The organism is Bacillus sp. SRB_331, assembly GCF_003264175.1.
Lineage (GTDB): Bacteria > Bacillota > Bacilli > Bacillales > Bacillaceae_G > Bacillus_A > Bacillus_A mycoides.
Window position 1 is genome coordinate 302,610 of record NZ_NADV01000021.1, and the last position, 57,671, is coordinate 360,280.

64 protein-coding genes and 4 pseudogenes (1 of these 68 only partly in view) are annotated in these 57,671 nt (G+C 34.2%); 19 read left to right on the plus strand and 49 right to left on the minus strand.

Annotation, left to right across the window (positions count from 1 at the left end; all coding sequences use genetic code 11):
• The 9 genes and pseudogenes from esaA to B5P42_RS15610 all read right to left on the minus strand — a co-directional run.
• Positions 1-1,879: pseudogene (gene esaA / locus B5P42_RS32710) on the minus strand (type VII secretion protein EsaA); the annotation flags it as partial.
• A gap of 125 nt (positions 1,880-2,004) precedes the next feature.
• Positions 2,005-2,301: a WXG100 family type VII secretion target gene (locus tag B5P42_RS15575; RefSeq protein ID WP_000918598.1), complete on the minus strand. Its 297-nt coding sequence runs from the start codon at positions 2,299-2,301 to the stop codon at positions 2,005-2,007.
• Between the two features lie 305 nt (positions 2,302-2,606).
• Positions 2,607-3,035 (minus strand): GNAT family N-acetyltransferase, encoded by a 429-nt coding sequence (locus B5P42_RS15580; RefSeq protein ID WP_002127034.1) that lies wholly within the window; start codon positions 3,033-3,035, stop codon positions 2,607-2,609.
• The gene (locus B5P42_RS15585) at positions 3,016-3,405 is read right to left on the minus strand and encodes a cupin domain-containing protein (protein ID WP_113734605.1); all 390 of its coding nucleotides are present in this window, start codon (positions 3,403-3,405) and stop codon (positions 3,016-3,018) included. The genes B5P42_RS15580 and B5P42_RS15585 overlap by 20 nt, the downstream gene beginning before the upstream one ends.
• Positions 3,406-3,417: 12 nt before the next feature.
• Complete coding sequence (locus B5P42_RS15590; RefSeq protein WP_002127033.1) at positions 3,418-3,903, minus strand: GNAT family N-acetyltransferase; 486 nt, start codon at positions 3,901-3,903, stop codon at positions 3,418-3,420.
• Positions 3,900-4,460, minus strand: a complete 561-nt coding sequence (locus B5P42_RS15595; protein ID WP_044444200.1) for a 2'-5' RNA ligase family protein — start codon at positions 4,458-4,460, stop codon at positions 3,900-3,902. The genes B5P42_RS15590 and B5P42_RS15595 overlap by 4 nt, the downstream gene beginning before the upstream one ends.
• A gap of 6 nt (positions 4,461-4,466) precedes the next feature.
• On the minus strand, positions 4,467-5,033 hold the full coding sequence (locus tag B5P42_RS15600; RefSeq protein ID WP_113734606.1) for a GNAT family N-acetyltransferase: 567 nt from the start codon (positions 5,031-5,033) through the stop codon (positions 4,467-4,469).
• A gap of 231 nt (positions 5,034-5,264) precedes the next feature.
• A complete protein-coding gene (locus B5P42_RS15605) occupies positions 5,265-6,392 on the minus strand; it encodes a metallophosphoesterase (RefSeq protein ID WP_113734607.1) in 1,128 nt (375 codons plus the stop codon).
• Between the two features lie 150 nt (positions 6,393-6,542).
• Complete coding sequence (locus tag B5P42_RS15610; protein ID WP_003188852.1) at positions 6,543-6,965, minus strand: GNAT family N-acetyltransferase; 423 nt, start codon at positions 6,963-6,965, stop codon at positions 6,543-6,545.
• A 131-nt stretch (positions 6,966-7,096) separates the two neighbouring features.
• Here B5P42_RS15610 and pdxR point away from each other — a divergent pair, with 131 nt between their 5' ends.
• Positions 7,097-8,497, plus strand: a complete 1,401-nt coding sequence (gene pdxR, locus B5P42_RS15615) for a MocR-like pyridoxine biosynthesis transcription factor PdxR (protein WP_113734608.1) — start codon at positions 7,097-7,099, stop codon at positions 8,495-8,497.
• Positions 8,498-8,541: 44 nt separating this feature from the next.
• On the opposite strand, the gene B5P42_RS15620 is transcribed toward pdxR, so the two are convergent.
• Complete coding sequence (locus B5P42_RS15620) at positions 8,542-9,399, minus strand: YitT family protein (RefSeq protein ID WP_060749812.1); 858 nt, start codon at positions 9,397-9,399, stop codon at positions 8,542-8,544.
• 169 nt (positions 9,400-9,568) lie between these two features.
• Complete coding sequence (locus tag B5P42_RS15625) at positions 9,569-10,777, minus strand: macrolide family glycosyltransferase (RefSeq protein ID WP_002141425.1); 1,209 nt, start codon at positions 10,775-10,777, stop codon at positions 9,569-9,571.
• Between the two features lie 383 nt (positions 10,778-11,160).
• Here B5P42_RS15625 and B5P42_RS15630 point away from each other — a divergent pair, with 383 nt between their 5' ends.
• The 3 genes and pseudogenes from B5P42_RS15630 to B5P42_RS32715 all read left to right on the plus strand — a co-directional run.
• Positions 11,161-12,039, plus strand: a complete 879-nt coding sequence (locus B5P42_RS15630; RefSeq protein ID WP_113734609.1) for a phosphotransferase — start codon at positions 11,161-11,163, stop codon at positions 12,037-12,039.
• A gap of 23 nt (positions 12,040-12,062) precedes the next feature.
• The gene (locus tag B5P42_RS15635; RefSeq protein ID WP_113734610.1) at positions 12,063-12,929 is read left to right on the plus strand and encodes a GNAT family N-acetyltransferase; all 867 of its coding nucleotides are present in this window, start codon (positions 12,063-12,065) and stop codon (positions 12,927-12,929) included.
• Positions 12,928-13,056: pseudogene (locus B5P42_RS32715) on the plus strand (class I SAM-dependent methyltransferase); the annotation flags it as partial. The gene B5P42_RS15635 and the pseudogene B5P42_RS32715, both read left to right, overlap by 2 nt.
• A gap of 31 nt (positions 13,057-13,087) precedes the next feature.
• Here B5P42_RS32715 and alr read toward each other — a convergent pair.
• Positions 13,088-14,263 (minus strand): alanine racemase, encoded by a 1,176-nt coding sequence (gene alr / locus B5P42_RS15645; protein ID WP_002127023.1) that lies wholly within the window; start codon positions 14,261-14,263, stop codon positions 13,088-13,090.
• Between the two features lie 171 nt (positions 14,264-14,434).
• Between alr and B5P42_RS15650 the strand changes: the two genes are divergently transcribed.
• The gene (locus B5P42_RS15650) at positions 14,435-14,896 is read left to right on the plus strand and encodes a DinB family protein (RefSeq protein WP_088039262.1); all 462 of its coding nucleotides are present in this window, start codon (positions 14,435-14,437) and stop codon (positions 14,894-14,896) included.
• A gap of 7 nt (positions 14,897-14,903) precedes the next feature.
• Here the strand turns inward: B5P42_RS15650 and B5P42_RS15655 are convergent, their stop codons facing one another.
• From B5P42_RS15655 to B5P42_RS15675, 5 genes are all read right to left on the minus strand, one after another.
• Positions 14,904-15,680 carry a Cof-type HAD-IIB family hydrolase gene (locus B5P42_RS15655; protein ID WP_113734611.1) on the minus strand — a complete coding sequence of 259 codons (777 nt, stop codon included), beginning with the start codon at positions 15,678-15,680 and terminating at the stop codon, positions 14,904-14,906.
• A gap of 6 nt (positions 15,681-15,686) precedes the next feature.
• On the minus strand, positions 15,687-16,277 hold the full coding sequence (locus tag B5P42_RS15660; RefSeq protein WP_113734612.1) for a histidine phosphatase family protein: 591 nt from the start codon (positions 16,275-16,277) through the stop codon (positions 15,687-15,689).
• A gap of 90 nt (positions 16,278-16,367) precedes the next feature.
• Entirely contained in the window at positions 16,368-17,501 is a 1,134-nt protein-coding gene (spoIIP, locus tag B5P42_RS15665) for a stage II sporulation protein P (RefSeq protein ID WP_309251502.1), read from the minus strand.
• Between the two features lie 97 nt (positions 17,502-17,598).
• Complete coding sequence (locus tag B5P42_RS15670; protein WP_113734613.1) at positions 17,599-18,561, minus strand: SPFH domain-containing protein; 963 nt, start codon at positions 18,559-18,561, stop codon at positions 17,599-17,601.
• 2 nt (positions 18,562-18,563) lie between these two features.
• Positions 18,564-18,992 carry an NfeD family protein gene (locus B5P42_RS15675; protein ID WP_113734614.1) on the minus strand — a complete coding sequence of 143 codons (429 nt, stop codon included), beginning with the start codon at positions 18,990-18,992 and terminating at the stop codon, positions 18,564-18,566.
• A 351-nt stretch (positions 18,993-19,343) separates the two neighbouring features.
• On the opposite strand from B5P42_RS15675, the pseudogene B5P42_RS32720 reads away from it, so the two are divergent.
• A pseudogene (locus tag B5P42_RS32720) lies at positions 19,344-19,469 on the plus strand (MFS transporter); the annotation flags it as partial.
• Between the two features lie 224 nt (positions 19,470-19,693).
• Here B5P42_RS32720 and B5P42_RS15685 read toward each other — a convergent pair.
• The 5 genes from B5P42_RS15685 to spoIIP (B5P42_RS15710) all read right to left on the minus strand — a co-directional run bounded on the left by B5P42_RS15685 (position 19,694) and on the right by spoIIP (B5P42_RS15710) (position 24,518).
• Positions 19,694-21,169 carry an amidase family protein gene (locus tag B5P42_RS15685; protein ID WP_113734615.1) on the minus strand — a complete coding sequence of 492 codons (1,476 nt, stop codon included), beginning with the start codon at positions 21,167-21,169 and terminating at the stop codon, positions 19,694-19,696.
• A 187-nt stretch (positions 21,170-21,356) separates the two neighbouring features.
• Entirely contained in the window at positions 21,357-21,803 is a 447-nt protein-coding gene (locus B5P42_RS15690; RefSeq protein WP_113734616.1) for an NUDIX hydrolase, read from the minus strand.
• Positions 21,804-21,826: 23 nt separating this feature from the next.
• On the minus strand, positions 21,827-22,567 hold the full coding sequence (locus B5P42_RS15695) for a M15 family metallopeptidase (RefSeq protein WP_002031537.1): 741 nt from the start codon (positions 22,565-22,567) through the stop codon (positions 21,827-21,829).
• Positions 22,568-22,578: 11 nt separating this feature from the next.
• A complete protein-coding gene (locus tag B5P42_RS15700) occupies positions 22,579-23,076 on the minus strand; it encodes a GNAT family N-acetyltransferase (protein WP_113734617.1) in 498 nt (165 codons plus the stop codon).
• 287 nt (positions 23,077-23,363) lie between these two features.
• A complete protein-coding gene (spoIIP, locus tag B5P42_RS15710; protein ID WP_113734618.1) occupies positions 23,364-24,518 on the minus strand; it encodes a stage II sporulation protein SpoIIP in 1,155 nt (384 codons plus the stop codon).
• An 89-nt stretch (positions 24,519-24,607) separates the two neighbouring features.
• Here spoIIP (B5P42_RS15710) and B5P42_RS15715 point away from each other — a divergent pair, with 89 nt between their 5' ends.
• Positions 24,608-24,904 carry a hypothetical protein gene (locus B5P42_RS15715; protein ID WP_044444214.1) on the plus strand — a complete coding sequence of 99 codons (297 nt, stop codon included), beginning with the start codon at positions 24,608-24,610 and terminating at the stop codon, positions 24,902-24,904.
• A gap of 4 nt (positions 24,905-24,908) precedes the next feature.
• The gene (locus B5P42_RS32725; protein ID WP_080466632.1) at positions 24,909-25,214 is read left to right on the plus strand and encodes a permease; all 306 of its coding nucleotides are present in this window, start codon (positions 24,909-24,911) and stop codon (positions 25,212-25,214) included.
• On the opposite strand, the gene B5P42_RS15725 is transcribed toward B5P42_RS32725, so the two are convergent.
• The 4 genes from B5P42_RS15725 to cbpA all read right to left on the minus strand — a co-directional run bounded on the left by B5P42_RS15725 (position 25,187) and on the right by cbpA (position 28,556).
• Positions 25,187-25,753 carry a DUF1572 domain-containing protein gene (locus B5P42_RS15725; protein ID WP_002135863.1) on the minus strand — a complete coding sequence of 189 codons (567 nt, stop codon included), beginning with the start codon at positions 25,751-25,753 and terminating at the stop codon, positions 25,187-25,189. The genes B5P42_RS32725 and B5P42_RS15725 overlap by 28 nt on opposite strands.
• Positions 25,734-26,063, minus strand: coding sequence for a chaperone CsaA (csaA, locus tag B5P42_RS15730; RefSeq protein WP_001263027.1), 330 nt, complete (start codon positions 26,061-26,063; stop codon positions 25,734-25,736). Before csaA ends, B5P42_RS15725 begins: the two co-directional genes overlap by 20 nt.
• Positions 26,064-26,129: 66 nt before the next feature.
• Positions 26,130-27,467 (minus strand): branched-chain amino acid transport system II carrier protein BrnQ4, encoded by a 1,338-nt coding sequence (gene brnQ4, locus B5P42_RS15735; protein ID WP_407707244.1) that lies wholly within the window; start codon positions 27,465-27,467, stop codon positions 26,130-26,132.
• A 441-nt stretch (positions 27,468-27,908) separates the two neighbouring features.
• Complete coding sequence (gene cbpA / locus B5P42_RS15740) at positions 27,909-28,556, minus strand: cyclic di-AMP binding protein CbpA (RefSeq protein ID WP_113734619.1); 648 nt, start codon at positions 28,554-28,556, stop codon at positions 27,909-27,911.
• A 388-nt stretch (positions 28,557-28,944) separates the two neighbouring features.
• Here cbpA and B5P42_RS15745 point away from each other — a divergent pair, with 388 nt between their 5' ends.
• The 3 genes from B5P42_RS15745 (at position 28,945) to B5P42_RS15755 (ending at position 31,833) form a co-directional block, all read left to right on the plus strand.
• Positions 28,945-29,832: a hypothetical protein gene (locus B5P42_RS15745; RefSeq protein WP_113734620.1), complete on the plus strand. Its 888-nt coding sequence runs from the start codon at positions 28,945-28,947 to the stop codon at positions 29,830-29,832.
• A 209-nt stretch (positions 29,833-30,041) separates the two neighbouring features.
• Complete coding sequence (locus tag B5P42_RS15750) at positions 30,042-31,349, plus strand: hemolysin family protein (protein WP_088032650.1); 1,308 nt, start codon at positions 30,042-30,044, stop codon at positions 31,347-31,349.
• A 1-nt stretch (position 31,350) separates the two neighbouring features.
• Positions 31,351-31,833, plus strand: a complete 483-nt coding sequence (locus tag B5P42_RS15755) for a DUF456 domain-containing protein (protein WP_000217328.1) — start codon at positions 31,351-31,353, stop codon at positions 31,831-31,833.
• Positions 31,834-31,857: 24 nt separating this feature from the next.
• On the opposite strand, the gene B5P42_RS15760 is transcribed toward B5P42_RS15755, so the two are convergent.
• The 4 genes from B5P42_RS15760 to cls form a co-directional block, all read right to left on the minus strand.
• Entirely contained in the window at positions 31,858-32,478 is a 621-nt protein-coding gene (locus tag B5P42_RS15760; protein ID WP_113734621.1) for an NAD(P)-dependent oxidoreductase, read from the minus strand.
• Positions 32,479-32,716: 238 nt separating this feature from the next.
• Positions 32,717-32,896, minus strand: a complete 180-nt coding sequence (locus B5P42_RS15770; RefSeq protein WP_044444220.1) for a hypothetical protein — start codon at positions 32,894-32,896, stop codon at positions 32,717-32,719.
• A gap of 197 nt (positions 32,897-33,093) precedes the next feature.
• Entirely contained in the window at positions 33,094-33,558 is a 465-nt protein-coding gene (locus tag B5P42_RS15775; protein WP_002012450.1) for a spore coat protein, read from the minus strand.
• 32 nt (positions 33,559-33,590) lie between these two features.
• Entirely contained in the window at positions 33,591-34,775 is a 1,185-nt protein-coding gene (gene cls, locus B5P42_RS15780) for a cardiolipin synthase (protein WP_002086049.1), read from the minus strand.
• A 159-nt stretch (positions 34,776-34,934) separates the two neighbouring features.
• On the opposite strand from cls, the gene B5P42_RS15785 reads away from it, so the two are divergent.
• Complete coding sequence (locus B5P42_RS15785; RefSeq protein WP_000505094.1) at positions 34,935-35,021, plus strand: YjcZ family sporulation protein; 87 nt, start codon at positions 34,935-34,937, stop codon at positions 35,019-35,021.
• Between the two features lie 129 nt (positions 35,022-35,150).
• Here B5P42_RS15785 and B5P42_RS15790 read toward each other — a convergent pair whose 3' ends face one another.
• From B5P42_RS15790 to cotH, 8 genes are all read right to left on the minus strand, one after another.
• Positions 35,151-35,657 carry an acyl-CoA thioesterase gene (locus B5P42_RS15790; RefSeq protein ID WP_002012448.1) on the minus strand — a complete coding sequence of 169 codons (507 nt, stop codon included), beginning with the start codon at positions 35,655-35,657 and terminating at the stop codon, positions 35,151-35,153.
• Between the two features lie 119 nt (positions 35,658-35,776).
• Positions 35,777-36,646, minus strand: a complete 870-nt coding sequence (locus tag B5P42_RS15795; protein WP_044444221.1) for a TIGR03943 family putative permease subunit — start codon at positions 36,644-36,646, stop codon at positions 35,777-35,779.
• A 3-nt stretch (positions 36,647-36,649) separates the two neighbouring features.
• A complete protein-coding gene (locus B5P42_RS15800; protein ID WP_000418719.1) occupies positions 36,650-37,546 on the minus strand; it encodes a permease in 897 nt (298 codons plus the stop codon).
• Positions 37,547-37,745: 199 nt separating this feature from the next.
• A complete protein-coding gene (locus B5P42_RS15805) occupies positions 37,746-38,687 on the minus strand; it encodes a magnesium transporter CorA family protein (RefSeq protein ID WP_000932392.1) in 942 nt (313 codons plus the stop codon).
• Between the two features lie 184 nt (positions 38,688-38,871).
• Positions 38,872-40,251 carry a putative polysaccharide biosynthesis protein gene (locus B5P42_RS15810; protein WP_002031482.1) on the minus strand — a complete coding sequence of 460 codons (1,380 nt, stop codon included), beginning with the start codon at positions 40,249-40,251 and terminating at the stop codon, positions 38,872-38,874.
• A 97-nt stretch (positions 40,252-40,348) separates the two neighbouring features.
• Entirely contained in the window at positions 40,349-40,951 is a 603-nt protein-coding gene (gene uptA, locus B5P42_RS15815) for an undecaprenyl phosphate transporter UptA (RefSeq protein WP_000881203.1), read from the minus strand.
• A 104-nt stretch (positions 40,952-41,055) separates the two neighbouring features.
• On the minus strand, positions 41,056-41,673 hold the full coding sequence (locus B5P42_RS15820; protein WP_113734622.1) for an NUDIX hydrolase N-terminal domain-containing protein: 618 nt from the start codon (positions 41,671-41,673) through the stop codon (positions 41,056-41,058).
• A gap of 105 nt (positions 41,674-41,778) precedes the next feature.
• Complete coding sequence (gene cotH / locus B5P42_RS15825; RefSeq protein WP_113734623.1) at positions 41,779-42,855, minus strand: spore coat protein CotH; 1,077 nt, start codon at positions 42,853-42,855, stop codon at positions 41,779-41,781.
• 181 nt (positions 42,856-43,036) lie between these two features.
• Between cotH and exsB the strand changes: the two genes are divergently transcribed.
• A complete protein-coding gene (gene exsB, locus B5P42_RS15830) occupies positions 43,037-43,636 on the plus strand; it encodes an exosporium protein ExsB (protein ID WP_113734624.1) in 600 nt (199 codons plus the stop codon).
• A 47-nt stretch (positions 43,637-43,683) separates the two neighbouring features.
• Here the strand turns inward: exsB and B5P42_RS15835 are convergent, their stop codons facing one another.
• The 6 genes and pseudogenes from B5P42_RS15835 to B5P42_RS15860 form a co-directional block, all read right to left on the minus strand.
• Positions 43,684-44,295 (minus strand): phosphoserine phosphatase 1, encoded by a 612-nt coding sequence (locus B5P42_RS15835; protein WP_002012438.1) that lies wholly within the window; start codon positions 44,293-44,295, stop codon positions 43,684-43,686.
• A gap of 13 nt (positions 44,296-44,308) precedes the next feature.
• The gene (locus B5P42_RS15840; protein ID WP_113734625.1) at positions 44,309-44,854 is read right to left on the minus strand and encodes a short-chain dehydrogenase; all 546 of its coding nucleotides are present in this window, start codon (positions 44,852-44,854) and stop codon (positions 44,309-44,311) included.
• Between the two features lie 12 nt (positions 44,855-44,866).
• Positions 44,867-45,284 (minus strand): annotated as a pseudogene (gene fosB / locus B5P42_RS15845) (FosBx1 family fosfomycin resistance bacillithiol transferase).
• A 58-nt stretch (positions 45,285-45,342) separates the two neighbouring features.
• Positions 45,343-47,004, minus strand: coding sequence for a peptide ABC transporter substrate-binding protein (locus B5P42_RS15850; protein WP_002141398.1), 1,662 nt, complete (start codon positions 47,002-47,004; stop codon positions 45,343-45,345).
• 71 nt (positions 47,005-47,075) lie between these two features.
• On the minus strand, positions 47,076-48,074 hold the full coding sequence (locus tag B5P42_RS15855; RefSeq protein ID WP_113734626.1) for a DUF2628 domain-containing protein: 999 nt from the start codon (positions 48,072-48,074) through the stop codon (positions 47,076-47,078).
• A 165-nt stretch (positions 48,075-48,239) separates the two neighbouring features.
• On the minus strand, positions 48,240-48,698 hold the full coding sequence (locus tag B5P42_RS15860; RefSeq protein WP_002135839.1) for a methylated-DNA--[protein]-cysteine S-methyltransferase: 459 nt from the start codon (positions 48,696-48,698) through the stop codon (positions 48,240-48,242).
• A 133-nt stretch (positions 48,699-48,831) separates the two neighbouring features.
• Here B5P42_RS15860 and namA point away from each other — a divergent pair, with 133 nt between their 5' ends.
• Positions 48,832-49,869: an NADPH dehydrogenase NamA gene (gene namA / locus B5P42_RS15865; protein WP_113734627.1), complete on the plus strand. Its 1,038-nt coding sequence runs from the start codon at positions 48,832-48,834 to the stop codon at positions 49,867-49,869.
• A 29-nt stretch (positions 49,870-49,898) separates the two neighbouring features.
• On the opposite strand, the gene B5P42_RS15870 is transcribed toward namA, so the two are convergent.
• Together B5P42_RS15870 and B5P42_RS15875 are read right to left on the minus strand one after the other, a co-directional pair.
• The gene (locus B5P42_RS15870; protein ID WP_113734628.1) at positions 49,899-50,558 is read right to left on the minus strand and encodes an oxidoreductase; all 660 of its coding nucleotides are present in this window, start codon (positions 50,556-50,558) and stop codon (positions 49,899-49,901) included.
• A gap of 116 nt (positions 50,559-50,674) precedes the next feature.
• Positions 50,675-50,899, minus strand: a complete 225-nt coding sequence (locus B5P42_RS15875; protein ID WP_113734629.1) for a hypothetical protein — start codon at positions 50,897-50,899, stop codon at positions 50,675-50,677.
• A 197-nt stretch (positions 50,900-51,096) separates the two neighbouring features.
• Between B5P42_RS15875 and B5P42_RS15880 the strand changes: the two genes are divergently transcribed.
• Positions 51,097-52,047, plus strand: coding sequence for a metal ABC transporter substrate-binding protein (locus B5P42_RS15880; RefSeq protein ID WP_002031461.1), 951 nt, complete (start codon positions 51,097-51,099; stop codon positions 52,045-52,047).
• Between the two features lie 138 nt (positions 52,048-52,185).
• The gene (locus B5P42_RS15885) at positions 52,186-52,656 is read left to right on the plus strand and encodes a GNAT family N-acetyltransferase (protein ID WP_044444227.1); all 471 of its coding nucleotides are present in this window, start codon (positions 52,186-52,188) and stop codon (positions 52,654-52,656) included.
• Between the two features lie 137 nt (positions 52,657-52,793).
• Here the strand turns inward: B5P42_RS15885 and B5P42_RS15890 are convergent, their stop codons facing one another.
• The gene (locus B5P42_RS15890) at positions 52,794-53,744 is read right to left on the minus strand and encodes a CobW family GTP-binding protein (RefSeq protein ID WP_113734630.1); all 951 of its coding nucleotides are present in this window, start codon (positions 53,742-53,744) and stop codon (positions 52,794-52,796) included.
• A gap of 166 nt (positions 53,745-53,910) precedes the next feature.
• Here B5P42_RS15890 and B5P42_RS15895 point away from each other — a divergent pair, with 166 nt between their 5' ends.
• Entirely contained in the window at positions 53,911-54,813 is a 903-nt protein-coding gene (locus B5P42_RS15895; RefSeq protein ID WP_113734631.1) for an aldo/keto reductase, read from the plus strand.
• Between the two features lie 24 nt (positions 54,814-54,837).
• On the opposite strand, the gene B5P42_RS15900 is transcribed toward B5P42_RS15895, so the two are convergent.
• On the minus strand, positions 54,838-55,422 hold the full coding sequence (locus B5P42_RS15900) for a GNAT family N-acetyltransferase (protein ID WP_088032618.1): 585 nt from the start codon (positions 55,420-55,422) through the stop codon (positions 54,838-54,840).
• Positions 55,423-55,497: 75 nt separating this feature from the next.
• On the minus strand, positions 55,498-56,970 hold the full coding sequence (locus B5P42_RS15905; RefSeq protein ID WP_113734632.1) for a flavin monoamine oxidase family protein: 1,473 nt from the start codon (positions 56,968-56,970) through the stop codon (positions 55,498-55,500).
• A 187-nt stretch (positions 56,971-57,157) separates the two neighbouring features.
• Between B5P42_RS15905 and B5P42_RS15910 the strand changes: the two genes are divergently transcribed.
• Complete coding sequence (locus B5P42_RS15910) at positions 57,158-57,349, plus strand: DUF3896 family protein (RefSeq protein ID WP_002012420.1); 192 nt, start codon at positions 57,158-57,160, stop codon at positions 57,347-57,349.
• Positions 57,350-57,453: 104 nt separating this feature from the next.
• Positions 57,454-57,671 carry the start of an LLM class flavin-dependent oxidoreductase gene (locus B5P42_RS15915; RefSeq protein ID WP_044444231.1) on the plus strand. The gene runs 784 nt beyond the window's last position, so the window shows 218 of its 1,002 coding nt (coding positions 1-218); the start codon lies at positions 57,454-57,456; the stop codon falls past the right edge of the window.

Consider the following 57,671-nt stretch of genomic DNA (forward strand, 5'->3'; position numbering starts at 1 on the left):
TTCCAGGGTTTGGGTTTCCTCCGTTACCTGTCCCAGTTCCACCTTCTTGGTTTCCTCCGTTACCTATTCCAGATCCACCTTCTTGGCTTCCTCCGTTATTCCCTGTTGTATTTTCCATTTTTTTGATAATAGGTTTTTTAGCATTGTGTACTAACGGCATTATGCCATACTGTGATTTATGAACCACATTTTCCACCTTGCTGTTTTCAGTTTGTGTTCCTTTATCTTCTTTATTAGGTTCTTCTTTTTCAGAACTAGTTTCTTTTTTATGATTCCCACTCAATTTCCAGTCCCACATTACAGGAGAGAAAACATCTATATTGATGTTTGGATTTTTTAACTTCACATGCAGATTACTCTTTATATCCCCTTCATTACGAGGAGGTATTGTAATTTCTCCTGCTTCGCTTTGAAGAAAGTCACTTGTACGATCCACATCATCAATATGTAAAGCCCCTGTATTTCCATATAGTTCAAATTCTTCTGGAATATTTATCTTCAAGGTTTGTGAAGATTCCATTTTAATTACGTTCGCCGTATCACTAAATGTAATTCCCTCTTTATAAAGTCTATCCTTTACTTCTTTAATGGCATTTCCTAAAGATATTTTATTTACAGGATCATAATAAAAATTATTTTCTTTATTATATTTATTTGTAAATTGGATTACATTTTGCAGTTGTAATTTCGTTGCATCTGGCAATTCACTTTGAACGATTTCTTCCATGTTTAAACTAGGTAATTTTGCAATTAAACTTTCGATTTGTTTCTTTATTCGAACATCTGGTTGTTTCATTAATGTATTTATAAAGATCTCTTGCTTTCCATCGTTCGACATGGATTGCTTTAACTTTTTAATTATCGTCCCTTGAATATCACTCTCTAACTTCCCTGCAAGTTCTGTATCATATTCTGATACTTATTTTTTTACATCTGTTAAATATTTTTGAATTGCTGAAGCATCAGCTAAAATATTTGGTTCTTTCTCTGAAAGCATAAATTGATTTGCAATAATTTTATTTGCCGATTCCAGTGAGCTTAACTGCTTTAAAGCATCACCTGCACCCATCTCACTCATAGATTGATTAAATTGACTCGAAAAATTATTAGCTAACAAATTATTATCAGATTGCATTTTTTGAAAGTTATTAAAACCTTCCAAATAAGTATTATTAGATTTATTTCCTTCATCTAATGTTTGACCAAACCCTTTTAAGACATCCTGAAATCCTTTAAAACTATTAACAGAAATTCCTGTATAGTCTTGTACCGTTTTAAATTGATTTGTATAATTTGCCAACGGACTATGTACATCTTTTTTGTATATATTTGTTTGAGTGTTTCCTTTTTCAATTATTTTACCTATATTATCTTGTGCGCCTTGCAATTTTCCGATAATACTTGCAAAATAAACATCAATTATTTGTTTATTAAAGTCCTCCAAAATCATAGAAGCTGTATTTTCAGCTTCAGCTTTCAAATCTTTATTCCCAGTCGCGTTTACTTTGTAGTTTAACGTTAATTTCTCCGGCAGTTCTGAATCAATCGCAACGGCCTTCCTAGAAAAATCATTAGGTATTACAATCATCATATTGTAATTATTATTTTTCAAACCATTTTCTGCTACTCCGCGACTAACTACGTACCATTCTTGTTTCGTATTTTTATTTACATTTTTAACAAATTGATCTCCAAACGCTATTTTATTCCCTTCAAATACAGTTCCTTGATCTTCATTTACTAATGCAACTGTCATTTTTGGCGTGCTATTCTCATTAGCTTTCTTAACATTTTGATTTAATGCTAAATAGGAGACTCCTGTTGATAGCACAAGAGCTAAAATAATAAACAACAAGATGCTCCACTTAAACTTTTTCACTACTTATCACTCCTGCGGCTGCGAGTCTATTAAGTTAAGGACTCATTATCTTACTCTAGTTTTAAAGCAATTTAGCCATACAACAAAAGTTGCATGGCTAAATTATATATTTCTTTTGCCCGTTTTTATTGTAGACCGAAATTACGAGAAAGATCTTCGTCGTGTCTAGCAACAGCCTCTGCAGTTTTATTAAGCTGCATATTAATTTCTTGTAATAGCTCTGCGAAGTTTTGTACTTTTGGTTTTAATTGATTGAACTGTTGATCAAAACCTTCGAAAGCACGACCTTCCCATTCTCCTCTTAATTCATTTTGTAAGTTTTGTAACTGACGTAAAATGTCCTCAATTTGATTTGCACCTTGTCCATATCGAGTCGCTTTTGATTTAAGCTCCTCTGGTGACATACGAATTTGTCCTGCCATTATTAAATCCCCCTTAAAATTTTAAAATAGTAAAATTAACCCGAAATCAATTCTACAAATTGATTATATCAATAATTTAAAAATTTCTAAATAAAAAAATGATATTTTTCCAAAATTTCTCTTTTAACATAATAACATTATATTATATAATATAATGTTATTGTTTTTTTAAAAGGACTGCTAAGCGCTTCTACCTCTATTTAATAATAAGAAAACTTTTTTTGCCCAAAATTCAGAATATAACCTTTGCAAATTACATACTCATTTTCTTTTTCTTGTTTCTTCGCCCACATAAAATCGTTTTCTCACTTCAACGTCATGATTACTTGTCTTTCAACGAAGCCAAAATCTTCGTACATTTCTTTTGCAAAGTTCCCTGTAAATACATTCAGGCGAATTTCTGAATACTTTTCTTGTAGTTCCTTGATCCCAGCTTTCATTAGTTTTCGTGATAATCCTCTCCCGCGATACTCTGAAAAAACATACAATTCATAAATAAAACCGAGTTTTTCACGAGAGAAATAGTCCACATTTTCTCCTATTAGTATCCATCCCACTACTTTATTTTCTTCCTTTGTAACTATATAATATGCCCCTTTTTCTACTAAAGGTTTTGTAATTTCAATCGCTTTTTCCGTACTTAGTTGACAATTTCCTCTCGTTCCTTCGAAAAGTGATTGAGCTGCATAATGTAATATTTGTTTCGTTTCTTCCTCATCCGCTTTTGTAATCATTCCTTTCTCCCTCCTGCCCTCTAATCATCATTGAAATACCATTTTCAAGACCGTCTGACTCAATTACAATTGCCATCAATCCTTTTTCCGTACTCGTTTCATGTAACTCGCCCTTCGCCCAAAACGCAGCTTGTCCAGCTCCTATCTTCACTTTTTCTTTATCTGATCCGCAAACCAATCCTTCTCCTTGTACAATTAGAAGCAGTTGAGATACAACTGCTTCATGATATCCAATAACTCCATTCGGTTGTAGATGCATAGAACCGATATGTATATTCCCTTGATGTTTTAATATTTTTGACATTATAAAGTTAGATTGAAATGCTGATATATGCTCTCCCACTTTTTCACTGAAATCAAAAATTTTCATTTCTGATCCTCCTTATATGTATAAAACCATTCTCACTGTTTGCAGCATATGTCCTTCGAAATCTTCTTCAAATTGCTCTAAAGCCGCAAAACCTTTTGCTTCATAAAATCGTTTTCCTTTTTCATTTTCCGCTTCTACATGAATGTACATTTTTCGAATCCCTTTTAACGTCGTGATCCCTTTTTGTAACAAAGCTGTCCCTATCCCTTTCCCTTGCTGATCTGGCAACAAATAAATTGCACCTAATTCTGCTTCGTTTTGCAGTCTAATTGGTGAAAAATTTGCAAAGCCAATTACTTCTCCCTCTTCTTCCGCAACAAATAAATGTGTATTTTCAAGACGATATTTCATTTTTTCATCGGAATACGCTTCATTTAAAAAGTTGTCTTGAATCTCTCCCGGAATAATTCCTTCGTAAGTATCATGCCAAGCTATTTTCGCTACGTTTTGTACAGCATGAATATCTTCTTGCTTCATTTCTCTAATTACATATGTCATCTCGATGTCTCCATTCTCTTTAAATTACACTCTGCTAAAATACTAGAAGAAACGGCAGAACCATCTTCATAATTTACCTTAATTAATTTTAACTTCTCAATCGAAGCTAGTGTAACATCAAACTTTTCATATATATATTCCATTACACTTAAAAATTGATTTGAATTTAACCCATTAGCAATCGTGCAATGCGGAACCCATTTTCCTGGTACGTAATATGACTGTAGATTATCATGAAAAACTTTGAAATAATCATGATAAGAATGATGAAGTCTTAATAACTCATCGGTAATGGTTGGTGCTAGAAAGATCGTTCTATTAGTAGGAAAAGTTCCAACAGAAGGAAAAGTTACAGCAGCAATGTTCTCTTGAAAAACTACAAACTCCTCTAACTTCTCAGTATATAAATTAACATCTAACTCATTATAATCAGCCAATGTAATATGTGGTTCTACTCCGGCTAGTGGATTTGTTCCAATTATATTTGTTAATTCATTTTGCAATTCTCTAATTTTATTAGTGAACACACAATCAAATGTAGCAATAATAGCGTACATGCTTCCTCACCCCTTCGTTACACATAGCACTTCCCATTCTTCACGAATCATTCCCATTCGAATAGAATCATAGTATGTCCCGTTATAATATCGGCATTTTCGCATTCTACCTTCTAAGCTCATTCCTATTTTCTCCGCTACTTTCATCATTCTTTCATTGCCAGACCAAGTTGTGAGCCCAACTCTACCAATCTCCATATTTTCAAATAGTAAATCTCTATATAGTGTTAATGCTTCTGTACCGTAGCCACCATTCCAGTATGCTGGATCATAAATAACAATCCCCATCTCCAACCAACGCGTCGGTTTATGTTCCCAATAAAAACTTACTGCCCCAATAATTTGACCATTATTTTCCACAATAAGATTTGATAACGGTTCTTCTTTTAAACGTAATTGTAATTTCTCTTTGTATGATGAATATTTCTGAATTGAGAACGGAAAGTATGGTGCATCCCATCTTTTCCACTCTGGATGTTCTTCCTTATATACAATACTCCATAATTCTTTTATATCTGATTCTTCTATTGTACGAATTGTAACTTTGTTCCCCTTTAATATAACGTTTTGCATAATTTCCTCCTACATTCCTCTTTATTTCATATACAATTATAATATTTTTTCAGAAAAATCAAAACAAAACTCCACTCTATTTTGTATAATTTTGTTATATGATACGAATTATTTATATAAATTAGCCAATTTTTTCGAGTTTAATTTAGAAACTGAACTTCGGAAAAAATTGGATGAAGTACGAGCTCGTAGCATAGTTAATAAAAAACAGGAGGTTATATCCCTCCCATTTTAGCTAAATATTGTATTTCCCTTCTTTTCTACCTCAAGTAGAATCCCTTTCTCTATCCAGCCCTCTACTCCATCTTTTTTAATTAAATCATATCCCATGCAGCTACCATCAATTAAAGAAACTGTATCTCCTTTTCTAATACTGATTTGCGCACAAGAAATATCCGTTTTCACTGTATACTCACCTGATTCAAGTTGCTTTATATACTCGTTTTTCACATGAAGTAATTCATTTGTTCCTAGTTGTTTACATACGGTAAAACCTTTCATTCTCTTCACAGGTTCTATGTAATAATGTGGATATGTAACCCCGCCCTGCATTACTGAATTCGCATTAAAATCAGCCAATACTTCATACTGTGGAAAATGATCTACATATGTATAAGAAAACGTATCACCTGAAGTTGTCCTCTGAATAATAAATGCATTTAATTGCCCTGCTTCTTTAATCGCATTACCACCATCAATCGCAATAATTTTTTTCTCCTTATCAATAACTGGATTGTTAGACGGCGCCTCCTCGGAATAGTTCACAACAGGCCAATGTCCAACAATTACGTACTTATCCGCACTATGTGACTTATTAAAAAACTCTGGTATTGCAATTGCATTTTTCCTGTCTGTTTGTCTCCAATTCTCTCTATCTTCAAGGCCAGCATGTACAAAGATATAATCATCCGTTTCAATAGCAGTTGGCAGCTCTGTTAGCCACTTTATTTCTTTTGAAAAATGGCTCATCAATATTTTTTTCACTTCACAAATATCACTTTCTTCATTAACGGTAACGTTCAATTTCGCTAACCATTCATTAAAAATTGTATTCTTTCTCGTACATAAATAATTTATTAGCGCAGGATTTTCATTTACAAGCGCTTCAACTACAGCTTCACAATTCCCTTCAATTACATAAACATTTTGCTTGCTAACTACTAGATCCATCACATAGTTTACGACGCCAATGCTATTTCTTCCTTTCTCACAAAGATCACCATTAATAATTAAATAATCTTCATCTTTAAAATTAACTTTATGTAATAATTCCTTTAAAAGATTTAATTCGCCATGAATATCAGATATTACGATAACTCTTACACCTTTTGGGATTAATAGTTTCTGAATTTTTTCCAAGTATGAACTCCCCTAACCTTCTTTAAATTCAATATTATCGTCTCAATTATAAAGAAACTATTCGACAAAATAAGCAATTAACCCTCTTCATCTTAAACTTCTAAATAAAAGTAGGTTCTATATGTTACCTCACATAGAACCTACTTAATATTATAACTCTTTATAAAAAGAATAACTTACCTTATCATAGCCTTCTCTTTCATAAAAACGATGGGCATCAACTCTTGGAAACGCTGATGTAAGAACGATAGAACTGCACCCTTTTTCTCTCCCCCATTTTTCTACATATGACAGAAGAACTTTACCATATCCTTTCGATCTGTGAGCTTCCGCAGTTACAAGGTCATATACGAAAACATGTTTCTCATTATAAAAGTTCGTACAAATTGCTACACCAGCAAGACAAACAACTTCATCATCTTCATTCTGTAACGAAAGTAGTTTATAATTTTCTTCTTTCATTTTTTGAAATAAAGAACTTGCTTCTTCTCTTGAAAGTTTCGTTCGTAATTGCTGTAATACGGGGAATACATCATGTAAATCAGCTTCTGTTACTACTTCTCTAATATTCATTATTATTCTCTCCTTACTATTTATAAAGTTTTCTAAATGTTATATCATTATTATAAAAAGTAACTGCCCCTCACTTAAGTGACAGTTCGATTATTTTTTATATGGCCAGTTTTTAAAGGAGAATTCATAAAATGGATCTTACTATCCCATTGCAATTAGAGAGTAAAACACCAATTTATTTACAAATTTACGAATATATGAAACGAGAAATCTCTCAGGGATCACTGCCTGCCGGTACACGCCTTCCTTCTCACAGAAACTTAGCGGTACAACTTAATGTTAGCCGTATTACTGTTGAATCTGCTTATCAACAATTACTAGCTGAAGGTTATGTAGAAAGTAAACCGAAACGTGGGATTTTTGTTGCAGAAGTTGATATTGATGTCATTCAAAATAAACAACAAGTTGTGTCAAACAGCGCTAACAATATAAAAAAAGAACAATATGACTATGATTGTAGCCAAGGACTGATTGATCAAAAAGCTTTTCCAATTACAAACTGGAAAAGAGCTTTACAAGAAACTTTATTCCAATATGAAAATGAATTATTTGCTAGAGAAGATCCTCAAGGTGAGTTCGTTCTACGAGAGCATATTTCAAAATATTTATACCATGCCCGCGGGGTACATTCTTCACCTGATCAAATTATTATCGGAGCCGGTACGCAGCCTCTTCTTTGGCTACTACTTCAACTGCTTGGTTCAAAAAAAGAATACGGAATCGAAAACCCTGGATTTCACCGTATAACTGCCATGATTCAAAGTTCTGGTCTTCCTGTTCACCCTATTTCATTAGACGATAAAGGGATTCGTATTTCAGCTTTACGTGAATCACGTTCCAATGTAGCATACGTCACTCCATCACACCAATTTCCTCTTGGAATGATTATGCCATTATCTAGAAGGCTCGAATTATTAAGATGGGCCAATGATTGCGGAGGATATATTATTGAAGATGATTATGACGGAGAATTTCGTTATGTAGGAAAACCTATTCCCTCTTTACAAGGACTAGATTCAAATGAACGCGTTATTTATATGGGAACTTTCTCGAAATCCTTCTTACCTTCTTTGCGAATGGGGTATATCGTTTTACCAACTCATCTATTAAAAATCTATACAGAGCTTGAAGGTAAGTTTAAACAAACTGTTTCCACAATACAGCAACTCGCTTTTGCAACCTTTATTCACAATGGTGATTGGGAGCGCCATTTGAACCGTAGTCGTACGTTATATAAAAGAAAGCACACATTACTAGTTAAATCTATCAAAAATGAAATGGGATCTCGTGTTCAAATACTTGGCGAACAGTCTGGACTGCATATCGTACTTCATGTTCATAGTGGTATGAACGAACAAGAACTTATTCATACTGCTGCAAAACAACAAATCAAATTATACCCACTCTCTACATATGATTCTGTACATAATTTAAGAGAGGCGTCATATGTACTACTCGGTTTCGGCAGCATTCCCGAAGATAGTATCGAAATTGTAGTCAAATTACTAAAGGAAGCCTGGTTCCCTAAGTAAAATAACTCCACATAAGTTATACTTATGTGGAGTTATTTTACACACTATTTTTCTGATACGTCTCCTGATCGAGCAGTCCTTCCTGGACGCTTAACACCAGTTGTTTCTGTTGAATAGGAAGCTTCAATTATAGCGGTTGGATCTACAGAGAGAACGAGATCTTTCATTTTTGGATAAATGAAACGGTTTGTAATACAATAAATGATTTTCTTGTGCTCTCCTAAAAAACCACCTTCTCCATGTAGATACGTAACGGATAATTGCAATTCTTTCATAAGCAAATCGCCTATTTCTTTATTTTTCCCAGAAATAATCATAACGCTCTTTCCTTGATTAATACCATCTAATATGAAATCAATCATTTTCGTAACAATATAGAAAATAGCTAATGAGAACATCGCTTGTTCGATTGAAAATAAAATGGCAACAAATACAAAAATAACCGCATTTACAGCAAGTAAAAATGTACTAATTGGTACTTTAAAGTGTTTGTTCATCCAAACAGCTAACATTTCTGAGCCATCAATTGCCCCGCCCATTTTTACAACGATCCCAACACCAACTCCAAATAGAACTCCTCCGTAAAGTACAATTAATAATTCCGAAGTTGTAATTGCTGGAAATGGCTTTAAATAAATCAATCCAAGTGTTGTAACAACATTTGCATAAGACGTACGGATAAAGAACTTCTTACCCATTACTTTTGCAGTAAATAACAAAATAGGAATATTAAGTCCTAAAAACACTCCGTAAAGCGGTAATCCTGCAACTTTATTTGCCATAATAGCAATCGCAGTTACCCCACCGTCTACTAGGCCATTAGGCGCTAAAATAAGTTCTAGTGAGCCCGCTACAATAATGGATCCAATTGTTAATAATACGTATTCGAATAATTTTTTCATTCATTACCCCCAAAACTTATATATTTTCTTAGTATTATTTTAACGTAATTTTACTACTAATTCAAAGATATCAGTTTATATACACAAAAGTTTCACCTTTATAGTGATTTTTTATGTAATTTATTTATAAAAACACACTTACGTATTTCAGTAAGTGTGCTCCAAACATTTATTTAAGTTTTAAGTATGAATTCACTTTCATTTTAAATATTTCATCAACTGCTCTATTATACCCACCAGCATTTCGAAGTGACTCTCCAACTTTACGACTATTTTCCTTAAACGTTACATCATACATTACTTTCTTTACAGTCTCACGTAACAATTCAGAAGTTAATTCTTTACGATTAAGCCTTATTCCAGCTCCTACTTCACTCACTCGTTTCGCAACTAAAGGCTGATCTCCTGTTACCGGAATTACAACTAACGGGACACCGTAATATAGTGCTTCACTCGAACTATTCATACCACCGTGTGTCACGAATACATCAGCGTACTGTAATACTTCTAATTGCGGCACATAATTATACAACTTAAAGTTATTCGGAATGTTTTCAAATTGACTTATATTTATCTTCTTACCAACAACTAATACGACTGTCGCTTCTACATCTTTAAACGCTTCAAAACATTTTTCATATAACTCAGGTTGTTCATTAAAAACTGTTCCCATAGAAATGAAAATCAATTGTTTATCTTTTAAATCTTCCATAGGAAAGCTATCTACTTCTTTTCGAGTAGCAATTGATGGACCGACAAACTTATACGATTCATCGAATACATCTGAACGCGGCTGATATTCCTTTGAAGTATATACAATAGTAATATCACCAGGATGATTCATAATATCATACATATTAATACATTTCATTCCATACTGCCTATTCCATTTTTCCATTCCCGCTAAACAAGATTGATATAATGGATTAGTTTCATCTACTTGTCTCGATTCTTGTTCATCATTAAAAGTAATGTACTGATTAAAAGCAAACGTTGTACAAGAAGAAACGCTAGGTAATTTTAAAACATTCGCTATAATACGTCCTACTGGAAAATGATTATCGTATATCAAGTAATCGTACTTTTCCCCTTTTGTTTCTTCTACAATTTGAGTAACAATACGCTCTGATGCTTCAATCATATGAGATAGCATCGTCAAAGGACTCCCACCTTCATTTACTCGTTCCATAATATTAATTTGAGAGAGGAAATTCTCAAACACTCGGAATTCTGCACCTGTTGCTTCAATCTTCTTTCTATAATCTTCAATACAATACGAAACAACTGTTTCCCCTCGCCGAATTAACTCACTTACAATAGCTAAAGTCGGATTTATATGACCTTCTCCAGGGAAATTTATTACGAGTACATTTGCCATAATATTCTCTCCTATCTAATATAATTAATAGTTAATCATATTAATTAATTTAAAACTATTAAGTAATCTATTCTACTTCTTCATATTTTTCTCTTCATTTTATTATTGAGAAATATTTTTCATAACCTACATTATAACTCTTATAAAAGTAGGCTTAACCTTTCATTTATTGAAAAATACGGGATTTACATTCAGGCATTTTTACAGATTTATCATCAGAAACATTATTTTGATAATTCATACAAAACTAGAAAAATATAATTTTCACACTGATTTCTCACCATAAATTTATTTAAGTTCTATGTTGTCCCCATCATTATCCACTTGGTACATATTCTGTTATATAATGAATTTATAGAATTTACAGAATAAGGAGTCCTTTCATGCTACAACAACTATTCATTTCACCTATTATATCTGTTCAAGCACTACATCCGGGCTATGAAGACCATGCAAGCGACGTGTTTCTTGTTAAAACAGAAACTGAAGAAGTTATTGTTCGTTCCTCAAAAATGACTGAAGAGCCCAACAATGATTTTTGGTGGGGATGTAAAAACCTTTTTGGAATTGATCCAAGGCATGTACATCATTTAGAAACAATACACGCATTATTGAAAAAGCATACTACCTTGCCCATCCCGACTATTTTGCAAAAACATGTTTTAAATGAGCGAGAGTATGTAATCGTCGAAAAACTAACCGGAAATACGCTGCAATCATTTTTCGGACAACCTGATTCTATTTTATTCAGCCTTGGAAAAGGACTAGCAGAAATTCATTCGTTTCAAGCAGAGTTTATAGGAAACCCATCAAATACTTTCCACATTCCACTAGAAGAATTTAAGTCTCACATATTAAAAGTCAGTAAAGATCTTGTAAATAGGTTCTATTCCGATAACGCGAGCATCCAAAACGCATTTCATACTTTTGAGTCACAGCTCTCTTCCTTGCCGTCACCGAAGGAACCTACACTCGTTTTAATTGATATGGATCCTACCCAGTTTTTATCAGATGATCAATCTATTACTGGTTTAGTAGATACAGAAGCTTATGCAATTGCTCCACGAGAGTTTGATTTTATTGGATTAGAATATGTACTTACAGAAAAAGAGGCTCATGCTTTTAAACAAGGTTACGAAACCATTATGCCCATTCCTCGTCTTGAAGAATGTAGACATCCCTATCGATATTTGTACCGGTTATTATCTGTTCAGGGCAGTGTGGAGTTAGACAAGTGGTTGCGTCATCCATCCTATTTTTAAATACGAATGAGAGGGATTATGAAATGAATATTGAACAAAAGAAATCTTTAACAGCAAACGAAATTCAGCAAATGAAAGATTTATCTCATATTTGCGGACAACACGATCAAATTGATTACTCGTCAGATTTACATATAAACTTTTTAACTGCCCGTAATATAGAAGTGGTAAATGATTTTCTATTTTATGATGATACTCAATTAATCGGTGCATTAAGTATGTATGACTTTGAGAGACCAACAAAACTGGAGTTAATAGGGTTTGTTCATCCGAACTATAGGAAACAACATATAGGCACTACTCTTTTACAAACCGCAATGAAAGAAATACAAAAAAGAGAGGCTGATGAAGCCCTTCTTATAATTAATGGTGACTCTATTTCAGGGAAATCATTTGCAAAACAAATGAACTTTCCTTATTTATACAGTGAATACGGTATGGAGTTCAAAACAAACGAAGCACAAAAAACAATGAAAAATAATATTAATCTTACCGTTGCATCTTCTGAATTACTTCCTGATCTTATAGAAATGGCTAGTGAAGCTTTTGGAGATTCGGCAGCAAATACATCCACATGGTTACAAAAGATGATGAATTCATCTTCCCATCAAGTTTACAGTGCTCTTATCGATGAAAAAGTGATAGGAACGATTACAGTTACTGAGCAAGAGCAATCTACTACACTATCAGGATTTGCAGTTCATCCTTCTTATCAAGGTAAAGGATATGGTAAAGATATTCTTAGTTATATGGTACATACACTTATTACAGAAGGAGTTTCAACAATTGAACTAGACGTCGAAACGAAAAATAACAATGCTTTAAAACTATATACACAATGTGGTTTTGAAATTATGACAAAGTATGATTATTATAGATTGTTGAAATAGGAGTGACTTTTCTACCGAGGAATCATGTTATTTTAGAGACGAAATTATTACCTCTTTAAAATCTGTAGGATGTAACAATATACAACTACACGGTATAAATAGAACATTTTTCATTTGTCAAAAATAAAAAAACTGAATCATATCGATTCAGTTTTTTCTTATTTTTTTCTTAGTATATTTACAACCGCAGTCGTTTCATCATTTTTTTTATAAACACGTGGAATTCTTCTATCCAACATGCATGTAACTTCATAGTTAATTGTACCTAGCATATCTGCTATTTCTTCCACCGCAATCTCTTCTTCACCTTGTTTGCCGTAGAATACAACTTCGTCTCCTACTTGTACTGGCATTGCATTTGTAACATCTAGCATAAGCTGATCCATACAAACACGGCCAATTACAGGTACTCGTACTCCGTTTATTAGTGCATGCCCTTTATTAGATAGCTGACGATTATAACCATCAGCATAACCAATCGGTACAGTTGCAATCCATTCTTCGCCCGTTGTTACATAAGTATTCCCATAGCTAACACCACGATTTTTCTTCGCATGTTTAACATGAGCTACTTTTGATTTTAAAGACAACGCTGGCTGTAAGGAAGCAACTGTATGATCCACTTCTCTTGAAGGATACATACCGTAAATTCCAATACCGACACGAACCATATTTTGAAATGTGTTACTAAGTTCCATTGATCCTGCGCTGTTTGAACTATGAATATATGGAAAATGAATTCCTAATTCTTCCGCTGTATTTACAGCTTTCTCAAACAAACTTGTTTGCATATTTGTATAAGTTTTATCTATTTCATCAGCGGTAGAGTAATGTGTAAACATCCCTACTACTTCTACATATCGCATACGTTTTAACTCTTCAAAAAACGGTTTAACTTCTTCTTCCTGTAAACCAATACGGCTCATTCCTGTATCAATTTTCACATGAATTCGCACTTTCTTTTGAAGATGGTTTGCAACTTCATCTATACCTTGTAAATCTTCTACTCTATAAACAGTCATCATAACGTCATATTGAATTACATCTTCTACAGCTGCTACTGGTGTATATCCTAAAATTAAAATAGGTACAGTGATTCCAGCTTCTCTTAATTCAATTGCTTCATCTACAAATGCAACTGCAAGTTGGTTTATTCCTGCTTCAATAGCCGATTTCGCAACTTCAACTGCCCCATGACCATACCCATTCGCTTTTACAGCAGCCATCATTGCAATATTTTCATCATTCACACGTTTTTTAAATTCTTTTACATTATGTTTTACCGCATTTAAGTCAACTTCAACAATTGTATCTCTTCCATATTTCAAGCTCATTGGTCTAACTCCTAACTCAATAATTACATTCCATTCTATTTCACGTTTCATATGACCTTTTACAATATAATACTTTTCACTATGCTAGTCAAACTACTAGAATTTTCGGAATTTTGAGTATGATATAATACCCTTAAGAAACTATTATATACGGAGGTGAGAATAATTACAATGTTTGTTCCATCTGCATTGAATCAAGTTAAAATTGCTATCGATACTTCCATTCAAATACTGAACCAATATACTGAAAGTGATTTGAAAATAAAGTCGATTGAATCAAAGCGGTCATTATTTGAAATGTGTACACATCTTTCCCTTATTTGCCACGCTGATTTACTCATATTAAATGGTATTACGGAAAAAGACTTACATACCTTTTATATAGAACAAACACCAGAAACAATTACTCAAATACAGCAAACGATGATACAAGGGTACGATTTACTTTCTAAAACTTTTTTATCCTATTCCAATGAAGAATTAGCGGAAATTATGACTGCTTATTGGGGTATTTCTTACTCTCGATTCGAATGGTTGCTTGAAATCGTTGCACATTTTTATCATCATCGCGGGCAAATTCATATTTTATTATGTGAGCACGTTAAAGATCCTAACATACCTTTATTTCAATAAAGGTATGTTAAACGACATTAAACTTTTTTAAGGCAAATAAAATACCACCTTCACTCGCCTTCTTTGTAACGAAATCTGCTCTTGTTTTTAACTCTTCTCCGCCATTCCCCATCGCAATTCCTAGTCCTACATACTGTAACATCTCAATATCATTTCCACCGTCACCAAAAGCAATTGCTTCTGATTTACAAATTTTCAGATGTTCCAATACCTTTTGAATTGCAGTTAGTTTCGATACTTTATTATCTTCCAACACATTCATAACGTAACCATGAAAACGTTCAAACGTAAGCATTGGATATCTTTTCAAAAATTTTTGAGTTTCTGATTCATCAGCATACAGACATACACAATAAACCTCTTCTAACAAGTTTCTGACTTTGTCAGGATACTGCTCTAAATTTAACGTTTCGTTTAGTGCTCGTATTACACGTTCATCTTTCGAGGCAACACCATTCATAGCAAATTCTTCTGTAAAATAAGAAACACTATGACCATGTAATTCAGCGAAATTTGAAATATCATGAACAATTCCACTTGAAAGTACCGATTTATGTATAACTTCTTCCCTACATTTTATATGTGCACCATTTGCAGAAATAAACGTGTTTATGCCCAGCTCTTTAAATTGTGAACATAAGCTATATGGTCTCCCGGTTGTAACAACTACGTGAATTTCTTTATCTATTAACCTTTGTATCGCTTCTTTTGTGCTTTCATGCATACTTCTATCAATCTCACTTAAAAGAGTACCATCCACATCGAAAAATACAACTTTGTACATATCCTCTTACATTCCCTCTAAATGATTTGTATCATTTATAAAATGAATAGTTTTCTGTTTATCCGTAAGTTCAATCAAACTAATTCCCGTATCTCCCATTTTAAAATAATAGTCCATGCTAATTGGCATTTGGAAAAACGCTCGTAAAATACTATTTATTACACCACCATGTGCAACAATTGCAATTCGGTCATATGTATTCTCTGTCACGATTTTAGAAAAAATTCCTTCTATTCTCATTCTAAATTCAATAAATGATTCCCCGTTTTCAAACCGGTCATGAAGAAACTTTGGCTCTGGATATTTTTTCGCTTCTTCAAATGATAAACCTGCTTGCACTCCATTATTGAACTCCATTAATTCCTCTTCTAATTGAATTGGGCACTGAATCGCTTCCGCTAATGTTTCAGCCGTTTCTCGAGCACGTTTTAATGTGCTTGCCCAAATAAAATCTGGTGGAAATTCTGCTTTCACTTTCTGTACAAGTCTTTGCACTTGCTGTCTTCCCTTTTCTGTTAATTCAAAGTCAGCTCGACCTTCATGTACATTTAAAATATCAGCTTCTGATTCACCGTGACGTATTAATATTATTTGCATATTTCCCCTGCTCCCTCATTTAATATTCACAAGATTCCATTATATCACATTCTTACCTTTCCATAACAAAAAGGAACGGTTTCCCGTTCCTCACCCATTCACTTTCTCCGCATTGTTCCAATAATATTTACTAAACGCTTCCGTCAACACATCAATTGTGTTATATAATTCATCTAATGTATTATCAACACCACCAACTTCAATTAACATCGCATTTTTAGATAAATCTTGATTATAAACGCCATTTCCATCTTTTTTATACTTTGGAAAGATCCCTCTGCTTAATCCGTAATAGTTTTCATCTAAATAACTATTGATTGCTCTTGCAATTTTTTCATTTTCAGCACGCCCTTCATTTTCCATCCCAATTATAAAATATAGTCTTGCATACGATTTCCCGTTAATTACTTTTGTTGTTACCTTCTTCCGCTGATCATCACGGTGTATATCAATCGGAAACGCAATTTTATTATTTTGTGCTAATGTTTCTTTTACATATTCATGAGACGCTTTATATGATTGCGGCCATTTCCATTTTTTACTCGCTAATAAATCCCCCATATTCGTTTTATCATGAACTACCGGAATTCCTTGTCCTTCAAGTTGTTCTTTCATACGTTTCCCTAGTAAGGACACATTTACATCTGGACTTGATGGATCGGTAGCCCCTGGTAATAACGGAAAGAAAGATTCCCAGCTATGTGTATGATAAATATATACTGCACTTTCACCTTTTTTCGCTCCGTTCTTTTTCTGAACCGGATTATTCTTTTCAGCTTCTGTAACTTTATCTTTTGCTACTTCTCGCTCTTTCGTTACTTCTTCAATCGGTACACTAGATTCATTTGGGATATTCGTAAAGTTTGTCCCTTCCCCAGCTACGATAATGTTAGAGTAATACTTTGACATACCAGGCACTTCTTTACCGACAAACGTTCTTAAATCTTTAATTTTCAAATCCGTCGCCATCGAGAACATTAAATTTCCAAATGACTCCCTTTTATTCTGCTTAAAATAATCAAATCCGTAATAGCGATTCTCACTTTCTATCATTTGAACAAAACCTTGCATCGATACTTTTCCAAACCATTGATTCGCGTAATTCGATTTCATTGTATGTAAAAGCGACGTCAAAATCGACGCAATAATAATTATGACTAGTGCATATAGAAAGAGTAACGAGATTAGTTTCTTCCCATGTATACGGGTTGCATACTTTTTCAATGTATCACCTTCTTTATACATGGATATGTACAAGCCTTTCGTAATATACACACAAAAAAGAGAAATGGCATCCCATTTCTCTTCCTCACTCGTATAGTTATTTTTCTGTATCTGACGAAGGTAATTTCTTCGCTTGTTTCTCTTTGAAAATTTCCCCAATCGCACCAAGAGTACCAAGTGTTTCAATTGCATTAGACGGAATAAAGACTTTATTCGCTGGGCCTTTTGCAACCTCAATCAATGATTCAAATGATTTATAAGCAAGAACGCGTTCATCTAAATCTGCTGCTCGTAGTAATTCAATTCGACTTTGTTCTGCTTTTGCGATTTCCACAATCGCTCTTGCTTCCCCTTGCGCTTCTAATTCTTTTGCTTCTTTTATACCTTCAGCCTCGCGGATACGAGCTTCTTTATCCCCTTCGGCCATTAAAATCTTACTTTGTTTTTCCCCCTCAGCACGAAGGACTTTATCTTGTTTCGCAGCTTCTGCTTCTAAAATAATCGCACGTTTATTACGCTCTGCTTTCATTTGTTTTTCCATCGATACTTGCACATCTTTCGGCGGGTTAATATCAACTATTTCGACACGCTCAATACGAACGCCCCATTTTTCCGTCGCTTCGTCAAGCGCTAAACGGATTTCCATTGAAATTTTTTCACGGCCTGATAATGTTTCATCAAGTTCCATGTTACCAATAATTTGACGCATCGTTGCAGATGTAATATTACGAACACCATATTCATAGTTTGAAATACCATATGTCGCAAGTTCTGGCTCAACAATTTGATAGAAAATAATTGTATCAATTTCTACTTGCACATTATCTTTCGTAATTACCTTTTGCGGTGGTACATTCGTTTGTTGAATACGTAGATCGTGATATACACGTACGCGGTCTACAATTGGAATTAAAATATTTAATCCTGGGTGCATAATCCGTTGGAATTTACCAAATCTCTCAACAACCCCAACCTTTTGCTGTGGAATAATTTTAATTGTTAACGCAATAAATACAACGACAATTAAAGCAAAAATAATCGTTAATGTTAATGCTACCATATTTATTCACTCTCCTTTTTCACTTGTAACACAGTACTATGCCTCTTTATAACAACGACTTTTTCTCCGGCATCAATAGAAACATCTGAAATAGCTGTCCAAGTATCTCCATCCACTTTCACAATACCGTTCACTTCACTTGTAATCGCTTGCATGACAATCCCTTTTTTACCAACAAGTTTATCTACTGTATCAGTAAAACCTCTTGCTTCTCGAAAGTTTTTTGAAATTCTTTTCGTAAAGAAGGTCAATGTTAAACTTACAATTGCCCCGACAACCAATTGTAAAAACAGTGCATCAGGAGCAAACAAAGCAATAAGACCTCCGACAACAGCCCCAATTCCAAGCCAAAGCATGTAAAACGTAATCGACAACATTTCTGCGATAAATAAAATACCAGCTATTATAAACCAAATCACCCATCCAGCCATATGCAACCCTCACTTTCTTTCTCATTTTCTATATGTATATGAAGAAAAGAATGGTTTATCCGCCCTTTCTCATAGAGGGGGCGTTTGCTACAAGCTATTATATGTATTCGCTGTTACAACAAGCATTAATATAATGCTATATTAATATATTCTTCATTATACACGAAAACCCCTTTCAAAAAATGACAAAAAATTTAATTCTTTCAAAAATATATTTTTCTGATTATAATTTGAAAAATATTATTGATTTGAAGGTGGGCTTCTTATTGCAGAAACGTTCACTAGCTTACTATTTAGGCTCCAAAATGTGTATTATCCTCGCTGACATTGTATACAACTAAATCAGCTACAATTACCGATATTTTCGGTGTTCGTACTATTTATATTATCGCTTCTTTTCTTATTTTATGTTCTACTTGTTTGTCTTTTCGTTTATTAAAGCATCAGAGATTGCAAAAGAAAGAGATTTCTATTTAACATATTGTATCTAAGTGATTTATTTCTTATATAAGACTTCCAACTAAATAGTCCAATGAATTTACATCAACGATTTTTCAATTATATCTATTACAACTTACAATATATCAACGATTCGATATGAGATATCGATTCATCAAAAGAAATCGACAATACTTTTAGCTATTAATAAGAGAAGGCTGGCCTCCATAAATCCATTTCAGGCAACCTTCTCTCGTTTCTATTTACGATAAGTTTGGCATCTTCCTATGTTTTGTCGCTTGTTCAAAAGCATATGCTAGTTTAATTAATGCCCCTTCACTAAAAGCAGCACTTGCAAGAGTAATTCCAAAAGGCCTCCCATTATCCATATATCCCGCAGGTATTGCTATAGACGGATAACCTGCTTTCGCACATATAGTAGATCCTATATAAGAAGGGAACAGTATCGCATCCAGGTTATATTTTTCCAACGCAAAATCAATACCTTGTTTTTGCGAAAAATATATATCTTCTAATCTTGCGTTTAAATATTCTGGATTTCTTAACGTATTAGGAAAATCTTTTCTTCTTTCTAACTTAGTTTGTCCATATTTCAAAGCTCTTTCTGCTATGTTTTTATTAAACTCCATTAACTCCGAAATAGAATGTACTGGAATAGTAGAAGGTAATTTAGAAAGATAGTTATCCAAGCTGTGCTTCAGCTCATAAAGTGGAACTCCCCAACTCCATTCCCTATGAAAAGACGGAATATCAATATCTTCTACTACTGTCGCTCCCTCACTACGTAATACTTGGATCGTTTCCTCAAACAATTTTTCATCGTACTCACCATTTTCGTAATAATCTTTTGGAGCATTGCTATAAACACCAATCTTCGCTCCCTTTAAACCATTAGCATCGAGATAAGGCGTATAATCTTGATATGCCATTCCTTCACTTTTATGAGTAGCTACATCCTTCTCATCCACCCCAGTTAGACTCCCTAGTAAAATAGCAGCATCTGTTACTGTTCTAGCAAATGGCCCAGCTGTATCTTGTGAATAAGTGAAAGGAATAATTCCACTACGACTAATTAATCCAACAGTCGGCTTAATACCTACAACCGAGTTTTGAACAGCTGGGCTCAAAATAGAAGCATCTGTCTCTGTTCCAACGGATAATACAGTAAAGTTAGCGGCAACTGCTATAGCAGACCCTGTACTTGAGCCACCAACGAACATATCATCCTCTCCTGTACCGTAAGGATTAATTGTTTGACCACCTCTAGCGCTATATCCAGCCCACATTTCAAAAGACATTGCATTTGCTAGTTCTGTCATATTTGTTTTACCTATTATAATTGCTCCTGCTTCTCGAAGTTTTGTAACGAGAAATGCATCTTCACTACTTATATTTTGTTCCAGGGCAATCGTACCTGCACTTGTATGCATTGAGTCATTCGCTTCAATATTATCCTTAAGTAAAACAGGTATACCATGTAATAGGCCTCTTACACCTTTTGTCTTTCTTTCATGATCTAGCGCTTCTGCAATAAAGATAGCATCCGGATTGATTTCTAAAATAGAATTGATTTTCGGACCATCTTGGTCATACTTTGCGATTCTATGAAGATAATACATGACTAGTTCTTTTGAAGTTAACTTCCCAGCTTCCATTTCCTTTTGAATATCATGAATTGTTAATTCTTTTTGCAGTAGTGTATTGAACTGAATTTCCATTTTCATTCTCCTTTTATAAGCCCTTTTATATATGACGTATGTCTATTACTTTTTCATTTTCTCCGCTCCTCGTATTAACAACTACTATTCCTATACAGGAATTCAACTCACCAGTTTAAAAACCTTTAATTTCCAGAGAAATAAAAAGAGTCTGAAACGAATACAATATCGCCTCAGACCCTTTTTATTATTTTACATATAACTCTTCTAACAAATGTAAAAACTCGCCTTGTTTACCTGCTAATTTAGGGCATTTGTTAATATCAACCCACTCATAACAAAATACTAAACCTTTGTCTTCCTCACCAGCACTTACTATATGTTCCCACGTATCTTTCACATCTGTTAATAATGAAATGTGGAAAAAATGACGTTTTTGATATTCCTTTTTTTCTTTCATATAAATAATGTAATCAGAAAGGAAGCGCTCGATACAAAAATGGCGTAGTCCTGACTCTTCTTGTACTTCACGTAAAATTGCTGCCTCTAACGTTTCGCCTTCATCTACCGTCCCGCCTGGCACTTGGATACCAGCCTCTCGTATATCACGATGTTTAAAAACGAGTAGTTGCATAGCCCCTTCTTTTTCTCTCGTAATATATGCATGTACCTTTTTCTTATATAACATCGTCATCTTAGCCCTCTCCCCTCAATTCATTACTGCGTTACTTCTTCAATCGTCAGTTGGTTTTCATATAAATATGTAGCTTGCGGATTCCCAACATACCGTACATGCCACGGTTCATAACGATAACCGGTAATCCCTTCTTTCTCTTTCGTATATCTAATAACAAAACCAAACTTATGGGCATTTTCAGAAAGCCACTTTCCTTCTTTCGTCTCCCCAAAAACAGTTTCTAGCTGAAATTTAGCAGATTGAGATGTAATATCCATAGCTAGTCCTGTTTGATGTTCACTCGTACCAGGGACTGCACTAGACATCGCTGTCTTTGCTTCTCCATCTTGTCTTTTATACATTGTATTTAATGCTTTTTGTCGATCAAAAGATCTAAATCCAGAGACTGCAAAAAGGAAAATCCGCTCATTATTGGCTTGCTGAAACATTTCCTCAAGTGCCACCGCTGCCTCTTTCCTCATCTTTTTCTTCTCTTGATCACCTTCACTAGAGTAACGTACTTTCGGAACAACTAAATCTGGCGGTCTATACCCATCTGGTAAACGCCTATTTTTATTCACAAGTACAAGCATCGAACTTGGATTACTAATGACTGCGATATCCCCATCCATATTAGCAATCGTTTCTTTAGCTTTCGGAAATATATTGTTTACATTTACTTCCTTCGCCTCTTGCTCCTTGTACATCTTATAATTTATTCCTGCTACTCCAATGATCAGTATCATTGCTACGATACCAAGTAGTGCCCATCTTTTTTTCATATAACGACCTCTTATTTTAATAATTTGGCCATTTCATACTCATCGACACCTTTTCCATCGATGATAAGAGCAGATTTTTTGACACCTTCTTGTTCAAATCCAATTTTGCTATATAGTGCCTGAGCTCTTGTATTGTGGGCCATTACCGTTAATTCTAAACGCCATACATCATGTAATCTTGCCCACTTCTCCACTTCTTTAAACAAACTCGTTCCAATACCTCGGCCACTATACTCTTGCAAAATGCCAATTACAATGCCTGCCACATGTCTCTTTCTTCGGATATTATTTCCATTAACTAAAATAAACCCTACTATTCTCTCTTCTTCAACTGCTACAAATATTGTCGCATATTCATTTCCCATAAAACGTTGGACCATCTTTTCTTGTTGCTCTACTGTAGTTTTTCTTTCTCCTAGTTCGTATAACATAAATTTCGTCTCTTCGTCCAATTGCTTATTTAATTGCAAAAACGATGTTGCATCTTCTACTCTAATCTCTCGTATCACCTTGATCCCCTACCATTCTGTTAATTAAAAATTTTCCTTGTAAAAAAGATTTTCTCCATTATTCCGAAAATCCCTTTCTAAATTTCTTACTATAAATAGACAAATTTCGATATCAATATAATAATAGGGAATTTTGTCTATAATGTGACATATCTTTCTACCTATAGATTATGAACAAACAAAAAACGTAAGCTTCTCGCTTACGTTTATCCCGTATTAACGGGTATTCTGATTGATGAGGGCTAATAATCAGTAGGATAAACACTCCGGCTAATTAAACTCCCACTTTATCCATTCACTTTTTCCGCTTGCCAGAAATACCCTCCAAATGCTTTAGCAAGAACATCAATCGATCTATTTAATTGTTCCTCTGTATTATCTACGCCACCAACTTCAATTAAAATCGCCTGTCCTGATAAGTCTTGATTATAGACTCCATTTCCTGTTTGGAACCCCTTTTGAATTACACCACGGCTCACTCCTGGATATTTCTTATTAATTTCCTCATGAAGAGCTGTTGCTAATTGTAAGTTCTTTTCATAATTTTTATTTCCTTTCCCAATTACAAAAGCAAGCTTTGCATATGATTTATCTCCAATTGTTTTTGTCGTGACATTTTTCCGTGCACTATCACGGTGCAAATCGAAAAAATATTGGAGTTCTTTATTACCAGCCATCGCTTCTTGTACAATTTCTCGTGACAGTTTATAAGAACTATTACTATTTAATCCTTTACTTATTAATTTTTGACCAACATCAGTTTTATCGTTAGTAGCACCGATCCCTTCACTTTCTAACTGTTCTCGCAATCGATCGCCAACTATTGAAATATTCGTTACAGAACTCGTTGCTTTATTTGGATTTGGATCATTCGTTAAGTTAAGTAACGGCAAATAAGATTCCCAGCTATGTGAATGATAAATCAATGCAACTTGTCTTTTTCCAGTCGTTTGAGCTGGTTGTTTCTTCTCTTTATTCGGATCAGGCTTAGGAACTTGTCCAGCTTCTCCAGTCCGTTCCTTCACTACTTCTTCAAGAGGAACACTCGATTCTATCGGTAAGTTGGAATAATTTGTTCCTTCACCTGCTATAACGATTTCTGTATCATATTTCCCAAATCCCGGAAGTTCTTTCCCGACAAAACTACGTACATCATCAAAACGAATATTCGTAGCCATCGAAAAGAGGAATGAAGAAATAGAAAAGTCTTGATTCAAATTCCGGTACTCCTGTGTAAAATAATGATTCTCTTTCCCAATAACGTACATGTAACCATTCATTGATAACTCATTTAACCAATTATATAAATACGTTGACTTTGTCTCTTTCATGGAAGTTACCATTACACTAATAAGAAAGAAAGTCGCTAATACCGTAGTAATAATAAATATAATTAACTTGCGTACACTTGTTAATTTCACGTAAAAAAAGCCTCGATTCATACTATCACCCTCTCTATTTCAAGTTATGTACAAGCTCTAGAGAATAGACCGCTTAAATTCCGGCTATATTGTTAATGAGGTGAAATGAATTGAAGCTACTAATAGGAACATTACCAATCGTCTTATCATTTATTTTTTATTTGTTTGCTTTACATCCTAAAATTCGTATTGTGCTACATATTTCTGCGTACTTTGCACTGTATGTACTCGGTACAGTTATTTCCATTAATATATACGATGTTTTAATACAAGATTTAGTTTTCATGACGAGCATTCATGGAATTTTACTGAATCCATTTTTCCTTATTGCAGGAGCCTATATAGGAACATACACTTTATACTTACTTTTGTCTTACATTATTACAAATATAAAAAATGGAGCGTAATGAAATGCAACCACCGTTCATCTGTCATACATGCAAAAAAAGAATTGCGCGAAAGAAAGATCTTATTACCTCTACACGGCATTTCCGCTTTTATTTGTTTCATAACACTTGTTTCAAAAATCAGCAATTATTTGTCTCACGTTTTATTCCTATAAATACACTCTTCGGTTTCTTTCTTATTACATATGGGCTTATTGCTGGCAGCATTCTAATGTTCACGGAGCCCTCTATCAATTGGCTTATTTTTTTGCTTCCTATTTTATATCGGTTTCTTTCATATTATTACGTTGAACGTTTTTTCTGTAAATAACTAGTAGATTGACCTCTAGGAATGCTTAAACACTCCCATTCATTTTCTTTTAACATTTTACCAATGTAAATGATTTGTCCAATATGTAAAGCATAATGAGAAATTTGCCTTTCGATCGCTTGCATGACAGTGTGTTCTTCTCCACGAATGTATACTTTCTGCAAAATCTGCTCTGCTGTTAAAGTATCCATCGTTTTAAAAACATACTCCCACCCTTCTTGCCACGCAGCAAGCGCTTCTTGTTTTGAATTGTAGCCACCTTCAAATTCACCATCTCGGTTACGATCTATTTTTTCGCCATCAGACGTTAAAAATTCCGTCCATCTTGAACGCATATTACCATGCAAATGTTTCATTATAATCGCTATGCTATTTGTTTCTTCATGAGAAGACCATTGTATTTGTTCGTATGATAATTGAGAAAGTACCCGTTCTCCTTGTTGCTTTGTTGTTTTGAAATTAGAAATGGCACATTGTAAATATTCTCGTCCGATATCCATATTACCCCCTACCTTCACACTAACTAATTTTTGTTCCATTTGGCAGTTCCATATTAGGCTGAAGCAACACAACATCACCAGCTTCAGGAACTCCACCTAATACAAGCACTTCCGATTTAAATCCAGCTACACGCTTTGGCGGAAAATTTACAACAGCAACAATTTGCTGACCGATTAAGTCTTCTGGATTATATCTCTTCGTAATTTGAGCACTTGACTGCTTGACCCCAAGCTCCCCAAAATCAATTTCTAGTTTAATCGCTGGCACTCTCGCTTCTTTAAATTCCTCTGCCTGTGTTACTGTTCCAATTCTTACATCAAAAGTTAAAAAATCTTCAAAATTAGCCATTTTATCATTCCTCCCAATTATTACTTAGACAAAATACAAAAATCCCCTTTAAAAAAAGAAAGGCGCCTAAGCACCTTTCTTTTGTAATTCACTTAATTCATTTGATTTATAGAAGAAGAAACCGAGAATCCCGCCAATACATGATGGGATTAGCCATCCTATTCCTTCTTTATATAATGGTAACATTTGTAGCACATTAGAAATCGCATCAATTTTAATGTTCGCACTTTCTAAACCGTTAAAGAAACTAATTAACAACGCACCTAAAATAGCTCCAATATATATTGTATTACGCTTCCCTATCCATTTATGGAAATATGAAAGAACGATTAATACAATTGCAACTGGATAAATGATCATTAACACTGGTAATGTTACTGTGATTAATTGTGTTAACCCTAGGTTAGATACAATTAAACTAAATACACATACCATAGTTACAATCGTTTTATGCGAAAGTTTTGGGAATAAGTTTGTAAAGAAGCCAGCACACGCAGATGTTAATCCAACAGAAGTTGTTAAACAAGCGAGTATAATTACAAGTCCTAATAAAATTTTGCCACTTGTTCCATATAACTCATTTACAACATTCGTTAAAATAAGACCACCGTTCTCCGACACACCAAGTGATGTACTTGTAGATCCAAGATATGCAAGTGATAAATATATTAACGTTAAGCCTAATACAGCAATAATCCCTGATACAACTGTTATTTTTGCGATTTGTCCGCTCTCTTTTATCCCTTTTGAGCGAATAACTTGTACAACAACAATCCCAAACACAAGTGCACTAATCGCATCCATCGTTAAATATCCTTGAATAAATCCACCAAAGAAAGCATTCTCTTTATAAGCAGCTAAAGGTGCAGCCGGTTCTCCAATTGGATCAATAATTGCTTTTCCGACAATAACAGCAACAATCAATACTAACAATGGTGTAAGAAATTTCCCGAACCAATCCACTAATTTAGATGGATTTAATGATAAATACCACGTTATTCCGAAGAAAATTATAGTGAAAAGAAATAGCATGTACCACTCAGAAACCAATGCCTCTGATAAAAATGGCTTCATACCCATTTCAAATGAAACGGCTCCAGTACGCGGAATTGCGAAAAATGGTCCAATCGCTAAATAACTAATCAATGGGAAAATAAACGCAAATATAGGGTGAACTCTAGAAGATAGCGCTTTCAAGTCCCCCTCTACAAACGCGACAGCTGTCACAGCTAATAGGGGTAATCCGACTCCCGTTACAAGGAACCCGATTGTAGCAACCCAAACATTCTCTCCAGCTTGTTGCCCTAAAACTGGTGGGAAAATTAAATTTCCTGCTCCTAAAAATAGTGCAAATAACATTAAACCAATTGCTACTGTATCACCTGGCCTTAAACGTCCCTTCATAATTTTCATTTGCATAGCACTTTTTCATTGTTTATATCTCTTTTCACAATATGCTATGCATCCTCCTCTCTGCTCAAGATGATAAAATATGCCCCTTACAAAGCAGTGTCTTTCTCCATAATTTCTCCATTCCCCTTATTCTTACTCTAATTATTAATTTTTGATTTTTTTGAAAATTTAACTCATTAGAGTGGTATTGCGCGGAGTATAGTTGTCAGACCTCTTTGTTTTTATCACACATATAGTAACATATTTAGTTGAAAAATAAAAACATATTTTCAATTTGATTTTTTTGAAAATCAAAATTATCTACATATACTTCCTTTATTTATTCTATTACACAAATATTTTTTTAAATTTACGATTCATATATTTTATTATATTTAGATATCTTTATGTGAAAGAAAGTAAAAGCCATCAAAAATAAGATGGCTTTACTTTTTAGTCTATCGTTTCAACTTCACGTGGATTATTCATCTCTTCAACATACACAACTCTAAATCCATGGTCTTCTAAATCCTTTAGCAATGTTTCTAATTCACTATCTTCAAACTCTTCTCCCAATGTAAACATTATTCTACGTACTAATAAAGCATCATTATCAAAAGTCATTAAGCTTTGAATACCAGTGTATTTCTTTAGCACTGTCGATAATTTTTGAATGGCCCCATTATAATCTTGTGTTCCAATCATGACAGAATATTTACTAGAATGGACTCCCCATGCATCTTCTAATAGTTCAAAAACTTTTTTATGAGTTAAAATACCAAGGAAGACCCCTTTTTCATCAACTACTGATAAATACGGTAGTTTTTTAATTGTAAAAAATACTTTAAAGAAGGAAGAGTCTTCTCTCACGTACCCATTTTTATCGTTCAATAATTGTAATACATTATCTTCAAGTGAACCTTTATATTCTAAAATATCTACTTTGTATACATTCCCTAAAAACTTCTCTTTTTTTTCATCTAAAACTGGTACACAACGATACCCCGTTTTATTTAAATGTTCCAGCGCTTCCCCTATCGTAATTGAACTTGAGCAAAACAAAACTTCCCTTTTTGGCACATAATTCCCTTTAATCCTCATAAAAAAGCCTCCTTATGCTAAAATACTTTCTGTGCCATAACTATATTATATTTTCAGAAAAAAATAAATATATTATTTTATTTTTCTGAAAATTATTCATTTTTCCGTCATAATTTATTCATTAATCATACACTTATTTAAATTGAAACTTTAATAAGTGGGGATTTCCCCCCACTTATTATTAGCCTTCACCAATCGGGCTTTTACTGGCAGTCGATATACCCACCTAACTTCTACGCATTCGCCGCATTTTGAGGTAGAGTCTTACTGCCCGTTAAAGCGGGATAATCTCTCTAACTTACTTCGAGAAAAATATGTTGTAACTTTATCCGAAAAAAGCTAAAATAAGAATAAGAATTTTCTGAATATTCAAAGAGTAGGTGATTGTATGTCCTTATTGCGCTCACATATATGTAAATTTATAGCCGGTGTTTTGATTATTTTTGTCATAAGTCCCCTTCCAGCATTATTCATTACACATAATTACTCCTACTTAACTGGATTTGTAAGCATTTTTCATAATTTAGCACAGCCTTCTTCCATTTCAATTCCAACAATTGATTGGATGCATGAGCCTCTCCTTTTCTCAGCAAATCAGCTTGTACATACACAAAATATACTACATACCTCTAACCATTCGTCACCACTGTTCCCCTACATATGGGAAATATATTTTTTATCAATCGTTCGTTTCACATTCACTCTTGTAATCGGTTTCTTTATAAGTCTAGGAATTGGCCATCTATTTTTAAAAGCACCAAACTCATTAAAAAAGTGTAGTTCTTTATTTCGCTGGATACCGTATTCTTTTGGCACTGTGATATTACAATGTGCAGTCCTATTATCACTTCTCTACATATCTAAATTCATAAAGTTTCCTTTCTTCTCTTCTTTTATCATCGTATGTAGCACTTCTATGATAATCGTTATGCAAGCAATTAAAAAATGGCTACCGTTCTTAAATACTACTAATGAATACGAAATAAAAAATTCATCTTTCCTTGTTGATACGTTATTTATTGCGCTTACTTCCAATCATAAATCTATTTTGAGTTCCATTATTCTTTCATTCGTTTTTATGGAATGTATTTTTCATACAAACGGACTATTACAATTTATCGTCCAATTTGGTAGAAATGCGCCTATAGTTGTCACAATTGGTTTATTACTACTTTATATTCCATATAGCATCTTATCGTTTCTCCAAGCTTTATGGACAACAAACCACTCTAAACAAAACACGTATACTTTAACTAGAAGTATTTCGAAACCATAACATAGAATAACCGTCTACTTAAATTAAAAGTAGACGGTTATTCCTATTATATAGAGGACAAAATAACAGCAAATTAAAAAACTACTATAGAAACCTACCATTATTTACCCATTTTCTTTGACTAATCTTTTCATTTGGATTTATTATAAAAGTATAACATAATTACAGGAGGTGACATCTTTATTCCAAATTAGGAATAAAGAACACACTTGGACATATTAAATATTTTTCTCATCTTTATACTTATCCTTATTTCTGGTTTTTTCGTTGCTTCAGAATTCGCTGTCGTAAAAGTACGAAAAAGTCGAATTGACCAGCTTGCTAATGAAGGTAATAAACAAGCATTAGCTGCAAGAAGCGTTTTATCTAACTTAGACGTTTATTTATCCGCTTGTCAGCTTGGCATTACTATCACCTCTTTAGGACTTGGTTGGCTTGGTGAACCAACTGTGGAACATTTACTGCGACCACTATTTGAAAAAATCAATATTACTGGAACAATGGCTAACACGTTATCCTTTATTATTGCTTTTAGTGTGATTACTTTTTTCCATGTTGTATTAGGCGAGTTAGTTCCTAAGTCTTTCGCAATCCAAAAAGCTGAAGCAATCACATTAAAATTTGCAAAACCACTTATTTTATTTGATAAAATTATGTATCCGTTCATTTGGCTTCTCAATAGTGCAGCTATATTTTTCACAAAATTACTCGGTTTAGAGCCTGCGAAAGAAAATGAGCTTGCCCATTCCGAAGAAGAACTACGACTCATTTTAGGTGAAAGCTATAAAAGCGGCGAAATTAATCAAACCGAATATAAATATGTAAATAATATTTTTGAATTTGATGATCGTGTTGCTAAAGAAATTATGGTACCTAGAACTGAAATGGTTTGTTTATCTACTGAAAATACGTTAGAAGAAAATATGAAAATCGTTGCAACTGAAAAGTATACACGTTATCCTATTATAGAAAAGGATAAAGATGATATTATCGGAATGATAAATACGAAAGAGATTTTTCATAATCAAACAAAAGGCATTTACAAACCACTTGATGCTTACATACATCCTGTTTTAACTGTATTTGAAACAGTTCCCATTCGTAAAACGTTAATACACCTCCAAAAGAACCGCGTACAGATGGCGATTGTTATGGATGAATACGGCGGAACTGCTGGCCTTTTAACGATGGAGGATATTCTTGAAGAAATTATCGGAGAAATTCAAGATGAATTTGACGCAGACGAATCACCAATGATTGAAAAGCGTACTCCTAGGCTTACTGTTTTAGATGGGAAGGTACTCATTTCTGAAGTAAATGATATGTTTGGCCTACATATCGATGAAAGTGATTTAGATACAATTGGTGGTTGGCTTCTCTCTCAATCAATTGATTTAAATATTGAGGCTGGCTATTCAGTTGAATATGGTGGTTTTCAATTTAAAGCATTAGAACTTGATGGGCATCAAATTAAAAAGATTGCTGTACATAAATTAGATACTACAAAGGAGTTATAAAGTGACTGTTTTACTAACAATTTGTATCATTGCTTGTTTCATTGTTTCATTTCTTGCCTTTATATACCCCATTATCCCTGGCATCCTTGCCGTATGGGCTGGCTATTTCATTTATCATTTTGGAATAAACGGCGGAGAGTTAACGACATCTTTTTGGATTATTCAAGTCATTTTTACACTCTTCATTTTCGTTGCTGACTTTATCGCAAATGGATACTTCCTAAAAAAATACGGAAGTACAAAATCGGGCGAACGTGTTGGTATGGTTTCTATCATTGTCGGATCGTTCTTCTTCCCACCATTCGGGCTTATTATCATACCGTTCTTATCTGTATTTATTACGGAACTAATGCATAAAAAGGCGCCAAAAGACGCCCTTTTAGTCGGAATTGCAACTGTTGTCGGTTTTTTAAGTAGTACAGTAGCGAAAGCAATTCTCCAAATCATTATGATTATCATCTTTGTATGCTATATCATTTTTTAGCCTTCCCTATTTTGGGATGGTTTTTTAATATGAAATACCTACTCGGCTTTTCTCGTATAAGCTTTTATTACGTAAACTCCATGTAAACTGAGCTGTATCACCAACTGTGATTTTCGATCCATCTGTTGGCAACATATCTTTTTCAGTTCGATATACACCTGTTACATCACCATCTACTAAATGCGTCGGACAAACAACAGTCCAACATAGTTTACTATTATTCAGCACTTCATAAGCAGCTAAATGATCTTCCGCAGCTGTTGTCATTTTTCTTTTCGATTCTTTTGATTGGAAACGATATATACTTGGGTTTGTTCGCGCTTGTAAAATACCAGCAGTTCCTATTGTAACAATTTTCTTTATGCCCTCTTCTTCCATTTGCTTTATAATAATCGGTACACTCTTCTCTAACGTCCCATTCCGATCGGTTCCAAGAGCACTAATTACAATATCACATCCTTTAATCGCTTCCTTTATATCATCTCCGCTTAATACATTTCCCTTAATAACTTGCAACCTTTCATGCTCTGTTTCCACTCTACTCAAATCACGAACTAATATCGTTACTTCATATGAATCTTGTAATGCCAATTTCATAATGTGTGATCCTACTCTACCTGTCGCTCCTAATATGCATACTTTCATATATTATCCCCTCTTCCATTCTTTCTCTCTATTTTTCCGCAAAACTTACAAATATACAACAAAAAAGCTCCCTCGTATATGTGAGGAAGCTCTGTTATCCATTTATCCCGCTATTTGCGGGCAGTAAATTCGGCGAATGCGAGGAAATTAGGGGGGAGATAACTGCCCGTAAATGCCCGATTGGTGTGGGCTAATAATCAGTGGGGATGGACAAAATCCCCACTGATTAAAGTTTACTTTATTTCTTTTCTTTCGAATCAGAAGACTTATCTGTTCCGCTTGTTTCTTTATCTTTCTTTTCATCTTGCTGCGAAGTTGTGTCATCCTCTTTCTTTTTATCCTCATCTTTACTACAACCTACCATTAATAAAGAACTTGCAAGTGCCATAGCAGCTAATGACTTAACCCATTTGTTCATTTGCGTTTCCTCCCTTTGATAGAATATGTACAATCCCATATTACTCTTTATTTTTAAAGGAAAGATTTAAAAACAGTAAAGATATTGTAAACTTTTGTAAATACTCTGATAACACAACTGGTTTTTCTCAATTCTTCTAATTGAGCCTTTCATTAGACATAAAAAAACTAAGACGCCTTTCATTCCGTCTTAGTTTTTCACGCAAACTTCTCACTTTCATTTTCATATAAATGTTTAATTTTATATTCCTTCTTCACAACATATTGCCAAACACTATAAGCATAACGATTCATTTTCACAAAACAATTTTCCAAGAAAGAACGAAACTCTGGGTTCGCAACTTCTACTGCCACTTGAGCAAACTTTAATGCTAATCGCTTCAAATGTGAAATATAACAAATAGCAATCCCAATATCCCCTGTATACTCATTATCTGTTTCCCTATCCATTTCAGTAAATTCCGGCCACATTTGTTTACAAGTTATATGTTGTATATTTTCTCCTTCTTGAAAATTCACTTGTTCATTATATGCTTGTAACATATACGGCAAATGATGCTGTAATATATCCTTTAATTCTTCATCTCGAACCTTGCTCGTGTATTCTCCAACTTTATATATAAGTGTGTAACTATATGTCATCAATTCTTTCATACAATCCATTAAAGCGCCTCCCTTCCTATTTCATCTCTATACTATAAATATGATGCGATAACATTTGATATTCTTGCTAGAAACCAATCCCATCTACTAATTTTCTCAAAATCTTCTTCAGAAAATCGTTTTGATTTATGAAAGTCTTCTTTTAATCGACTCCATACGTCAGCAACGACTGTCTTATCATATATGAAACAGTTAGATTCGTTATTTAAGTAAAAACTTCTATTATCAAAATTTGCTGTACCAATATCAACCATTTCCTCATCGATGATTGTTACTTTCCCATGAAAAAATCCATTTCGATATTGATAAATCTCCGCTCCAGCATCTAACATGTCTTTCAAATAAGGATAGGCAGCCTGTTTTAGCAATACTGCATCACTTTTAAATGGGACGAGGATTTTTACATGGACACCACGATTTAATGCATCTTTCAGCCCCTTCACCATTTCTTTACTCGGTACAAAATATGGTGTAGCGATAATTAAAGAATGTTTTGCCTTCTTTAAAAACGCTCCATACTCCTTCCATAAACCTTTTCCATTCGAAAATACGTATTGATATTTTACATTTCCTTGTACAGGTAACTCTTGGTGTATAGGAAACTTTTCTCCCGTATCTTCTTGCCAATCTTCCGCAAACTTCCGTTCCATATCAGTAGCTCCATTCCCTTCGATGCGTACATGATAATCACGCCACGGACCAAATTTAGGATCCTGTCCAAGATATTCCTTTCCAATATTGAAGCCACCAATGTACGAAACTTTCCCATCTATAGTAACAATGCGTCTATGATTACGTTGATGCAAAGAATAAAATAAGTTTTTTAATTTAGGTTTTTTACTAAATGTAAACTTCACGCCTTTTTCTTTTAATTGATTAATTATCTTTTTCTTAAGCTTATATCCGCCAATGCGGTCTACTGACAATTTCACATCTACTCCGCTAGATGCTTTTTTCTCTAATAACTGTAAGAACTTTTGGCTTACTTCATCTTTTCCTACAATATAAAAATGAATATACACATTCTTTTCTGCACGATTTATATCCTCAAATAAACTTTTATATAACTCATCACCGTTCGTATATACTTGAAAATCCCCTGATCGGATTTTTTCTAATTCATATCCACTAGCCATTTTCTTCCCCATTTCCACATCAACGTTCATCCATATGAATACACCTATAAAACAAATTATTACAATTAAAAAGCGCTTCATGGATACGTTCCTTTCTCTAACTACTGTTATTCCTATATCTTTCCTTTTTTAAAACATTATCATACAAAAAATATGTCATTGCATGATATACGTCCATATCAAACAGGAGCTCATCTGCATATTGTATGTTGTATCTTAAAATAAAAGGAGGAAATAACAATGGGCTTCGCACATGGTAATGGATTTGCGCTACTAGTCGTATTATTTATCCTCTTAATTATCGTCGGTGCTGCTTGCTTCTGCTAAGCAGTTATTGTAGTACGATATGGGGATGAAAAAACTATAAAAGCGGACACCTATTTTTAGGTGTCCGCTTTTCATTTCAAAAATCTCCTAACCTATTACAAAATAGTACCACTAGGAAAATATTTTACATCAAAAAGTTAGCAGTGTAGCTACCTTCTTACTCTCTGCCTTACGAATATGGCGCTGTTCTGCACGTAACACAGCAATTCGATGCAATTCTTTCTCCTCTTCTGTCTCAGGGATAACACGCGGTACAGGGACTGGATTATTCTCCTTGCTAAGCGCAACAAAAGTAACGAATGAAGTTGCTGCTACACGTTTTTTACCTGAAATTAAATCTTCTGCTACTACTTTCACAAATATCTCCATAGAAGTTCTTCCCGTCCAAATTACGAAAGATTCATAACTAACACAATCTGAAGAACGTACTGGATGTAAGAAATCTACCCAATCCATAGACGCTGTGACACATTCCATTCTCGAGTGTCTCGTTGCTGAAATTGAAGCAACCATATCCATCTCCGCCAATATCTTTCCACCAAATAGCGTGTTATGATCATTTAAATCCGTTGGAAATACTCGACTCGTTTTAAACACCCTTGATTCATTAGCTGTTTTACCCTTTACTTCAGTCATTGTTATCACCCCTTTAATTATTTATCCCTAATATCCCAATATACACTACACCTCATGAACTACACGTTTAATATTAACAATTTTTAGAACTTTTAGTCCACAAAAAAGAACCGATTTTATCAATCGGCTCCTCTAAATACATATTGTTCTTTCGGCTGTTCAACTTTATTCCATTTCGTTACCTCTAAAACAGGAATATTTGCATGGAACGGCTGATAAAATTCAGTTGAAATTTCTCCCTCTACCTGAATCCAATCATCATTTTTCCACTCTACACCTTCCGGTTTTTTAACTAACATACCATATACACCCGAATCCGCTACACAATGTATAATACCGAAACGGAATAAGAAATATTGTTCCTTTTTAGAAGAATCATCTCGGAAAACAAATCCTTTATAAGACAGAGTTTTACCAGTAAATTCACCAGGATAATTATAAATTGTCTCCATACCCTTTAAGAAATCTTCATCTTTTAAAGTGATATTATCTTTCGTAACAAACTCTTTCTTCCCTTTTTCCATTACACCACGATATCCTTCTTTCCCGTAATAAATACTCGTATCCGGTCTTAAGAATTGTCTTGTCATAAATGGATCTTTACTTTCTGCTTGCGCTACTGGAAAATGGAATCCCTTCGCCTTAACAATATCGGAATCTAATGTTGCAATTGGGAAAAACAATCCTGTAATGATTGGAAAACAGAATAACGTGTAAGAAAACACTTTTTTCCACCATGTATTCTCATCTTTCGAATGATCATGCCCACAATGACTATGATCACAACTACAATCATGTTTCTCTTTTTCCTTTTGGTGCTCTTTTTGGAAAACGATAATAATTTGTACAATCGTTAAGAAACCTAAAATAATAGCAGCAGTTTTTGATAAATAGGCGTACTTCATATTTATATACTTCGTAATGTTACCGGAAATATGAAGCTGTCCAATTAAAATTGTAAAGCCTAATAATATATATGCTCGAAACATAACCTACCACCCCATCGCATAAATGAGTAGTGAGCTTGCATAAACAACAAGTGTAACTGTAACCGTCACAACAATTACAAATTTTGTTTTAAATGTCGCAAGCATCATAAACATATTTTTAATATCCACCATCGGTCCATATACGAGAAACGCGACAAGTGACGCTGTTGAAAATGTACTTTGGAACGAAGAAGCAATAAATGCATCTGCCTCTGAACAAAGTGATAAAATGAAAGCAAGTCCCATCATTACAGCTGATGAAGAAAACGGACCTTGTCCAATAGCAAGCAATGTTGAAGTTTGTACAAACGTTTGAACTGCAGCAGCAATTAACGCTCCTAACACTAAATATTTCCCCATTGAGAAAAATTCCTCAACAGCATGTGTACATACATCCCACATTTTTGTACGTAACGGACGCTTATGGTTCACTTCTGGGAAGTGATCATCTCTTAATTGATGTTCTTTAAACATAAATGATAATATAATTCCAACGATAATTGCTACGATAATCGCTACAATAGAACGATACCATACCATGTGCATACTACTTCCAAAAGCAACATATGTTGCAAATAATACAACTGGATTAATAATCGGTCCAGTTAACATAAATGCAATTCCTGCATAGGGTGGAACCCCTTTTCCGATTAATCGTCTTACAATCGGAACAATTCCACATTCACATCCAGGAAACATCATACCTAAAAAAGTAGCTAATAAAACAGACAGAAATCGGTTTTTAGGCATCCATTTTGCCACCATATCTTCTGTCACAAACATTTGAATGAATCCTGAAATAAATACACCAATTAGCACAAAAGGAAGTGCTTCGATTAATATTGAGATAAAGATTGTATTCATTTGCAGGAATGCTTTCGGTAATTGAAACAATTCCATGATGTATTTCCTCCAACTTTTCATTAACAATATGTAATTTTAACCCCATTTCATTATTTGAACAAGAGTTATATGGAATTCATAACCTTCATACACATTACATTTCACAAGTTATATTCTGTTCCAAAATTGAGATTTCATAGCAAAAAAAGCTGCGCTAGCACAGTTTTATAACTATGCTAGCGCAGCTTTCCTATCATTAAAAGTAACGTTTCTTCCAAAAAACAAATGCTAAAGTGAAAGATAATGTTACACATATTATAAGTACAATTACAAAACCATGTGCTTCCCCTTCAAACGGAACCTTTACATTCATTCCAAAGAAACTAGAAACCATCGTTGGTAATGATAAAATGATTGTAATAGAAGTCAACAGTTTCATAACACTATTTAAATTGTTAGAAATAACCGAACTAAATGTATTCATCATTCCACTTAAAATGTGACTATATATTTCCGCCATTTCAATAGCCTGCTTATTTTCAATTAATACATCTTCTAGTAAATCTTGATCGTCTTCATACATTTTCAAAAATGTACTGTTTCGCATTAATTTTTGAATTACAATTTTATTTGCCTTTAATGATGTTGTAAAATAAACTAAACTTTTTTCAAGGCCGAGCAATGTGAAAATTTCTTTATTTTTCATCGACTTATTTAATTGGTGCTCTAAATCGATTGTTTTTCGATTAATTTGCTTTAAGTATCTTAAATAATAAGTAGAAATCGTATATAAGAGCTGAAGTGCAAAGCGTGTCTTTTTAAACGTATAAAATTCTTTAATACGTTGATTAATAAAACGTTCAAAAATTGGGTTTTCTTCTAAACAAATTGTCACAAAGCAATCTGGCATTACAATCATACCTATTGGAATCGTGTCATAAATCGAATTTCCTTCTTCATCATGTCTAACTGTTGGAATATCCACGATTATTAAAGTATTATTGTCTTCCTTTTCAATACGAGAGCGTTCTTCATCATCTAAAGGGTCTTTAATGAAATCTAAGTCTACATTTAAAGTTTGTACTAGATATTGAATTTCTTCTTCCGTTGGATGAAGTACATTAATCCAGCAACCCTTTTGCATTTCCTCAACCTCTTGTAGTTTTCCGTTTCGGTCTGTTAAATAAATATTTAACATACTATCACCCCGATTCTTTTTACATGTAGGAATCTACCTCTCTTACATAACAGTTTTTGAACCGCCATTCTCAGCATATGAAACATACGTTTAAATTTCAATAGAAAAATTATTTTGAAAACGTTTTTATAAGAAAAATATTCTAAACAAAGAAAAAGACAGAGTGCTCTCTGCCTTAAAAAGCTTATGTTGCCTTTATAACATATTTAGAAAGCATCCACAAGTTAAAGCCAACTGAAATCGTATAGCCAGCGTATGTTGAAATAATAAAACTTACATAATCAAAATACGGTAGCAATACAATATTTAAAACTATCTTCACAGTTATTCCAATTACTAATCCTAGCACTGTTTTCTGTTGTTGATTAATTCCTTGTAACATGGCAGCGGTTACTGTAAATAGTGAGAATAGTATACAAGCAGGAGCATAGTACTGCAAAATAATACTGCCCATCTCCGGATCATTTCCAGCACCAAATAAAAGAGTATACACTGGTTTTGCTAAAATCATCATTCCAATCGCCGCCGGTACAGTAATTCCTACCACTAATAAATTTGTCCTTGTAAAGTGTTTATACAGTAGCTTCTCATTTCCCGCTGTATAAGCTTTCGTCATCTCAGGTACAAGGGACATACTAAAAGCTGTTGCAACAGAAACCGGGATAAGTACAACCATTTGAACAAGGCCAATAATCGCATTAATCTTTTCTGCTTCTCCTTGCATATATCCTACTTGTATAAGTAGCTTATTAATTGTAAATGTATCAATCGTCTGATATAACGGAATCGCTAATCCAACTACAACGAAAGGAATAGAATATGTAAACAGTTCTCTATACAACGAAAAAAAAGTTTTCGTCGTTTGTGGTATACTGGCAATCTCTTTTTTCTTTAAATGTTTTCTCCTTCTTATATAATACGCACTTAAAACACTTAATCCACCTAGTGCTCCCATAAATGCTCCAAACGTTGAAATACCAACTGCCAACGAAACAGAAGCTTTTATAACATATAAAACGACAAAGCTTCCTATCAAAATAGTTAAGACCCGAAAAAATTGCTCTACAACTACACTGAGCGCAGAAGGTCCCATAGATTGAAAACCTTGAAAGAAACCACGTAACAAGCTCATTACAGGAACGAGTATTAACGCAAAACTTACAATTTGAATATTGTGTGTGACAGCTACCACACTATTACCCGACTGATCATTTCCATCAATCACAAGTTTAGCTAAATGTGGTGCTAACATATATAATGCTAAACAAGAAATAACGCCCATAATGACCATAAAAACGATACCACTCTTTAGCACTCTCTTAACAGTGTGATAATCATTGAGTTGATCATATTTTGAAACCATTTTTGAAACGGCAAGTGGCAATCCCATCGTTGCAATACTAAGCATAATTGTATAAGGACGGTATGCATACGTATATAATACGTACCCACTCGTACCCACCATTGCTGTAAATGGTATAACATATATAAACCCTAACATTTTAGATATCATCGTTGCCATCGTTAAAAATATCGTTCCACGTAAAAACGGTGATCCTTTCATCACATTCCCCCGCTACGCTTTATTATTACACATTATGGACAACTCCTTTTTTTTAGAACTGAAACAAATAAAAAAAGCCAATGAAAAATCATTGACTTTAACGCGCTGCTTTTTTCTTTTTTAAATACTTTAAACCGAAGTATAGAGCAACAAAGAGAACAGCTCCTATAATTATGTAATGTGTGTAATCAGATGCATACTCTTTAATGTGTCGCCAATTTCCACCAAGCTTTTCACCTAAGTAGATAAATAGTATTGACCATGGGATAATCGCAACTACTGTATATAGTGTAAATAGTTTTAACGGCATTTTAGCTAATCCTGCTGGAATAGAGATTGCATGACGTACTACTGGGATAAAGCGTGCAGAAAAGATTACTCCTGCTCCGTAACGCTTAAACCAACCTTCCGCTATGTCTAAATGGTGTTTATTAATAAGTAGATATTTCCCATATTTCTCTACAACCGGACGCCCTCCGTAATATCCAAGCCAGTATAAAAAGATTTGCGCTAAAGTACCACCAATAGTTCCGGCGATAACTGCACCGACAAAACTAATTTTACCATCCGCTACTAAAAATCCAGCATACGAAAGTACAATTTCACTCGGGATAATTTCAATCATTAAAGCTAGCGCTACTCCAAAGTAACCTAGGCTTGCAAAAAATTGCAATAACTGATCTATTATGCTTGCTAACATTTTATTTTCTATCTCCTTTTTTCTTCACATACCATCCCATTATTACATAAAGGTCGCATTCTGCCAATATCTTCATTTCAACAATATCATCGGCATAAGCATTATTAATCTATTAATGTTTCTTTTTGAGGTTCTTTCATGTAGGCAAACATTTCTTTAATTTGCTCTTCTGTATTTCTAGCAATCGATAAATTAGGTAATTCATTCTCATCAAAAAACTCCACATCTTCTGTTTCAATACTAGTTTTCTTTTCGCCACCAATAATCTTACAGCCAATAAAAATTTTATATACATGTGTTGCTGAAGGCGATGGTTGATGTTTTTCTTTATCAAATATAGCGAGTAGCTTAAAATCATCTACTTCATAGCCCGTCTCCTCTAAAACTTCTTTTGCTGCTACTTCTGTCGGCGTATAACCGATATCAGCCCATCCACCTGGCAATGCCCATTTCCCATCACTTTTTTCTTTCACAAATAATAACTTTTCATTTTGAAAAACGACTGCTCTTATATCAACTTTAGGTGTTTGATAGCCTGTCTCACTTGCAAATAAATTCTCTACTACTTCCCAATCTGTCTTTGTGTAATGTGACATCATTGAAACTGAAATGTCCCGTAATTGTTGGAAACGCTCTATATCATATACATCCTTAGAATACGTTAAACCCGCTTGAGCTATAGATTGTATTTGTTTTACCCAATCAATCCACTTGACCGTCATGTTTCCACATCTCCATTCTTTATTAAGTAAATATTACGTCAATTCAATTGATACATCTTTATTATACAAAAAAAGAGATTGATAATGTTCCAATCTCTTTCAAAATTAATCCAATTCATGTAAGTGGTCTTGTATATACTTCCTTCTTTTATTTATATATTCATCAATCATATCAGCTTCTTGATCAAATGTTTCTAATTTTCCTTTCATATATGGATCTTGTAGTAAATATGGACGAATCGATTCACACAAACCTTCTACTTTCGGCATCATAAACGAAACGGTAAATTGTTCTTCTAATATTTCTTCCAAAATACTTCGGTATTGTTTTCTAAATACAGGTATATCTAACAATCTTGCACTTAACGTATTATAACCTTGAATACGAATATATTCATGATTAAGTGGTCTCCCTTGTACATCTCGCCCCCAAGTCGCATCATAATCCCACGGTATCACTTCAAATAAATTTGTCTCATCGTTATGATATAGTGCATAGTTATGAACGAAACCATCAAAGTTTTGCGTAAAAATAACTCCAGCTAACCATCGTAAATATTTATCTACATGTAGAAACTTCCCGATTTCTTTTTCATAATCTGCCCTCGACAAAGTATTCGCTTGAAATACAAATTCACTCAGTTGTTCTTCACTATTTTTATTCGAATATTTAAATTCATAACCCGCAAAGAGCTCTGTCTTAACATCTTTATCTCGCTCACTCATTAACGAAAAATTCGCATCATCATCTATCGCATAATAAATAGAACCACTCGGTAACCCTCTATTTTTCAAAAAGTTTTCATCAACTGATTCTAACTGTAAATACACACCTTGAATTTGACCATTAATTTTTATAAATACATGTTGTGATTTTGGCGAAAGTACACCAATATCATGAAAAAAATCTAAAGATAATTTATTTCGTATGAGAGACGGATCCATAAACTCAGAATTCAAATGAAACTCTTTCGCGCCTTGAAATTTTTTCGGTTTATAAAACATAACATGATAAGATTTTTTCTCAAATTCACGAATATGAGCACCACGGTAGACAATATCAATGTCATACTTCTTTTTTCCATATGTTAACTTTGCTGGTACTGGACTATCTGACCAAATGTCTTTTTTCAATTCCACTAAGTACATTGGATGAACAAAAAAATCATATGAAGGCAGCATGTTTTCTCATCCCTTCTCAGTTCTCTTCATTCAATGTATGCACCACGCCTTGTCCATACATCCGCTACCATCCATTTATATAAAATTACACTCCTGTCCTGTTCAGAAAGACACCGTATCTCATATCATGTTAAGGAAAAAGAATACCTTTTCAATTTAATACACGATAAGGAGGATTTCTATGAAACGTGATATTAGAAAAGCTGTTGAAGAAATCAAAAGTGCAGGGATGGAGGATTTCTTACACCAAGATCCAAGTACTTTTGAGTGCGATGATGATAAATTCTCTCATCATAGATGTACAACAGGGTGTAAATGTACAACAGGACGTAAATGTACAACAGGGCGTAAATGTCCAAGAACAAGATGTACTCGCGTAAAACATTGTACTTTCGTTACAAAATGTACGCATGTAAAAAAATGGACTTTCGTTACAAAATGTACTCGTGTACGCGTTCAAAAATGGACTTTCGTTACAAAAGTTACTCGTAGAAAAGAATGCGTTTTAGTTACAAAACGTACTCGCAGAAAACATTGTACTTTCGTTACAAAATGCATACGCTTTGAAAAGAAATTTTTCTGGACAAAACGAAGTTTCTGTAAAAAATGCGAATTCTTCCCTCACGGACACGGTCGCTCTTGCGATGATGACTGTGATCATGGTAAAGACTGTCACGATGACGGGCACAAATGGAATGATTGCAAAGGTAGCAGACACAAGTCTTCTTCTTGCAAGAATAAAAAATTCGATCACTTCTGGTATAAAAAACGTAATTGCTAGTTTTTTATGTCCACCAAAAAAAGGTCGCTTTGCGACCTTTTTTACGTTTACTGAAAATGACTTATATCTGCAAATTGTTTTACTTTACCACGGTTTTCATCAAATTCAATCACACTAAGACTCGCGCTATGCATAAATGGCTCTTCCCATACATGTTCAATTTCAAAACCTGCAAAATGCCCTACGAGTAATTTCGCTGCTGCAGCATGAGTAACTATTAAAATGTTTTCTCCTTTATGCTTTTCTAAAAGAAAGTGTATCCCTTCAATTACTCTTTTATGAACGGCCGCAAAGTTTTCCCCTGATGTTGACTGAAAAAGATGTGGTTCATTCCAAAATAAATGTACTTCTTCTGGATATTGCATTTCCAAATCAGCAATTGTTTGCCCTTCCCATATCCCCATATTTATTTCATAGAAACGTTCATCTTCTATAATTGGAAGATCCCGTTCCCCTTTAATCAATTCAGCAGTATGAAGCGTTCTTTCGCTTGGACTACTATATATGGCATGGAGTGGTAAATCCTTCATACGCTCCCCTAATTGTTTCGCTTGTATCATACCATTCTCTGTTAATGCTGAATTTTTCCGTCCTTGCATCCGCCCTGCTACATTCCATTCTGTCTCACCGTGCCTTGTTACATATACCGTTGTCTTCATTTCACATGCCCCCTTACCATTTTGGCCGCGATTCCCACGGCTCTACTCTCCCTACAATCCATTCTGTGCATTTACTTTCAATTCCTTTTATAACTCCGTCAGCAATCTCTTCATGAGTAAGCCATCTTGCATATGTATCTTCTAAAATAAACCCTAATATAATTCTATAATAGCTACATAATGCCCCACCTATTTTTTGCGACTTCGTACGCGATGCACTACTACCTAATATATGAAATAAACTGTACTTTTCCGATGACAATTCAACCTCATTACAAATGAGTCGTAATGCATGCTTAGCACTCGAATGTACCCATGCAACAACTAATGTAATTGGACCATTCTGTTCAATTGTATTTGTAATAGATCGCTTTAGACCATCGTCATTTTGATAATCTAAAGGAAGACATGTAATATTTTCTGGTGCGGAACTAGCTTGCTTAACATTTTCTAATTTCACTTCATCTCGTCCAATAACAGACACACGAAATCCTTGATCACAAAGCCACATAGAAACTTTCTTTAACATTCCTGTTCCACCAATTACAAGTGCATGCAACTTCTTCCCCCCTTAGTAAAATGTCATATGAGGTTTTTCTTCCCTATAATAATTTAGACGGTCTTGCAGTGTCCCTGAATGAAACTCGAACTTGTGACCGTCAGGATCAACAAAATATATAGACCCACAATCTCTCACATTACGTTCTCTTCCTTGTAAAATATGAACATTATTTTCTTCTAACCGATGTAACAGGCGTTCAAAATCTTTTTGTTCAACAGAAAATGCGAGGTGCGTATAAGATTGATGAATCTCCTTTCTCGGAATATGTGTTTCTTCATTAAGCGCTATCCATACTCCACATATATTAAAATATGCAAGTTTTCTCCCCCTTGACTAATAATTCTCCTTCCAATACTTTCTCGTAAAATGTAATAGAGTTTTCTAAATTGGACACTGAAAAACAAAGATGATTGATTCCCTTTAACAACTCTAATTCCTCCTATACAAATAAAAGATGAGCGAAAATTCGCTCATCTTTTATTATACTATTTCTTTGTAATATATGCCCATTTATAACTGAAGTCTCCACCAAACGTATGGTTAGCAATACCATTTACATACGTCTTCTCTAAGTAAGCTGTACTTTGTTGGTACGTAGGAGAGATTGCAGCATCTTGACCAATTAAGATTTTTTCAGCTTCTGCAAGTGCTTTCCAGCGTGCTGCGTCATCTTTTAGTAGTTCTCCTTTTGATTTTGCTACTAAATCATCGTACTTCGGATTTGAATAATCCATTTCATTAAATGAGCTTCCAGTAACGAACATATCAATATATGTCATTGGGTCTGGATAATCTGGACTCCATGCAGATAATGAGAATTCATATTCAAATTTCTTTTCTAAATCTAACTTCTGCTTATATGGTTGTTGCTTCAAATTCACTTTAATACCAGGTAAGTTTTTCTCTAATTCTTCTTTAATAAAGTCGCCCACTTTTTTACGACTACCGTTATCATCATTTAGTAATTCTACTGTAATTGTATCTTGACCAAGTTCTTTCTTCGCTTCTTCCCACAGTTTTTTTGCTTTCGCAGCATTATCTTTACTGTCACGGAAATTTTTATTTACAGTACGGAAGTCTTTTCCATCTGGTCCTGTCGTAAACTTTTCAGGTACTAAGAAATACGCTGGCAATGATCCATCATTCAAAATTACATCCGCAATTCCTTTTTTATCGTACGCTAAATCAATCGCCTCACGAACCTTTTGATTTTTAAACGTTGCATTTTTTTGATTAAAACGTAGGAAATACATACGTGGGTCTAGCTTCGTTTTAAATTCATCTGGTTTATTCTTTTTATATTTGTCTACAAACTCAGAACTTAAAATGACACGGTCTGCTTGATCACTATCATATAAATTTACCCCAGTACTTGTCTCTTTTACTATACCCACATTAATTTCTTGTAATTTTACAGCATCTTTATCCCAATAATTTGGGTTTTTCTTTAACTGGTAACTTTGTTCATGTTTCCATTCACTCATTGTAAATGGTCCATTGTACAATAATTTATCTGCTTCTAATCCGTATTTATCCCCTTGTCCTTTTACATACTTTTCATTTAATGGGAAGAATGTAGGGAACGAAGTAAGCTCAAGGAAATAAGGTGCTGGTTGCTCTAATTCTACTACCAACGTTTTATCATCCTTCGCTTTAACACCTAATTGATCCGACGGTACTTCTCCTTTATTTACTTTCTGTGCATTTTTCACATCAAATAAAATAAATGCATATTCTGCTGCTATTGCTTTATCTAATGTACGTTGCCATGCATATACAAAATCTTGTGCTCGAACTGGATCACCATTTGACCATTTTGCATCACGTAATTCAAATGTATATGTCTTTTTATCTTCACTAATCTTCACGTCTTTGGCCATACCTGGAGTTGGTTTATTATCTTTATCTAGACGATATAATCCTTCCATTGCATTTACAAATACACGGAAAGATACAGAATCTGTTGATTTAGATGTATCCATTGAAGGAATTTCAGCTGTTTCTAGCAAATTTAAAACTTGTTTATCTGCCATTCCCTTACTTGATTCTTTCTTCGTTGTCGAAGCCTTCTCCCCATTCCCACATCCCGCAACCAGTACACTAGTCGATAACGCAAGTGCAGCAATTGTTATTGTCTTTCTCTTCATTCTTCCTTCCCCCAATCTATATGTATAAGTTAAAACTTGTATAATATATTTTATTATACAAAAAATTCTGATTATTTTAAATATTTATTTTCATAAAAAGAAAAAAAGCGGTCAGAAATTGCTTTCCCTCCGCTTTGTTGAATAGCATTTACTTGTAAGCCATCCTCTATATCAAATGGATTTTGAACTTTAAATATTTCCTCCATTATCTTCAAAAACTCTTCTTCATTTTTAGATTCACCGTTAATCGTAAGTGAATATGGTTCCACTTCTCCCAATTTATAATCAACAATAAATTGAATTTTCACATTTTCCCTTGGCATCTCAGGACTCTCCCCCTGAAATTCTACTAATTCTAATCCTTCCGTTCCCCGATAGTATATCCATCCTGAATTTTGAAAATAATTTTCGAACGATTCACCAATTGAAAAGACTGGATATTCATAAAGCGAGCTTGTACGAACTTTTTGAATAATATCCCGATCAGTTGGGAAAAAGAAATGACTAAACAAAATACTAGCAACTGCTAAAATAGTAACGATTGTTGCTCCCATTTTACTCGTTCCACCACTATCACGGATGAGATAATTTTCAACCGATTCATCTTTAATTCCCCGTGCTTTTATTCGATATATACGCCTTTCTGCAAATTGATAAAATAATCCATTTGCAAAAATCCCCATCCCAAATAGAATGAAAACGAGTAATAAAAACGTGAGAGGCACCATATTAATGATTGGCAATGCTACGTTGAACCCCATATAATAAGAAAATGCATCACATGCTACTAATAACAGTATAAATAAAGCAGCAGGTACGTAATACTTACGATATCCAAGCCAACCTACATTAAAAATAGCAGCCAGACCATTCCAGCTCCACCTAGCAATTCGCTTATTCTCAAGCTCCCATTTTCTTTTGTAATATGGATATTGTCTCCCTACATATACTCCTAATTCTTTGTCTATTAGCGAGCTTTCTTCACCTTGTTCATTATGCAAGTTTCGTTGACAATTTGCACAATTCAGCTGATCATTAATACAAGGTCGCCCACAATTTATACATTTCAAAACAATCCCTCTTTCCATCCATACTTCATTGTGAACTACCCACCACTTAGTATCTCTTACGAGCTTACCCCGAAGTGGGGGCTTCTCGGTTCATCGTTACTTTTGATAGCTAACGAATTTGTCTTAGGACAGCCGAGCTAACTCCCTCGTTCCAAAGGTTGTTTCTTACGATTTATTTAAAATACCTTCATGTTTCAATAACCACTCTTTCCTCCATAAACCACCCGCATACCCAACAAGTTTTCCACTCTTTCCTATTACACGATGGCATGGAACGATAATTGAAATTGGATTCCGGCTATTTGCCCCTCCTATCGCTCGTACAGCTTTCGTATTCCCAACCTTCTCCGCAATATCTAAATATGAAGCACTTACGCCATACGGAACAGTGTAAAGTGCATCCCATACATTCTTTTGGAATGGTGTTCCTTCAGCAGACAATGGAACTGTAAACTCTTTTCTTTTTCCTTCAAAGTATTCATCTAATTCATTTATACATTGTTCAACAAGTTCATTTTTATGTTCTTCTTTTCTTTCTTCAACAAATATAACAGACGTAATTCCTTCTTCGTTCGCTGTAATTTCTAACAAACCTAATTCACTATCATAATAAGCCTGGTACATATGTCATCCTCCAATTCATTACATATTATTTATTGTAACACGAATAGACGAAATTTTTCGTATAAGCGTTTTATTAGGGAAACAAAAAAGAGGATGATACAATGTAAGAAAATTCAATTAAGGGGGATATTTGATGGAGTTTCAACTCTTTTCACCTTATACAATTAAGGACGTTACGCTAAAAAACCGTATCATTATGTCACCTATGTGCATGTATTCATCAGAAAATGAGGATGGCCAAGTAACTAATTTTCATCTCGTCCATTATGGAACCAGGGCTGCTGGCCAAGTAGGTTTAGTTATGATTGAAGCAACAGCTGTGTTACCTGAAGGACGAATTTCTAACAAAGACTTAGGCATTTGGGATGATACTCTAATTGAAGGCTTACATAAAACGACAACATTTATACATAATAACGGTGCAAAAGCAGCCATTCAACTCGCTCACGCCGGAAGAAAGGCTGAATTAGAAACAGATGCTTTCGCTCCCTCAGCAATTCCGTTTAACGATAGAATGAAAATACCAGTAGAAATGAATAAAAAGCAAATTAAAGAAACTGTTTCTGCTTTTCAAAAAGCAGCTTTACGCTCTAAACGAGCGGGGGTTGACGTTATTGAATTACATGGTGCTCACGGTTATCTTATTAATGAATTTCTTTCTCCGCTTTCCAATAAGCGGACTGATGAATACGGGGGCTCACCTGAAAATCGCTATCGTTTCTTACGCGAAATCATCGATGCTGTAAATGAAGTTTGGAACGGACCGTTATTTGTTCGTATTTCAGCAAATGATTATCATCCTGACGGGTTAACGGTTCAAGATTATGTGCAGTATACAGGATGGATGAAAGAACAAGGGGTAGATTTAATCGATTGTAGTTCTGGTGCTGTTGTACCCGCACATATTGATGTGTATCCTGGTTACCAAGTACAATATGCTAAACATATTAAGGAGCATGTTAACATCGCGACTGGTGCGGTAGGATTAATTACAACCGGATCACAAGCAGAGCAAATTTTAAATAATAACGAAGCAGATTTAATTTTTATCGGACGCGAGTTACTTCGTAATCCATACTTCCCAAGAATAGCTGCCAATGAACTTGGCTTTGAATTAAAAGAACCATATCAGTACCGACGAGCACCCGGGAAAATTAAAACTAATAAATAAAACCGAGAAATTATTCTTCTCGGTTTTACTTATTTTATTTCTATAATATCGTTTGAACTATAAATATGAATACCAGCTTCTTCACGTAGCGCTGTTATATACATTCCTTTCGCCACATCTTTAGCTGAAATTGGTTTATACTTTTTAAAAGCCCCTTTAAATATAAACGGAAGAATACGAGATAATTTCTCAGCCATTCTTTCCCCAAAACGATATTCTTGTCGATTTCCAACTAATAATGACGGCCTGAAAATATGTATGCCACCAATAACTAGCTTTTTCAGCTCCTCTTCCATTTTCCCCTTCACTTGCGAGTAAAAGAAAAATGATTTAGGTTTTGCTCCCATTGATGAAATAACAAGAAAATTTTGCACGCCTTGTTTTTCAGCTAAGCAGGCAGCTCGTAATGTATATTCATAATCTACTTTTTTAAAATTCGACTTCGACTTCGCTTTTTTTATCGTTGTTCCTAAGCAACTAAAAACATCATCTACTGCAAAAAATTCTTTGTATTCCTCTAATACTGAAAAATCCACCTGTTTCTGTTGCAATTTCTCATGCTGTAATTGTAATGGTTCCCTTACAAAAATAGTAACCGAATCGTAGTAATCTGAGTCAAGTAATAGTCGCGTTATTTCTTGTCCAACTAACCCACTTGCGCCAAGTACTAACGCTGTTCGCTTATTCATATATGTGTATACCTCTTTATTTACTATTCTCTCCTATAGCTAATCGTCGCTAACAGGAGTTTCCGTTCTCCCATTTTACCATAAGTAAAGCACTATGCGTATGCATAGTGCTTTACTTACTCTTTTTTCTCTTCTTTTTCTTCCGCTGGCAATTTTGTAATTGTTATAGCATCCCCTAAATTACTTATTAGTCTTCTTAAAAAAATTAAAACAAAAGATAATGGCAAAACAACCGCAAGTATTAATAAGATAGCTTCCATGAAGTAACCCAAGCGCTCATCCCCTTTTTTCTGCTCCCTCCCAATATATGAAAGTAACATTGTCACATATGCACCAATCATAAAAATTAATACCTTTCTTTTTGACAGATTTATTACAAAATCAAATCGTAATGATTATTATTTATTGCAACTTTCATAAAGATGTATTATACTAGGTTCGCAAACTAAAACGTAATTATTCCGTTTTGTATTAAAACGATATTTTCTTCTTATATTTGGAGAAAATATAATTGTAAAAAAGAAAAGAGGAGAATTATATGCCTAAAAAATTAGCTCTATTTTCATTTATACTTATTTTCACACTCATCTTTGCTGGATGTTCTAACAACAAAGATAGTGCAGCGAAAAAAGATGGGAAACTTTCTGTTTATACAACCATTTTCCCACTCGCTGACTTTGCAAAAAAAATCGGTGGTGATTATGTAAATGTAGAAACAATTTACCCACCTGGTGCGGATTCTCATACATTTGAACCAAGTCAAAAGCAGACTGTACAAGTGGCAAAAGCCGATTTATTTGTTTATAACGGCGCAGAATTAGAACCATTTGCCGAAAAAATGGAAAAATCATTAAAAAAAGAAAACGTGAAAATTGTAAATGCATCTAAAGATATCGAACTTCGTGCTTCATCTGAAGAAGAGCAGCACGATCATGGAGACGGTCATAAAGAAGATGAACATCATCACGATAAAGACCCACACGTTTGGATAGATCCTACTCTTGCGATGAAACAAGCAGAAAAAATTAAAAATGCACTTGTAGAATTACAGCCTGAACATAAAAAAGAGTTCGAAAAAAACTTTGCAGCACTACAAACAAAATTCACTGATTTAGATGATCAATTTAAAGCAGTTGTTGCAAATGCAAAAACGAAAGAAATATTAGTTTCACACGCAGCTTACGGCTACTGGGAACAACGATACGGTTTGAAACAAATTCCAATCGCTGGAATTTCAGCATCTGATGAACCATCTCAAAAACAGCTTGCTGACATTACAAAAACAGTAAAAGAGCACGGTCTACAATATATTTTATTTGAAACATTCTCTACTCCAAAAGTAGCATCAGTTATTCAAAAAGAAACAGGTACAAAAATTTTACGCTTAAATCACCTTGCTACTATTTCTGAGGATGATGCAAAGAACAATAAAGATTACTTCACATTAATGGAAGAAAACGTAAATACTTTAAAAGAAGCAACAAACTAATCAACTATATTTTCTAGGCAGCTGAATATGTCATTCAGCTGCCTTTTTATGTATTTATCCTTGACTTGATCGAAATAACAAGTAGAATTATCCATATTAGCTTGTAAGCTATACTAATTTAGAAGGTGAGTTGGAACTATGAATCTTCACATTTGTGAAGTAACAGCAAATAATTGGCGTTCAGTTGCTGCTTTAGACGTAGCAAAAGACCAGCAGCAGTTTATTGAAAGCAATGCGTTTTCTTTAGCGGAATCATTATATGAAGAAAACGGAACGTCAGTAGCCTTATATGACAAAGAAACACTCGTTGGATACGCAATGTACGGTTGGTATTCCCAAAAACATGAAAGCGTATGGTTAGATCGTTTTATGATTGACCAACAATTTCAAGGAAAAGGATACGCAAAACGTTTCCTTCGCTTACTAATTCAATTCTTGCAAGAAAAATTTGAATGTAAAATAATTTATTTAAGTTTACATCCTGACAACAAACACGCAATGGGACTATATGAGTCATTTGGCTTCCGTTTAAATGGGGATATTGATGACGAAGGTCCAGTTGTAGGTGTTGTAATGGAATTACTTATAGATGAAAATACAAGCCTGTGAAAACAGGCTTTTTATTATGCATTTATCAATGTTATGTTTTCTATTTTTAGTTTCTTTCCCTTATATACTTCATTTTTGTAATCTAGTATTATCTCATTAAAATGCTCATAAAAAATAAGCCTGCGATTTACGCAGACTTATTTCACACATTCTTCAAAATGTTCTTGGAACCATTCTTTATTAATATCTCTTCCGATGAAAACTACTTCGCTTACCCGCTCTTCGCCCTCTTGCCACTCTCTATCGTACAAAGCAGCAAATAACGTATGCACACCTTGGAAAACAATACGTTTATCTACTCCATCAATAGATAAAATTCCTTTGTAGCGATATAAATGCTCCCCTAGTTCTTGAACGACAGCTGACATCCACTCATTCAATTTTTGTAAATCTAACGGACGTTCTTCACGTAGTACAAACGATTTTACACCTTCTAGATGGTTATGTTCTGTATGAGGGTAAATTTGCAGCGTATCTTTCGTTTTAAACGTTTGAATTTGTAATAACGATGGAATATCTACCTCACAGTTAGTCGCCTCGATTAACTTTGCAGTCGGGTTAATTCCTTGAAGTTCATGCAAGAGATTTTCTTTCTCATTTTCTTCAATTAAATCTAATTTATTAACTAACACAACATCAGCAAAGGCAATTTGTTCTTTTGCTTCTAGTCCCTTTTCAAAATGTTTATGTATATGATAGCTATCTACAACTGTTACAACACCGTTAATTTGATATGCAGATTGAATAACTGGATCTAAAAAGAAAGTTTGAATAATCGGACCTGGATTTGCAAGACCTGTTGTTTCAATTACTAATCCATCAAAGTCCATTTTCCCTTCTGCTTTCACATCCAGTAATTGTTTTAAAGCAACAAGTAAATCTTCACGCACAGTACAGCATAAACAACCGTTTGTCATTTCCATAATTTCTTCTTCAACATTCATAATCAATTGATTATCAATACCAATTTGCCCTATTTCATTTACAATCACTGCTAATTTCTTGCCGTGATCCTCTGATAAAATTCGATTTAATAATGTCGTTTTCCCTGATCCAAGAAAACCAGTTAATATTGTTACTGGAATCATCCCTTACATCTCCTTATAGCTCTATGTTTCTACATTATAGCATATAGAAAAAATCGTTTTTGTAGCAAAACATATTTATTGTATGTACGACCCTGTAACTATATAATAATACGTAGTAAGAAAGCCTTTTCAAAAATATTATTCATTCATATAGGGGGTACTTATAGTGGAACGAGTTCAAATGGCCGAAGCGCTAGAATTTTCTCGTATTATTCAAGGTTTTTGGCGTTTAGCAGAATGGAATATGCCAAAGCAAGAGTTACTTTCTTTTATTGAAGACTGTATGGATTTGGGGATTACTACTTTCGATCACGCTGATATTTATGGTGGGTATACGTGTGAAGGATTGTTTGGAGAAGCGTTACAATTAAAGCCTTCCTTACGCGAAAATATGCAAATCATCACTAAATGTGGAATCGCTCCCTCATCACCTAAATTTCCAGAGCGATATGTTGCTCACTACAATACGAGTGCTGAACATATAATAAAAAGCGCGGAAGATTCATTACAAAACTTACATACAGATTATATTGATGTATTGCTCATCCATCGTCCAGATCCATTTATGGATCCAACTGAAGTGGCAGAAGCGTTCTCACGCTTAAAGCAAGAAGGCAAAGTTCGCCACTTCGGTGTATCTAACTTTTTACCTTCACAATTTAATATGTTAAGTTCGTATTTAGATTTCCCACTCATTACAAATCAAATTGAAGTATCTGCGATGCAAATCGAGCATTTTGAAAAAGGTACGATTGATTTATGCCAAGAAAAACGAATCAATCCAATGATTTGGTCACCTCTTGCTGGTGGAGAAATCTTTACTGGCCAATCAGAACGCGCCGTACGTGTACGTGAAACTTTACAAAAAGTTGCTACTGAACTAGGTGTTACTAGCATCGATACTGTTATGTATGCATGGTTACTCGCTCATCCAGCTAACATGATGCCAATCGTTGGCTCTGGTAAATTAGATCGAGTAAAAACGGCTGCAATGGCAACAAAAGTTAATTTAGACCGCCAACAATGGTTTACAATTTTCGAAAGCTCTAATGGACATCCTGTACCATAATAAACAAAAAGAAGAGCTGTTTCTTTACAGCTCTTCTTTTTCATATATATTTCTCGTCATTGCAAATACACACATATCCCTTAATCCATCTCCATCCACCGCAACACTCGCGCTTTCTAAAGTACCCTCTAATTTAAATCCTAATTTCTCAGGTATCGCTCTACTCTTCTTATTTAGAGAATCACAACGAATTTCTACGCGGTTTGCTTTCAATTCAGTGAAAGCATAATCTGTTATACCTTTTGCAGCCTCTACCATATAGCCCTTTCCACTAAACCTTGAATCAATCCAATACCCGATTTCAAATTGAGGTATATCCCAATTAATACGATGTAATCCGGCAGATGCAATAAATTCACCTGTTTCGTTCGAAAAAACTAGTAGTCTCAAATCTTCACGCTGCAAAAATTGAATATGCGATTTTCTAATACTCTCTTCTATTTCTTCCTCTGTTTGCTCTTTTTGTGCAAAGACCATCCAAGGTTTTAATTCTTGTATTGAAGCTTGAATTGCGTCATATACAACTTTACCATCACCTGGTTTTGGCATTCGAATAAAAAGCCTGTCAGTATAAAATTCAGAAGGAAAATCGAATAATAACGGATTCACTGTAAACACTCCCTATAATTCTTTTATATATAATAATATCCATCTCAAGTTATACAGTAAAGAAATTTCTGAATTTTAAACTTTTTGATCATTCACTTCCATCGCCACACGCACTCCAGATTCAATCGCACCTTGAATCCATCCGTGATACAACGTTGTATGATCACCAGCAAAATATATTCTCCCCTCAGGTTTTACAATGACTGGCTGTAATTCTGATTCTTGGCCAGCTTGAAATAGTGCAAACCCTCCAAGCGCATATGGATCTAATGTCCAACTCTTTGATATTCCAGACATGAACTCATCATATACTTGACCACCTAATATTGTTGCTAAATTTTGTAGTGTGTAATAGATACGATCCCCCTTTGATACCCCATCCCATAACAACGCATCATAAGACCATGTATAGCTTCCTAACATCATAGCAGGCCCTTTCTCTCCGATTCCATGGCTTGGATAATACGCATAACGTATAGGAAGATCTGTTATAATTCTCCCACCTAATTGCCCTTGTTCCTCCCAAAAACGACTTTTAAATTGAATTCCTATTTTTGTAGCTGGCATATAATGCAATTCGCGAATTGTTTTCCACTTCGCATGAGATATCGAATCAAATGGATCTACTTCTACAAATCGCATTGTTGAAAAAGGAATTGTAACAATAACTAAATCCCCTGTAATACTACTATATTCAAAAGTTTCCTCGTTCCGGTAATAGGCTGTTACACTATTGGCTTGTTGATGAAGCTTCATTAATTTTTGATTATATATAATATTTTCTTCTAATTGTGGTAAAAAAGACTTTGGTAATCTATCATTCCCACCTGTTATTTCGCAAAATCCGCTCTCCTCTTGCATAATATATAAAAAACGTAACGTCTCAACGAATGACCTTTCTAAAAAACCTTCTAAATCTAATAGAACACCTATCATCTCAATCGTTACTGGCGAAAAATACGTATTATATTGATAAGGATGATATTTTAAAAATTGACCTGTAGAATATCTCCCAAAATCCTTTACTACAATATCCCAATTTTTCTCTGGGTTCTTTTTTATAAAATTTATAATGGGCTGTACCGCTAACATTAATAGTTCCTCAGACGTTTTCCCAACTTCATTCATTTCCACAGGATATCTTAAAATACTTGGATCTTTTTCGTATTGTTTTAATGTCGTTTTCCGACCATTTACGTAGATAATATCTGTCTCATTCCTATTAATAAAAGGGCTCACCTGTAGCCCAAACTTTCTTATATATGCCATCGTTAATGTATGCGAATACGGAATTCTCATCGCTCCAACATCTAAATATAATCCGGTATCTTCCATCCTAACTGTCTCTATGCGGCCACCTACACGGTTGTTCGCTTCAAAAACCTTCACTTCATGCCCTGCTGCTTTTAATAAAGATGCCGAAACTAATCCAGCCATACCAGCCCCTACTACAATGATTTGTTTCGGACGTGTCGTCTTCTTCAATCCCTTATTTATAACTTTTAACGTTTCATCCATCTCATTGTTAAACATTATATCTTTCTGCACAATCCCACCCCTTACTTCATGAAATACAAATTAGTGGTTTAGTGCATTTTATTCATAAATTCACTTAAACATAACACCACCACAATTTGAAAATTCACTAAAAATACATAAGGTGCAGCTCTCCCCCTTCCACATGCTTCATATGATAAACATACAGATAGTAACTGTATGGAAAGGGTGGATACACATGAAACGTACTTACGATTATCAGGCTACAAAAAAACATTTAGAATTAAAGAAACAGCAGTTATGTAAAAAACTCACTAGCGTTAAACTAACTGAAGAAGAACGCAAGCAAATACATTTAGAAATTGATAACTACGAATATATATTAAACTTAGTCGAAATGAATCATTATGAACGAGGGTTTTCTCATTAAAAGCGGATAAAAAATTATTCACTTTTCCTTTTGAGCATTTCACTACGCATTTTTCGTAAGTAAATATATAATAGGATGTACATTAAGATTGAGAGGTATATTCTATGATCAAATTAAGTGTATTAGACCAATCACCTATTTCAGATGGTAGCACAGCAGCCCAAGCTATTTCACATACAGTTACGCTTGCACAAGAAGTTGAGAAACTCGGATTCACACGTTTTTGGGTATCCGAGCACCATAATTCAGTTAGCTTAGCTGGTTCAAGTCCAGAAATACTCATTTCACATATTGCCGCGAAAACTGACCGTATTAGAGTTGG

What these genes read in the sequence shown, in the direction of transcription:
- B5P42_RS15575 (WP_000918598.1), bottom strand. Translation starts at nt 2,301, where the DNA reads ATGGCAGGACAAATTCGTATGTCACCAGAGGAGCTTAAATCAAAAGCG.
- B5P42_RS15580 (WP_002127034.1), bottom strand. Translation starts at nt 3,035, where the DNA reads ATGATTACAAAAGCGGATGAGGAAGAAACGAAACAAATATTACATTAT.
- B5P42_RS15585 (WP_113734605.1), bottom strand. Translation starts at nt 3,405, where the DNA reads ATGAAAATTTTTGATTTCAGTGAAAAAGTGGGAGAGCATATATCAGCA.
- B5P42_RS15590 (WP_002127033.1), bottom strand. Translation starts at nt 3,903, where the DNA reads ATGACATATGTAATTAGAGAAATGAAGCAAGAAGATATTCATGCTGTA.
- B5P42_RS15595 (WP_044444200.1), bottom strand. Translation starts at nt 4,460, where the DNA reads ATGTACGCTATTATTGCTACATTTGATTGTGTGTTCACTAATAAAATT.
- B5P42_RS15600 (WP_113734606.1), bottom strand. Translation starts at nt 5,033, where the DNA reads ATGCAAAACGTTATATTAAAGGGGAACAAAGTTACAATTCGTACAATA.
- B5P42_RS15610 (WP_003188852.1), bottom strand. Translation starts at nt 6,965, where the DNA reads ATGAATATTAGAGAAGTAGTAACAGAAGCTGATTTACATGATGTATTC.
- pdxR (WP_113734608.1), top strand. Translation starts at nt 7,097, where the DNA reads ATGGATCTTACTATCCCATTGCAATTAGAGAGTAAAACACCAATTTAT.
- B5P42_RS15620 (WP_060749812.1), bottom strand. Translation starts at nt 9,399, where the DNA reads ATGAAAAAATTATTCGAATACGTATTATTAACAATTGGATCCATTATT.
- B5P42_RS15625 (WP_002141425.1), bottom strand. Translation starts at nt 10,777, where the DNA reads ATGGCAAATGTACTCGTAATAAATTTCCCTGGAGAAGGTCATATAAAT.
- B5P42_RS15630 (WP_113734609.1), top strand. Translation starts at nt 11,161, where the DNA reads ATGCTACAACAACTATTCATTTCACCTATTATATCTGTTCAAGCACTA.
- B5P42_RS15635 (WP_113734610.1), top strand. Translation starts at nt 12,063, where the DNA reads ATGAATATTGAACAAAAGAAATCTTTAACAGCAAACGAAATTCAGCAA.
- alr (WP_002127023.1), bottom strand. Translation starts at nt 14,263, where the DNA reads ATGAGCTTGAAATATGGAAGAGATACAATTGTTGAAGTTGACTTAAAT.
- B5P42_RS15650 (WP_088039262.1), top strand. Translation starts at nt 14,435, where the DNA reads ATGTTTGTTCCATCTGCATTGAATCAAGTTAAAATTGCTATCGATACT.
- B5P42_RS15655 (WP_113734611.1), bottom strand. Translation starts at nt 15,680, where the DNA reads ATGTACAAAGTTGTATTTTTCGATGTGGATGGTACTCTTTTAAGTGAG.
- B5P42_RS15660 (WP_113734612.1), bottom strand. Translation starts at nt 16,277, where the DNA reads ATGCAAATAATATTAATACGTCACGGTGAATCAGAAGCTGATATTTTA.
- B5P42_RS15670 (WP_113734613.1), bottom strand. Translation starts at nt 18,561, where the DNA reads ATGGTAGCATTAACATTAACGATTATTTTTGCTTTAATTGTCGTTGTA.
- B5P42_RS15675 (WP_113734614.1), bottom strand. Translation starts at nt 18,992, where the DNA reads ATGGCTGGATGGGTGATTTGGTTTATAATAGCTGGTATTTTATTTATC.
- B5P42_RS15685 (WP_113734615.1), bottom strand. Translation starts at nt 21,169, where the DNA reads ATGGAAATTCAGTTCAATACACTACTGCAAAAAGAATTAACAATTCAT.
- B5P42_RS15690 (WP_113734616.1), bottom strand. Translation starts at nt 21,803, where the DNA reads ATGACGATGTTATATAAGAAAAAGGTACATGCATATATTACGAGAGAA.
- B5P42_RS15695 (WP_002031537.1), bottom strand. Translation starts at nt 22,567, where the DNA reads ATGAAAAAAAGATGGGCACTACTTGGTATCGTAGCAATGATACTGATC.
- spoIIP (WP_113734618.1), bottom strand. Translation starts at nt 24,518, where the DNA reads ATGAATCGAGGCTTTTTTTACGTGAAATTAACAAGTGTACGCAAGTTA.
- B5P42_RS32725 (WP_080466632.1), top strand. Translation starts at nt 24,909, where the DNA reads ATGCAACCACCGTTCATCTGTCATACATGCAAAAAAAGAATTGCGCGA.
- B5P42_RS15725 (WP_002135863.1), bottom strand. Translation starts at nt 25,753, where the DNA reads ATGGAACAAAAATTAGTTAGTGTGAAGGTAGGGGGTAATATGGATATC.
- csaA (WP_001263027.1), bottom strand. Translation starts at nt 26,063, where the DNA reads ATGGCTAATTTTGAAGATTTTTTAACTTTTGATGTAAGAATTGGAACA.
- brnQ4 (WP_407707244.1), bottom strand. Translation starts at nt 27,467, where the DNA reads ATGAAGGGACGTTTAAGGCCAGGTGATACAGTAGCAATTGGTTTAATG.
- cbpA (WP_113734619.1), bottom strand. Translation starts at nt 28,556, where the DNA reads ATGAGGATTAAAGGGAATTATGTGCCAAAAAGGGAAGTTTTGTTTTGC.
- B5P42_RS15745 (WP_113734620.1), top strand. Translation starts at nt 28,945, where the DNA reads ATGTCCTTATTGCGCTCACATATATGTAAATTTATAGCCGGTGTTTTG.
- B5P42_RS15760 (WP_113734621.1), bottom strand. Translation starts at nt 32,478, where the DNA reads ATGAAAGTATGCATATTAGGAGCGACAGGTAGAGTAGGATCACACATT.
- B5P42_RS15770 (WP_044444220.1), bottom strand. Translation starts at nt 32,896, where the DNA reads ATGAACAAATGGGTTAAGTCATTAGCTGCTATGGCACTTGCAAGTTCT.
- B5P42_RS15775 (WP_002012450.1), bottom strand. Translation starts at nt 33,558, where the DNA reads ATGGATTGTATGAAAGAATTGATGACATATAGTTACACACTTATATAT.
- cls (WP_002086049.1), bottom strand. Translation starts at nt 34,775, where the DNA reads ATGAAGCGCTTTTTAATTGTAATAATTTGTTTTATAGGTGTATTCATA.
- B5P42_RS15785 (WP_000505094.1), top strand. Translation starts at nt 34,935, where the DNA reads ATGGGCTTCGCACATGGTAATGGATTTGCGCTACTAGTCGTATTATTT.
- B5P42_RS15790 (WP_002012448.1), bottom strand. Translation starts at nt 35,657, where the DNA reads ATGACTGAAGTAAAGGGTAAAACAGCTAATGAATCAAGGGTGTTTAAA.
- B5P42_RS15795 (WP_044444221.1), bottom strand. Translation starts at nt 36,646, where the DNA reads ATGTTTCGAGCATATATATTATTAGGCTTTACAATTTTAATTGGACAG.
- B5P42_RS15800 (WP_000418719.1), bottom strand. Translation starts at nt 37,546, where the DNA reads ATGGAATTGTTTCAATTACCGAAAGCATTCCTGCAAATGAATACAATC.
- B5P42_RS15805 (WP_000932392.1), bottom strand. Translation starts at nt 38,687, where the DNA reads ATGTTAAATATTTATTTAACAGACCGAAACGGAAAACTACAAGAGGTT.
- B5P42_RS15810 (WP_002031482.1), bottom strand. Translation starts at nt 40,251, where the DNA reads ATGAAAGGATCACCGTTTTTACGTGGAACGATATTTTTAACGATGGCA.
- uptA (WP_000881203.1), bottom strand. Translation starts at nt 40,951, where the DNA reads ATGTTAGCAAGCATAATAGATCAGTTATTGCAATTTTTTGCAAGCCTA.
- B5P42_RS15820 (WP_113734622.1), bottom strand. Translation starts at nt 41,673, where the DNA reads ATGACGGTCAAGTGGATTGATTGGGTAAAACAAATACAATCTATAGCT.
- cotH (WP_113734623.1), bottom strand. Translation starts at nt 42,855, where the DNA reads ATGCTGCCTTCATATGATTTTTTTGTTCATCCAATGTACTTAGTGGAA.
- exsB (WP_113734624.1), top strand. Translation starts at nt 43,037, where the DNA reads ATGAAACGTGATATTAGAAAAGCTGTTGAAGAAATCAAAAGTGCAGGG.
- B5P42_RS15835 (WP_002012438.1), bottom strand. Translation starts at nt 44,295, where the DNA reads ATGAAGACAACGGTATATGTAACAAGGCACGGTGAGACAGAATGGAAT.
- B5P42_RS15850 (WP_002141398.1), bottom strand. Translation starts at nt 47,004, where the DNA reads ATGAAGAGAAAGACAATAACAATTGCTGCACTTGCGTTATCGACTAGT.
- B5P42_RS15860 (WP_002135839.1), bottom strand. Translation starts at nt 48,698, where the DNA reads ATGTACCAGGCTTATTATGATAGTGAATTAGGTTTGTTAGAAATTACA.
- namA (WP_113734627.1), top strand. Translation starts at nt 48,832, where the DNA reads ATGGAGTTTCAACTCTTTTCACCTTATACAATTAAGGACGTTACGCTA.
- B5P42_RS15870 (WP_113734628.1), bottom strand. Translation starts at nt 50,558, where the DNA reads ATGAATAAGCGAACAGCGTTAGTACTTGGCGCAAGTGGGTTAGTTGGA.
- B5P42_RS15875 (WP_113734629.1), bottom strand. Translation starts at nt 50,899, where the DNA reads ATGATTGGTGCATATGTGACAATGTTACTTTCATATATTGGGAGGGAG.
- B5P42_RS15880 (WP_002031461.1), top strand. Translation starts at nt 51,097, where the DNA reads ATGCCTAAAAAATTAGCTCTATTTTCATTTATACTTATTTTCACACTC.
- B5P42_RS15885 (WP_044444227.1), top strand. Translation starts at nt 52,186, where the DNA reads ATGAATCTTCACATTTGTGAAGTAACAGCAAATAATTGGCGTTCAGTT.
- B5P42_RS15890 (WP_113734630.1), bottom strand. Translation starts at nt 53,744, where the DNA reads ATGATTCCAGTAACAATATTAACTGGTTTTCTTGGATCAGGGAAAACG.
- B5P42_RS15910 (WP_002012420.1), top strand. Translation starts at nt 57,158, where the DNA reads ATGAAACGTACTTACGATTATCAGGCTACAAAAAAACATTTAGAATTA.